A 55,146-nucleotide genomic window follows, 5' to 3' on the forward strand; every position below is an offset into this window, starting at 1 on the left:
CGTCGTAGTCGAGCATCAGCCCGGTGGCCACCACCAGGTAGTCATAGGGCAGCGCCCGGCCGCTGTCGGTCACCACCCGCTTGCCTTCCGGGTCGAACTCGGCCACACGCTCCTCGATCAGTTCGACGCTGCCCGGCACGTACTCGGCGGTGGTGGACACCACGTAGGACTGGGGTTTGATGCCGGCCGCGACCAGCGTGAAGCCGGGCTGGTAGTAATGCTCCTTGCGCGCGTCCACCAGGGTGATGCGCGCGCCGTCGAGCTGGGCCGCCAGGCGCGCGGCGGCGGCCAGGCCGGCGGCTCCCGCGCCGGCGATGACGATGCGCGCCGAGGTTCTCACCCGCTGCGCGGCCTGTACCGGCCCGGGCCCCAGCATCCATGCTCCGGCACCGGCCGCGCCGAGCGTCAGGAACGCACGCCGGCCCAGCGGGGTGCCCGCAATCGCCTTCCCCCGAGACGCCGCAAGTTTTCGAGCATCCATCCCTTCCTCCCGTTCTGTGCCGGAAAACGAAGCGCTCCCGTATCCGGCGTGTTATTGGCTCGTGAGTCGCCTCAGCCTGAAGGCTGGGGCTTCCTCGCCACGAGCTTGTGGCGCCTTCGGCTCCAGGCACGCTGGTCTCGCTGACCTCGCCATGGATGGCGGGGAATGCGCTCGACCCGCAGCCAAATATATCATAATGAACTTATATATTTATATTATGAATATAGGCCTGCATAGATCTCCATGCATTCATCCCGCCTCCCCCGCGTCTCCACCCCCTTCCTCTGCGGTACGCGTCTGGCCTGGCTGCCGGATGGCCATCGCGGTGAGGAAGGACTCGCGCGATGTGCCGAACGCCCGGGCATAGCGGCCGCGCTCTTCCGTCACACAGCTGACTGTGCGCCCTTGCAGGCGATGCGCGGGAAACAGCAGCGTCTCGCCCGGCAAGGTGAACACGCGCTGGGTCAGGGTGTCGTACAGCACCCCGGGATCGGCCTCGCCATCCCCCGCCGCGCAGCCGCCCATGTCGAATACGTCGCCGCAGAACAAACGGTCGCGCCAACGGTAGCTGATGCAGCCCGGCGTATGCCCAGGCGTAGCCAGCACATGCAGCACCTCATCGCCGAACGCCAGCGTGCCGCCGTGCCCCACCCGCAGCACATCCGCCGCGACCCCGGCCATGGTGCCCGACACGCAGACCGCGCCGCTGCGCGCGCACAGCGCGGCACAACCGGCCAGATCCGGCTGGTGCACGTGCGTGCGCGCCACGTAGCACAGGCGCAGTTCGCGTTCGGCAAGCAGGGCACGGATCAGCGCATCCTGCCCGGCCGGTGGATCGATCACCACCGCGTCCAGCGTGCGCGGGTCGGCCAGCAGATAGCCCAGCGCGCCGGAACGCGGCTCCTCGATCAAACGGAAATACATCGTCCAGCTCCCACGGGTTGTTCGATGCGGCGCGCCTTGCGCACCCTGCGCCCAAGCGCATACAAGCACCGTGCCACCACGCTGGCGAAGCCATCGATTCTATATTTTTCAAATACTTGACTGGCACTTCCGGTACCGTCGAATTGACGGCCGCGCTGCCAGCGCCGCACAATCTGCCAACCGTGGCTGCCAGTCCACTGCCAAACCGGACAGTACGATGCCCAGCGAGAACCAACCGCTCCCCGAGTTGCTTTCCTTTCTCGACACGCTGCCGGAGCCGCACATCCTGTGCGATCGCGACTACCGCATCATCGCGGCCAACACCGCCTACCGAGCCGGCTTCGCGCCCGGACGCGGGGTGATCGGGCGCACCTGCTACGAGGTCTCGCACCGCTACAGCCTGCCCTGCGACCAGGCGGGGGAAACCTGTCCGCTGGCGCGCGGGCTGAAATCCGGCCAGCGCGAACGCGTGCTGCACCTGCATCACACCCCGCGCGGCGAGGAATACGTGAACATCGAACTTTCGCCGCTGCGCGACGCCAGCGGCGAGATCGCCTGGTACATCGAGAAGATGGAGCCGCTCAACGTGGCGCGCGGGCTTTCCGACCGCCACGGCCTGGTCGGCCGCGCGCCGGCCTTCCAGCACATGCTGGGTCTGGTGGCACGCGCCGCGCCCTCCAACGCCAGCATCCTGCTGCAGGGCGAATCGGGCACCGGCAAGGAACTGGTGGCCAATGCCATCCACGAGGCCAGCCAGCGTGCCGGCCATCCCTTCGTCGCGGTCGATTGCTCCGGCCTGCCCGAGACCCTGTTCGAAAGCGAACTGTTCGGCCACGAACGCGGCGCGTTCACCGGCGCCACCAGCCGCAAGGCCGGGCTGGTGGAGGCGGCCAGCGGCGGCACGCTGTTCCTCGACGAGGTGGGCGACATTCCGCTGGGCATGCAGGTGAAGCTGCTGCGCCTGCTGGAAACCGGCACCTACCGCCGGGTGGGTTCCACCGAACTGCGGCGCGCCGACATCCGCCTGGTTTCCGCCACGCACCGCCCCCTGCGGCAGATGAGCGCGCAGGGCAGCTTCCGCCAGGACCTGTACTACCGCATCAACACTTTCCCGATCACCGTGCCGCCGCTGCGCGAGCGCGTCAGCGACATCCCGCTGCTGGTCGAATCCCTGCTCGGGCGGGTGGCGCCGGGCCGTTCCCTGCGCGTGTCGGCGGCGGCCATGCGCGTGCTGTGCGCCCATCCCTTCCCCGGCAACGTGCGCGAACTGCGCAACGTGCTCGAACGCGCCAGCCTGATGTGCGACGGCGACGAGATCACGCCCGCCCACCTTGCCGAAGACCTGTGCGAGCCCGCCGCCCCGCACGGGGTATTGGCGGAGGGCGCCGCCGAAAGCGGTATCGCGCCATGGGAGACGATGGAGCGCGAACACTTCCTGCGCGTCGTCCAGGCGCATCGCGGCAGCCGCAAGGCGCTGGCGGAACAGCTCGGCCTGAGTGAGCGCACGCTGTACCGCAAGCTCCGGCAATACCGCATCGGCTGAAGGCTGGTGGTGACTGCCATCCACTGCCATCAACCGCCATGCTCTGCCAGAAGGGCCGTCCATGGCAGTTCCACGGCATTCCAACGGCACTCAAGGCTGTTCACAAACGATTGTTAAGAAAAGAATTTCCCACCCACGGAGAAGCCCATGGCAGCTGGCATGTTCCTTGAGTACATGCACCGCAGAAGCGGGAGTACCTGCCCGCGCGGCCCTCGTACCGTCGTAACGACAACACCCCAACCCCACGAGTGCCGACAGCCGGGCCTTGTTTCCGGGCTCCCGCTTCATTTCCGTATGCCTCCCGGCGGGTTTGCGCGCCCCCGCCACGGGCCATCACAGCAACGCAGCAAGCGCAATGATCGCGGCCTTTGAGATGAACGGGCCATTCGGCCGATAATACGACCTTTGCCCTAGCCGAACCGCCAACCAACGGAATCCCATGCATATCGCCGTCTGTATAAAACAGGTCCCGGACAGTGCCCAGATCCGGGTCCATCCGGTCACGAACACCATCATGCGCCAGGGTGTTCCGACCATCATCAACCCCTACGATCTGTTCGCCCTGGAAGAGGCCCTGCGCATCAAGGACGAGACCGGCGCGCGCATCACCGTGCTGACCATGGGCCCGCCGCAGGCCGAGGAAGCGCTGCGCAAGTGCCTGTCCTTCGGCGCGGACGACGCCATCCTGATTACCGACAAGGTGTTCTCCGGCGCCGACACCCTGGCCACCTCCTACGTGCTGGCCGCCGCGCTGAAGGCGCTCGACGCGCAGGACCCGCTGGACCTGATCTTCACCGGCAAGCAGACCATCGACGGCGACACCGCGCAGGTCGGCCCGGGCATCGCCATCCGCCTCGGCCATCAACTGCTCACCTACGTGTCGAAGATCCGCGAACTCGACCCGGCGAACCGGCACATCGTCGTCGAACGCCGCGCCGAGGGCGGTGTGCAGGTGCTGCGCTCCGCCCTGCCCGCCGTGGTGACCATGCTGGAAGGCACCAACGAGATCCGCTTTGCCGGCATGCCGGACATGTTCCGCGCCGCACGCCAGGAACTGAAGCGCTGGAACCGCGACGACATCGCCGCCGATCTCACCCAGGTCGGCCTGAAGGGCTCGCCCACCGTGGTCGCCCAGGTGTTCGGCCCCAAGCCCAAGGCCATCAAGGCGCTGCGCATCGAGGGCGATACGCCGGAGGCCATCGCCGAAGCCTTCATCGACAAGTTGTTCACCGATTTTCCGCAACTGGAAGCCGCCCTGCTCGAACATCTCGACCAGCTCGGCCAGCAGGGAGTGACGCAATGAGCGACGCACTCGACACGGCGGCCAAGCCGATCAAGAAACCCAAGCGCGTCCTGCCGGAGCGCTTCAAGTCCTACAAGGGCGTGTGGGTGTTCATCGAGCACGAGCACGGCCATGTCCATCCGGTGTCCTGGGAACTGCTCGGCAAGGGCCGCGAACTGGCCGACAAGCTGGGCGTGGAACTGGCCGGCGTGCTGATGGGCGGCGACGGCGACGAGATCAGGGCGATCACTGCCGAGGTCGGCGCCCATGGCACGGATCTGTGCTATCTGGCCCAGCATCCGGTGCTGCACGACTACCGCAACCAGTCCTACACGCTGGGCATGACCGAACTGGTGAACACCTACCAGCCGGAAATCCTGCTGCTCGGCGCCACCACGCAGGGGCGCGACCTGGCCGGTTCGGTGGCCACTACCCTGCTCACCGGGCTGACCGCCGACTGTACCGGGCTGGACATCGACCCCAGCGACCGCTCGCTGCTGTCCAGCCGCCCCACCTTCGGCGGCAGCCTGATGTGCACCATCGTCAACCTCGCCACCCGCCCACAGATGGCCACCGTACGCCCGCGCGTGATGCCCATGCCGGCGCGCGACCCGGCGCGCCCGGCGCGCGTGGTCGAGCACGCCCTGCAACTGGACGAATCCGCCATCGTCACCAAGGTGCTGGACTTCATCCCCGACGCCCGGGCCGACAAGCCGCAACTGCCGTTCGCCGACTTCATCGTCTCCGGCGGGCGCGGGCTGGGCAAACCGGAGAACTTCCAGCTGGTCGCCGAGCTGGCGCGCACCCTCGGCGCCGAGGTGGGCGCCTCGCGCCCGGCGGTGCATGCCGGCTGGGCCGACGCCGAACGCCAGGTCGGCCAGTCCGGCAAGACCGTGCGCCCCAAGCTGTACATCGCCGCCGGCATCTCCGGCGCGGTGCAGCACCGCGTGGGCATGGAAGGCGCGGACGCCATCGCCGGCATCAACCTGGACCCCGGCGCGCCGCTCTTCGACTTCGCCAACTATGCGCTGATCGGCAACGTCACCGAACTGCTGCCCGCGCTGGACAAGGCGTTCGCCCGCCGTCTGGCGACCGCCCGGACCCAGCGCGCGCAGGCACACGAGGAGGCCGACCGTGGAGAAGTTTGATGTCATCGTCGTCGGCGCCGGCCCCTCGGGCAACGCCGCGGCCTACACGCTGGCCAAGGGCGGCCTGAAGGTGTTGCAACTGGAGCGCGGCGAATCGCCGGGCACCAAGAACGTGCAGGGCGCCATCCTGTACGCCGACGCGCTGGAGCGCATCATCCCCGATTTCCGCGATTCCGCCCCGCTGGAACGCCACGTGGCCGAGCAGCGCATGTGGCTGCTCGACGAGAACCAGTCGTGCACCGGCGCCACCTACCGCGACGCGCGCTTCTCGCAGGAGCCGTACAACCGCTACACCATCCTGCGCGCGCGCTTCGACCGCTGGTTCTCCGAAAAGGTGAAGGCCGCCGGCGCCCTGGTGATCTGCGAAACCACGGTGAAGGAATTGCTGCGCGGCGACCAGGGCGAGGTCATCGGCGTGCGCACCGAGCGCGCCGAGGGCGACATCCTCGCCGACTGCGTGATCCTCGCCGACGGTGCCAACGCCCTGCTCGGCGAACGCGCCAGGCTGCGCCCCAAGGTGCGCGCCGACGACATGGCGCTGGCCGTCAAGGAAGTGCTGTTCCTGCCCAAGGAAACCATCGAGGCGCGCTTCAACATCGCCGGCACCCAGGGCGTGGTCATCGAGATCGCCGGCAACATCACCCACGGCATGGTGGGCACGGGCTTCCTGTACACCAACAAGGACTCCGTCTCCGTCGGCATCGGCTGCATGCTCTCCGACATGAAGAAGCAGAGCCTGACGCCCTACCAACTGCTCGAAGGGCTCAAGCAGCACCCTTCGGTGAAGCCGCTGATCGAGGGCGCGGAAATGAAGGAATATTCCGCCCACCTGATTCCCGAGGGCGGCTACAAGGCCCTGCCACAACTCTACGGCGACGGCTGGATGGTGGTCGGCGACTCGGCCGGCTTCGTCAACGCCGTGCACCGCGAGGGCTCCAACCTGGCGATGACCTCCGGCCGTTTCGCGGCGGAAACCCTGATCGAGCTGCAGCAGGCCGGCAAACCCTTCACGTCCGGCAATCTGGCTGCCTACAAGGCCCGCCTGGACGGCAGCTTCGTGATGGCCGACCTGAAGAAGTACGAGGAGGTGCCCGCGCTGCTGCATGATAATCCGCACATCCTCGGCACCTATCCGCGCGTGCTCGGCGACGCCGCACGCGCCATCCTCACCGTGGACGGCCAGCCCAAGCGCGACAAGCAGAAGCAGGTACTGGCCGAACTCAAGGGCAAACGTTCGCTGCTCGGCCTGCTGGGCGACGCCTACAAATTCTGGAGAGCCTTCCGATGAACGCCCCCGTCGAATTCATTCCGCCGCGGATCAACGTCGAGGAAAAACTCTTCCAGGACCGCTACCGCGTCGACGTCGGCCGCCCGCACATCCAGGTGCGCGACCCGCAGGCCTGTAAGCACTGCGCCAAACCCTGTGCGGTATGCTGCCCGGCCGGTTGCTGGAGCGTCACCGAACAGGGCGGCATCGATCTGGTGGTCGACGGCTGCCTCGAATGCGGCACCTGCCGGCTGGTGTGCGATCATGACAACGTGGATTGGAACTACCCGCGCGGCGGCTTCGGCATCCTCTTCAAGTTCGGCTGATTCATGAACAGCATCCGCAACTTCCTCGCCCACGCCGTGCGCCTCGAAGCCGAGGCCGCACGGCGCTTCGACGAACTGGCCGAACACATGGCCACGCACGGCAACCGCGAGGTCGAGGCCGTGTTCCGCCAGTTCGCCGACTACTCCCGCCTGCATCTGAAGGAAGCGATGGCGCGCGCGGGCTTCCGCTACATCTCCGAACTGCCGCTGGGCGGCTACGACTGGCCCGACGGCGAAGCGCCGGAATCCGCGCCCTGGTGGGGCGTGGACGCGCTGATGGACGTCGAGGCCGCGATGCGCCTGGCGCTGCACAGCGAGCAGAGCGGCCTGGATTTCTACCAGGGCATCGCCGAGCGCTCCGGCGACCCGCGCGTGCAGGCCATGGCGGCCGAATTCGCCGCTGAGGAAACCGAGCACGTGGAAACCCTGCAGGCCATGCTGGCTGCACTGCCGCGCGAAGCCTGAAGCCCCCCACCTCACACGGCGCGCGTCGGCTCCGGCCACGCGCGCCGTTTTCACGTCTGCCCGCGGCGATCCCGATAGACTGCCAGCGGAAACTGCCATGACCGCCAATCCGGCCACATCTGGCAGCACCCGCCCGGGCAAACGCGCTCCTGGATTCCGCCACTGCATTGATATCAAAGGAATTCAATAGGCGTGCGCGGCACGTCCCGCCCTGGCACGCTCCTTGATATTCCATCCATGGAAGCGGGAGTAGCACCGGACGGAACCGCCGTGACGTCACCTCGACGTGCCCAACCCCTGGCGTCGGTACCGCCCCGGGTCTAGCCACCCCGGACTCCCGCTTCGCTTTTTCCAGGCCGCGCGGCAGCGGCGCCGGCACACCCCGTCCAACCCAGCGCAGGAAACCCACGCCATGTCCGGAATCGCCCATGATCGCAGGCAGTTGCTGATCGCCACTTCGGCCGCGGGCGCCGTGGCAGCGGCCGCCACCGCCGTCCCCTTCGTCGCCAGCCTGACCCCTTCGGAACGTGCCAAGGCCGCCGGTGCGCCGGTCGAGGCCGACGTCAGCAGACTGCTCCCCGGCGAGATGATGACCATCGAATGGCGCGGCAAGCCGGTGTGGATCCTGCGCCGCACTGCCGAGATGCTCGCCGGCCTGGCCGATCACGAAGACCGCCTGGCCGACCCGGACTCCACCCGCTCGCTGCAGCCCGGCTATACGGTGAACCGCCAGCGCTCGGTCGAGGAAGCGTACCTGGTGGTCATCGGCATCTGCACCCACCTGGGCTGCTCACCCAGCGAAAAGCTGCAGGCCGGCGCTGCCAGCGGGCTGGGCGAGGACTGGCCGGGCGGCTTCCTGTGCCCCTGCCACGGTTCGATCTTCGATCTGGCCGGCCGGGTATTCCGCAACCAGCCCGCCCCCACCAACCTGGAAATTCCCCCGCACCGCTGGCTGTCCGCCGGCACGCTGGTGATCGGCGAAGACGGGGAGGCGGCCGGCTGATCAGGACTGCGCCGAAATCTCGCGCCCCTCTCCGGGCAAGGCCACGCCGCCGCCCAGCAAATGCTCGAATTCGTCCGCCGGCATCGGCCGGGCGAACAGATAGCCCTGGAATTCCTCGACCCCGAGGCCGAGCAGCCAGTCGTGCTGGGAAGCGGTTTCGACCCCCTCGGCCACCGGACGCAGCTTCATCGCCGAACACAGGCCGACGATGGCCTCGCACAGCGGCCGCTCCGCCGGCGATGCCTGCACGAAGCGGCGATCGATCTTCAGCGTGCTGAACGGAAAACGCTGCAGATAGGCCAGGTTGGAATAGCCGGTGCCGAAGTCATCCAGCGCGATCGACAAACCCAGCGCCTGAAGCGCCTGCAAGGTGCGCAGGGGTCGGTCATCCCCGTCGATCAGCATGGATTCGGTGATTTCCAGCTCCAGCATGCGGGGCGGGCAGCCGGTGCGTGCCAGGGTATTCTGCAGATCGGCAAGCAGGCCTTCATCGCGGAATTCCGTCGGCGACAGGTTAACCGACAGGCGCAGCCGATGGCCGGCCGCGGTCCAGGCCGCCTGCTGCCGCGCCGCCATCTCGAACACCTGGCGGCCGAGTTCACGGATCAGGCCAACGGCTTCGCACAGCGGGATGAATTCGGCCGGCAGCACCCAGCCGCGCCGCGGATGGCGCCAGCGCACCAGCGCCTCGGCCCCCACGATGCGGCCGGCCCAGCCCGCCAGGCGGGGCTGGTAGAACAATTCGAACTGCCGGTGCGCCAGCGCCTCGCGCAGTTCATCCTCCAGCTGGGTACGGGCGCGCAGTTGCTCGCTCAGGCCGGGCTGATAGAACGACAGGGTGTCGCGGCCGGCGGCCTTGCCCTGGTACATCGCCAGATCGGCATGCTGCAGCAGGGTCTCGAAATCCGCGCCATGGTCCGGATGGATGCTGACACCGATGGTCACCGAGACATGCACGGGCATCCCCGCCACCATGAAGGTCTGCGCCAGGGCCTGCCGCAGGCGCGGATGGATGCGGGCGATCTCGCTGCGGATATCGTTCGCGCACAGCAGGATCAGGAATTCGTCCCCGCCGAAACGCGCCACCATGTCGCCACCGCGGACCACGGCACCCAGCCGCTTGGCGACCTGGACGAGCAGTTCGTCGCCGGCAGCATGCCCCCAGGAATCATTCACATCCTTGAAGCGATCCAGGTCGATCAGGATGACCGCGGCCTGCAGGGAAGGCCGAGGCGCCGAGCGTTCGACATGGTCGAGCAGCCCACGGAAATGGCGCTGCGCCAGCGTGCGGTTGGGCAGCCCGGTGAGCAGGTCGTGCTGGGACAGATACAGCGCGCGCGCCTCGCTGTGCTTGAGCGGCGTGACGTCGACCTCGCTGACCAGCAGCGCGGCCTCGCCGGACACGGCATCGAGCCGGCGCCGCGCCGATACCTCGTGCCAGCGTTCGCCCTGCGCGGTCTGCACCGCCATGGTCAGCGTGGCCTGGCCGTCATCGGCCAGCATGCGTTCCAGCCGGTGCCATTCCGCCGCATCGACGAAGCGCTGCGCCAGGCGTTCGTCATGGCGGCGTACCGATGCGCGCGCGGCGGGGTTGCGGTACAGCGGCTGGCCGTCCAGCGCATACAGCGCGATCATCATCGGCGTGTGCAGCAGCGCTTCCACCGAGCGCAGCGACTCCGGCGAATGCTCCCCGATCGGCCGGCCCTCGCACAGCATGGCCATGCGGCCATCGGGCAGGCGGTAGCCCCGGTAATGCACATGCAGGGAGACCGGCTGGCCCCCCGGATACAGCGTCCATTGCTCGTTGAAGCGCGCATCGTGGGAAGCAAAGTCGGCCTGGTACTGCGACAGCCGCGTCGCCACCGCGGCCGACATGTCCCGCCCCATGTCGCGGCTGCACAGTTCGGCCAGCACATCGGCCCGCCACACCGACAGCGCGGCGGCGTTGGCCCAGTACACGCGCTTGCGGTCGATGTCGAACACCCACACCGGCGCCTGGACCAGGTCGAGCACGCCCAGGCCGGACCAGTCGTCCGGCATGGTGTCTGCGGACTGCATCGATTCCAGGGAAACGGACCTCGGCATTCAGATGTACAGCACCATGTTGGGTGGCCTCCACGAGCCGCGCGGCCAGCACACGGCCCCTTCCGCATGATTGCCCTGCGGCCGGCCACGGATCGCGCACAGCGGCAAACAGGGCATCCCATGCCGGATTGCCCGCAATCCGGCACACCCTACTAACCTAGCATATGGCCACCCTGCCGGCATCGGACGGATTGGCCCGATGCACGATTTTCTACACTGCGTAACGCCGCAGACGCAGGGAGAACTCGCGCAACTGCTCGATGCCGCTGCGCTCCGCGCGTTCGATCCAGTCGTGCAACTGCGCCAGCAGTTGTTCGCGCGTGGCGTTGGAGCGCGCCCAGATCGCCACCAACTCGCCGCGCATCGCCATCACCGTGGCCAGCGCCTTGCTGTCGCGCACCACCTCGGAGAGGCGGCGCTTCTCTTCCTCGGCCAGATGCCGATCCTCGCCGGAAATCACCCAGCGGCGCAGCGCGCGGGCATCGAAACGGCCGGCGTGGGCTTGCTTCAGGCGGGCGATCTCTTCCTTGCACACCCGCCGCATCGACGCCACGTAGCGCGTCATCACGTCGTAGCGATGGGTGATCACCGCCTGCAGGGTGTCGAAATCGGCCACCGCCTTGGGCGCCTCGAAACGCGGTTTGGGGATCACCTTGCGCGGCGTGGCCAGCCCGAGCCAGGACATCAGGCGGATGTAGGCCCAGCCGATGTCGAACTCGTACCACTTGGCCGACAGCTTGGCCGAGGTGGCGAAGCTGTGGTGGTTGTTGTGCAGTTCCTCACCGCCGATCAGGATGCCCCACGGCAGCAGGTTGGTCGACGCGTCCGCGCAATCGTAGTTGCGGTAGCCCCAGTAATGCCCCAGGCCGTTGACCACGCCGGCCGCCCAGAACGGAATCCACACCATCTGCACGGCCCAGATGGTCAGGCCGATGGGGCCGAACAGCAGCACGTCGATGACCAGCATGATGCTCACGCCGAGCACGGAATGGCGATACACCTTGCGCTCCAGCCAGTCGTCCGGCGTGCCGTGGCCGTAGCGCTTCAGGGTTTCCGCGTTCTTCGCCTCGGCGCGGTACAGTTCCGCGCCTTCCAGCAGCACCTTCCACAGGCCGCGCGTCTGCGGGCTGTGCGGATCCTCGACGGTTTCGCACTTGGCGTGGTGCTTGCGGTGGATGGCCGCCCATTCCCTGGTCACCATGCCGGTGGTCAGCCACAGCCAGAAGCGGAAGAAATGGCTGGCGAGCGGGTGCAGTTCAAGCGCGCGGTGCGCCTGATGGCGATGCAGGAAGATGGTGACCGAGGCGATGGTGATGTGGGTGAGCACCAGGGTGACCACCACGTAGCCCCACCAGGGCAGGTCGAACAGACCGGAATACATGCGTGCGTTTTCCTTCAGCGGCGAGCACCCGATTCTACGCTGGCGACGGATCCTCCACCGTGGAAGGCATCACCGGCTGCCGGCGGTGGCGTGCTCAGTTCGACTCGCCGGAGGAAGAAGAGACTGCGCCGAACGGCGGAAGTTCGCCCTCCGCCGGCAGCAGGCGGATTTCGCGCTGCGGCCGGGGAATCGGAATGCCTTCGCGCTCGAAGCGCCGCCATACCTCCAGGTTGATCGCCGAGGTGACCGCCAGCGTGTTGCCGCGCGGACCGGCGAAGCTGCAGTTCAACTGCAGCAGGATGCCGTTGTCGCCGAACGCGGCGAGAAAGGACCTGGGCGCCGGATCGGCCAGCACCGTCCCCTGCGCGCCGGCCACTTCCACCAGCACCGCCATCGCGCGCTCGACGTCGGCGCCGTAGGCCACCGGAAACTGCAGCGACAGCGCCACCGGCACCCCGGCAGGCAGGTCGTTCTGCACCACAGAGCCGATCAGCGTCTCGTTGGGCACCAGCGATTCCATCCCGTTGGAGGCGCGCAGCACCGTGTAGCGCGTGGTGATCTCGCGCACCACGCCGCGCTCGCTGCCCACGGCGATCTGGTTGCCGATGCGGATCGAGCGGTCGAACAGGATGATGAAGCCGGACACATAGCTCGCGGCGATCTTCTGCATGCCGAAGCCCAGGCCCACGCCCAACGCGCCGCCGAACACCGACAGCGTGGTCAGGTCGATGCCCACCATCGGCAGGGCGATCAGGATGGCCACCAGCACCAGCACCGACTTGGCCACGCGCAACACGATCTGGCGCACGCCCTGGTCCAGCCGCGCGGCGGCGGACAGCCGGCGCTCCAGCAGGCCGGCCGCCCACAAGGCCACCAGCACCGTCAGCAGCACCATCGCCGTGCCCTGCAGCAGCGTCCACAGCGACAGGCGCTGGCCGCCCAGCGGCAGGGCCACGGATTCCAGCGCGCCCACCACGCGCGGCAGCCAGCCGACGATGTGCAGGGCCACCACGCCCCACACTAGGCTGGCGAAGATGCGCTCGAAGCCGGCCAGCCAGCTGGTGCGCCCCACCGCCTCGCGCAGCGCGTAGGCCACCAGGCGGATCACCGCCATCGAGCCGAGCAGCGGCACGGCGAGATTGAACAGCTTGACGCTGTGGAACTGGTCGAGCACTTCGCGCGCGAGCACCACCAGAATCAGCCCGGCCAGCGGAAACACCACGCGCAGCAGGCCTTCACGGCCGAAGCGCCGGGCCGCGTTGAGCTCGTCGCGATGCGCTTCGAGCAGATGGACGCGCGCCCGGCGCGCCAGCCACCAGGCCGCCAGCAGGCACAGCGCCAGCACGCCGATCTGCCAGAGCACCGCCGGGTCGCGGAAATCGTCGCGGATGTCGAACAGCAGCGCGGCAAACTGCGGCGAATCGAGATCGGGAACGGACATGCTCAGGGCCTCCAGGGCAGGCCGCGCACCGGAGTGGCCCGGTCGCGGTGTTCCTGCCAGTTGCGCAGATAGGTCGCCGCCAGTTCGCAATGATCGCGCAGCACCAGGATGTTCTCCGCGTTGCGCTGGCTGGCCGACCAGGTGAAATTGTAGGAGCCGGTGACCACCGCGCAACCCGGCCCGTCCGCATCGACGATCAGCACCTTGTTGTGCGCGGCCGCGTAGGCGGTCTCGAAGGCCACCGGAATGCCGGCCTCCAGCAGGGTCGGCAGCGCGTTGCGCCCGCCCTGGTGCATCCTGGCATCGGCCAGCACCCGCACCGCCACCCCGCGCCGGTGCGCGGCCACCAGCGCGGCGGCGAGCGGCCGGCTGGTGAATACGTAGGCCTGCACATGCACCGAGCGGCGCGCTGCGTCGACCACCCCGACCAGCACCTTTTCGGGGTCGTCGGCCGGCGAAAAGGCCACCTCCACGCTGCCCCGGGCCGGCAGCACCGTACTGGCCGCCGCCGGCAGGGCGCAGGCCAGCGCGGCGCACGCCAGCCACTCACGCATGGGCGTCGGCGCGCTCCAGTACGGCGGCGAAGAAGCCGTCGGTATCCTGCTCGGCGGGCGACAGGCGCAGGCGTGCGCCGGCGGCCACCGGAATGTCCTGGCGGGCCAGCACCTCGCCGGCATCCACTTCACGGAACTCGGGATGCGCGGCCAGGAAGGCATCCACCACCGCGTCGTTTTCCTCGGCCAGCAGGCTGCAGGTGGCATACACCAGGCGCCCGCCCGGGCGCACCAGACGCGCGGCGGCGGCCAAGATGGCGCCCTGCTTGGCGGTCATCTCGGCCACCGATTCGGGCGTCTGCCGCCACTTCAGGTCAGGATTGCGGCGCAGCGTGCCCAGGCCGCTGCACGGCGCATCGACCAGCACGCGGTCGGCCTTGCCCGCCAGGCGCTTGACGCGCGCGTCGTTCTCGTGGGCGATGGCCACCGGATGCACGTTGGACAGCCCGGCGCGCGCCATGCGCGGCTTGAGCCGGGCCAGTCGGCGCTCCGACACGTCGAAGGCATACAGCCGCCCGGTGGAGCGCATCAGCGCACCCAGGTGCAGGGTCTTGCCGCCCGCCCCGGCGCAGAAATCCACCACCAACTCGCCGCGGCGCGGCTGCACCAGATAGGCCAGCAGCTGCGAGCCCTGGTCCTGCACCTCGAAGCTGCCGTCGACAAAGGCCGGATGCTTCTGCAGGGCCGGCTTGCGGTTCAGCCGCACGGCCAGGGGCGAGAGCACGCCGGGCTCGACCTGCAGGCCATCGGCGCGCAGGCGGGCGAGCAGTTCGTCGCGGCTCATCTTCAGCGGATTGACGCGCAGATCCAGCGGCGCCGGGCGGTTCAGGCTGTGCGCGAGCGCCAGCAGGGCCTCTTCGTCGCCATCGGCGAGCAGGCGTTCGAGCAGCCAGTCGGGCAGATCGGCACGCTCGCCCAGGCTGATGTTCTCCGCGCCGTGCCCGCGCAGGCCGTTGAGCCAGTCGCGCTCGCTCACCGACACCAGGCCGTCGAAGTAGCGCTGCGGCCAACCTTCCCCGCGTGCCAGCCAGGCCAGCAGCAGCTGGCGTGGCGTGGTCTGCCCGCCGGCCAGCGCGCGCAGCCAGCGCAGGCGGCGCAGCACGCCGTACACCGATTCGGCGATGAAGCCCCGGTCGCGATGGCCCAGCGCGTGGTTCTCGCGAAAATGGCGTGACAGCACGGCATCCGCCGGATGGGCGAAGGTCAGCACCTCGCCGAGCACCTGCACGGCCTGGGTGAGCAGCGCCCGACCGACGCCGGCCGGATTGAGCGCCGCCGGCGCGGCCTCGCCGCCCGCCGCCGCAGCCGGGCGGCGCTCGGGCGCGCGGCCCCCGGCGGCGGGCCTGCGCGGCCCGGCGCCACGCGGCGCCCGTACGCCGCCGGTGGGCTGCCGTTTCGTCTGTCTGGTATTCATTCACCCGCTCCTTGCGTCACCGCGCCGATGCGCAGTTCGCTCGCGCGCTGCTCCAGCACTTCACCTTCGTCATCCACCATGCGGATACGCACCGGCAGCATGTTGCGCGCCGGGGCGAACCACACATCGATCTCCATGCTGCCGTCCACCGCCCTGGCCTTCAGCCTGCGGGTCTGCAGCTTGCCCAGCGGCAGCTCCAGGGTTTCCTCACCCACCCAGGCCAGCGTGGATTCGGCCACCTTGCGCCCGGTCACCACCTGCGCGCTGGCCGGCAGGGGCTGGTCCGCGCGCTGGGCGATCTGGTGCCACAGGCTGAGCACGTCCTGCGCGCCGGCCCCCAGCGCCGCCTCGCGCGTGCGCTCCTTGCGGGTGAAGCGCAACTGCGCCGCCTTCCAGTCGAATTCGACCCGTTCGGCCTGACGGCCTTCGCGCTCCACGCTGAAACGCGCCGGGCGCAGGCCATCGGCGCCGGCCCGCCCCTCGCTGCGCTGCACGTACTGCATGTTCTTGATCAGCGCGGCCAGGCCCACCGTGCGCACCGTGTTGGTGATGCGGTACTCGCTGCCGTCCCGCGACCAGCTCTGGCGCGCCTCGCCCACCAGCGGGCCGTTGTTGCCCATGCTCACCTGATAGACGATCTGCCCGGCGGCCGGCCAACCCTCGGCGCCCGCCAGCGCCGGTACGCACAAGGCCGCGGCCAGCAAGGCGCGCAGGGCCATTTCACGCAATCCGCTCATCCCGTTCATCCTTGCAATTCCAGCGCGGGCACGCACAAGGCGGCGCCCGCCGGTGGCTCACCGCGCACACGCACCGAGCCCCCTTCCAGCGTCAGGCGATCCTCGACGAACCAGCGCACCGCCTGTGGATAGATGCGGTGCTCCTCGGCCAGCACGCGCGCGGCCAGCGTGGCCTCCTCATCATCGGGCAATACCGGCACCGCGGCCTGGATGACCACCGGGCCGCGATCCAGCTCGGCGGTGACGAAATGCACCGTGGCGCCATGCACGCGCACGCCGCACTCCAACGCGCGGCGATGGGTGTGCAGGCCGGCGAAGGCCGGCAGCAGCGAGGGGTGGATGTTCAGCAGGCGGCCCTCGTAGCGGCGCACGAAAGCCTCGGTGAGCACGCGCATGAAGCCGGCGAGCACCACCAGATCGGCGCCGTGGGCATCGATGGCTTCCGCCAGCGCGGCGTCGAAGGCGGCACGGTCGGCGTGCTGCGTATGGTCGATCACAGCGGTGGCGATGCCCTGGCTGGCGGCAAAGGCCAGCCCGGCCGCGTCGGGCCGGTTGCTGATCACCGCGGCGATGCGCGCGCCGGGGATGGCCGCGTGCACGATGGCTTCCATGTTGCTGCCGCGGCCGGAAATGAGAAGGACGATGGACTTCATGAACCCTGTATCTGGAGACGCGCGCGTTCAGCGCACGGGGAGGAAGACGGCGGTGGCCATGCTCTGGACCACGCGCGTGACCGTACGTTCGGTCTTCACCTCGATCACGTCGGAAAGCACCTCGAGCTGGCCGATGATGCGGCCGAACTCGCGCTCGAAACTCAGGTTGGCGACCTCGCCCATCTCGTTGGAGAGCAGCAGTGGCCTACCGTCCGCGTCGCGCGCGCTGGCCAGCTTCCAGGCGGCGATCTCGACGTTGCGGGCCGCATTGTAGATGCGCTGGGCGTTCAGATCATCAAGAAGATAGAACTCCACCTTGTCGCCGAAGGCGGACTGCACCATGCTCGCCAGGCCGACCACGAAGGCCGCCACGCGATCGCCCTGGTACTCCGGCACGAAGGCGAGCTGCAGGGCATCGATGTCGCGCCGGTTGCCCAGTTCCTCCAGCCGCCAACCGTGCTCGACCTCGAAGATGCGCGCCAGCGCCTCATCCATGCTCGGCGCCCCGCTCTTCCTCCACTCGCGCGGATTGCGCCGGTACAGCTTCTCGGCAAGCCGCCGCAGGCTGACGAATACCCGGTGCTGGTGCGCTTCGGCGAAGCGGTCCAGATCGGTCTTGGCGAACTGCTGGGGCGCGAAGGGGCGCAGGCGCTCCTGGCGCGGCGTGGTGCCCGGCGAGGAACACGCACCGAGAAACAGCGCCGCCGCCAAGGCGGTGGCGGCGGGCAGGCGGCCGACGAGGCGGCGGCGGAATGGGTGCTGCGGAGCAAGCAGGCGCATGCGCGGCGGCCTATTTCGGCAAAGATATCGCGCCCAAGATCATACCTGAAGGGCATGCCCACGGCGCGCCCGCGGGCGAAGCGTATAATTTGCCCCTTCCCGTTTTCTTGATCGCCGCCCGGCCATGTCCGTCATCCACCGCCTGCCCGACCTGCTGGTCAACCAGATCGCCGCCGGCGAAGTGGTCGAACGGCCGGCCTCCGTACTCAAGGAAGTGCTGGAAAACGCCGTGGATGCGGGCTCGCGCGCCATCGAAGTACAGCTCGAACAGGGCGGCGTGCGGCGCATCCGCGTGGCCGACGACGGCTGCGGCATCGCCCGCGACGACCTCGCGCTGGCGCTGGAACGCCACGCCACCAGCAAGATCGCCACCCTGGACGACCTCGAACGCGTCGGCACCATGGGCTTCCGTGGCGAGGCGCTGGCCGCCATCGCGGCGGTGGCGCGCACCATCCTCACCAGCCGCGCCAGTGGCAGCCAGCACGCCTGGCGCATCGCCAGCGACGAACGCGAACCGACGCCCGCCGCGCTCAACCACGGCACCGTGGTGGAGGTGGCCGACCTGTATTACAGCACCCCGGCGCGGCGCAAGTTCCTCAAGAGCGAAGGCACCGAATTCGCCCACTGCGACGAGATGTTCCGTCGCGTCGCGCTGGCCCGTCCGGACGTCGCCCTGCAGCTTTCCCACAACGGCCGCGTGATCCACCGCCTGGGCGTGGCCGACCCGCTGGCGCGCGTGGCCGCGCTGATGGGCGACGACTTCGTCGCCCACGCCCGCGAGGTGGAAAGCGAGGCCGGCACGCTGCGCCTCACCGGCCTGGCCTCGCTGCCCGCCTACTCGCGCGCCAACCGCGACGCGCAGTACTTCTTCGTCAATGGCCGCTTCGTGCGCGACAAGCTGCTCACCCACGCGGTGCGCCAGGCCTACGCCGACATCCTGCACGGCGCGCGCCACCCGGCCTACGTGCTGTTCCTCAGCCTGGACCCGGCCGGCGTGGACGTGAACGTGCATCCGGCCAAGATCGAGGTGCGCTTCCGCGATTCGCGCGCGGTGCACCAGTTCGTCTTCCACGCGCTCACCCGCGTGCTCGGCGAATCCGGTGCGGCGCGCGCCGGGTTCGAGTCCGGCACGGAGGAAATGCCCCCGCCGACGGCACCCGCGGCATCGGGCGGCCTGCCATCCGCCAGCGCGCCACGCGCGGCCTATCCCCCCGCGCCGCCGGTACAGGGCCGCCTGGCGATGGATTCGGCCAGCAACGCGTACTACGATTTCGTGCGCACCGCCCGTCCGCCCGACACCCCATCCCGCCCGCCAGGCGCCCCCCTGCCCACGGCCGCCGTGCCGGATGCGCAGCCCCTCGCCCCACCCGCGCCGACGCCGGCCATGCCGCCCGACGATGACGCAGGCGCCCCGCCGCTGGGTTTCGCGCTGGCCCAGTTGCACGGCGTCTACATCCTCGCGCAGAACACGCGCGGGCTGGTGCTGGTGGACATGCACGCCGCCCATGAACGCATCCTCTACGAAAAGCTCAAGACCGTGCTGGACGGCCGTCCGGCCGTGCAGCGCCTGCTGATTCCCGCCGTGTTCGGCGTGGGCGCGCGCGACATGGCCGCCGCCGAGGAACACGCCGAGGTACTCGCCGGCATGGGCTTCGAGATCGCCCCCGCCGGCCCGCAGGAACTCGCCGTGCGCAGCGTGCCGGCCCTGCTCGCCGCCGCGCCGGTAGCCGAACTGGTGCGCAAGCTGCTGGAAGAACTGCGCGAATACCCGGCCACCGAGGTGATCACCGCGCGGCGCAACGAACTGCTCGCCACCATGGCGTGCCACGGCGCGGTGCGCGCCAACCGTCAGCTCACCATGCCGGAAATGAACGCGCTGCTGCGCGAGATGGAAGCCACCGAGCGCGCCGACCAGTGCAACCACGGCCGGCCGACCTGGACCCAGTTCAGCATGCAGGAACTGGACCGCTTCTTCATGCGCGGCCAGTAGCGGCGCGCGCGCGACGCGTCAGCCGGCGGGGTCGATGTCCGCGAGCGCCGCGCGGATATCGGCATCATCGGCCGGCCGCACCAACTGCCCCGCCACCCGCCCGTCGCGCAGGAACACCAGCGTCGGCCACAGCTTCACGCCGAAGGCACGCCCCAGGCGCTTGCCCGGGCCATCCTCGACCTTCACGTGGGCCAGCGCCGGATGTTCCTCCAGCAGCGCCGCCAGACGCGGCTGCAGGGCGCGGCAATGGCCGCACCACGGCGCGCCGAACTCCACCAGCAGGGCGCCGGGCCAGGCATCGATCTGCTCGCGGGTGGGCGGCGGTTCGGAAAACTGCGCGCTATAGGGCATGAGGATGGCTTCCTGCGTGATACACGATACGCCGGCCGGAACGCCGATTGCCGGGCAATCATAACCGTCTTGCTGGATAATGGCGGCCCGCGCCGCGCCCGCCGAATCCGCTTCCGTGACTTCCTCCCTGCCTCCCGCCCTGCTCCTGCTCGGCCCCACCGCCAGCGGCAAGACCGCCTGTGCGCTGCGCCTCGCCGAGGCGCTGCCGGTGGAGATCGTCAGCGTGGATTCGGCGCTGGTGTATCGCGGCATGGACATCGGCACCGCCAAGCCCACGGCGGCCGAACGGGCGGCCTGTCCGCACCACCTGATCGATGTGGTGTCGCCCGAGGAAGCGTATTCGGCCGCGCGCTTCCGCGCCGAGGCGCTGGAAATCATGGACGGCATCGCCGCCCGCGGGCGCATCCCGCTGCTGGCCGGCGGCACCATGCTGTACTTCAAGGCCCTGCGCGACGGCCTCTCCGACCTGCCCCCGGCCGACGCCGGATTGCGCGCCGGGATCGACCGCGCAGCCGCCGCGCGCGGCTGGCCGGCGCTGCACGCCGAACTCGCCATGCTGGACCCCGAGGCCGCCGCGCGCCTGGAACCCACCGACGCCCAGCGCATCCAGCGCGCGCTGGAGATCGTCCGCCTCACCGGCCGTCCGCTGGCCGACAGCTACGCCCGCCGCGCCATGGCAGCGCCGCCGTGGCGCCTGCTGCTGATCGCCCTGGCGCCGTCCGAGCGCGGCGTGCTGCACGCGCGCATCGCCGAACGCTTCGACGCCATGCTGGCCGCCGGCCTGCTCGACGAAGTCCGCCGCCTGCGCGCCACCTACAAGCTGGACCTTTCCATGCCGTCGATGCGCTGCGTGGGCTACCGTCAGGCCTGGGAGCACCTCGACGGCCTGTACGGCCTCGACACCCTGCGCTTCAAGGGCATCGCCGCCACCCGCCAGCTCGCCAAGCGCCAGCTCACCTGGCAACGCCAGTTCCGCGAAACCTGGGACGGACTGGTGGAAATCGACTGCCTGCGCGCGGATCTGGCCGACGCCGTGCTCGACACCGCGCGCCGCCTGCTCGCGCGCGCCTGAATCCCATCCCACTACCCAAGGAAGATCCATGGACGATCTGATCGACATCGAACAGCAGACCCGGCGCTGGCTGGAAGACGTGGTGATCGGGCTCAACCTGTGCCCCTTCGCCGCTGAACCCAACCGGCACGGGCGCATCCGCATCGCGGTCACCGAAGCCGCCGACGAGGAAAGCCTGCTCGCCGCCCTGCAGGAAGAACTCAGCCTGCTCGACTCGCTGGAGGAGAGCGAAACCGAAACCACGCTGGTGGCCGCGCCCTTCGTGCTCGACAACTTCGACGACTACAACCAGTTCTTCGACGTGATCGAACTGTGGCTGCGCGAGTTCGGCTGGGAAGGCACCTACCAGGTGGCCGGCTTCCACCCGGACTACTGTTTCGCCGACACCACGCCGGACGATCCGGGCAACCTCACCAACCGCTCGCCCTGGCCGCTGTTCCACCTGATCCGCGAAGCCAGCATCGACCGCGCGGTGGCCTCCCACCCGGACGTGGACGGCATCCCCGCGCGCAACATCGCCCGCGTTTCCGCCCTCGGCCCGGAAGAACGCCGCAAGCTGTTCCCCTACCTGTTCGGCTGAACCCCGGCCCCGGCGGCCTCAGGCCGCCGCGCGCCAGGCTTCCACGGCGAACAGCCAGGCCACACCGAGCGCGTAGGAGGCCAGGCCGTAGCGCAGGTTGCCGCGCGCCATGGCCAGCCCCGACAGGCCGAAACGCCCCTGCAGCGACAGATGCACGCCGGCCATCGGGTTGAGCGCCAGGCCGATCGCCCAGCATTGCAGGAACACCAGCGCCATCAGCAGCGGATCGGGCGCCAGCGGCGCGAGCCAGGCCGCGGCCATGACGATGCAGACCACCGCATGGATACCCAGCGCCGACAGCACGATCATGCCGGCCAGCAGCATGGCGGCCTCCAGCGCGCCGAAGCGCCCGAACGGCATCCAGCCCACGCCCCCGCTCATCAGCGCCTGCAGGCCGGTGGCGAATACCCCCGCGCACAGGAACAGCACCAGTTCGCCCGACATCGCCGGCAGGCGGTGCCCGGCATGGCGCAGCACGCGCTCCGCGCCCTCGCGCGGGCCGTGCTGCCACACGGCCGCGCCCAGCGACAAGGCCAGCGCCGAGGCGCCGATGATCGCCAGCGAGGTCCACCCGGGCAGCCAGGCATGTCCGGCAATCACCAGCACGCTGAGCGCCACCGGCAGCCACAACGCGGCCAGGCGCATCGGATAGCCCACGAAAGCGGCCGGATCGCCGGTCTCGCCGGCCGGCAGCCGCCCGGCCAGCCACAGCACGCCGAGCGCCAGCGGCACGCCGTGCAGGATCACCTCGCCCAGCGAGGCGCCCGGCGCATAGGTCAGCACCACCGCCATCGCCGCGAAGAACGGCGACCACAGCGCCGCCGCCAGGAAGCCGCGCGTCAGCACCGCCGCCTGGCGCAGGCCGAGCCGGCCGTCGGCGGCCATGCGCTCGGCCATGATGAATACCGCCGACATGTTGATCACCGCGCCGAACAGATGCACGCTGCCCAGGGTCAGCCAGCGCGCACGCGCGCCGCGCGGCGGTTCATCGGCCGCGCTGCCCAGGCCCACCATCTGCAGGAAGCTCACCGCCGCCAGCATGCCGAGCAGCGCGGTGTTCTGGGTGAGCAGCTGCATCCAGTCCGGGCGCAGCCCCTGCCACAGCGCGGCGCCCAGCGCGAGCGCGCCGATGGCCGCCAGCCCCAGCGTGAAACGGCGCTGGCGGCCGTCCAGGCGGGGCCACAGCAGCGCACCCGCCATCCACCCGGCCACCCCCGCCGGCCAGGCCGGCAGCCAGCCCGCGCCATGGAAAATGGATAGAACGATCATCGCGCCCATCGCCCAGGCGGCGCCGACGGCGCGCGGGCGGGACAGGGTTTGCGGCGGGGCGGAAGCGGACACGGTGGCGTGAATAGGCAAACAAGAAGGCCCCCACGCTGCGCCGCTGGCGCGGCTGGCTGCTCCCGAGGGGCGTTTTTTGCCTTTGGGGGTCCGGCGACAAAAAAGAAGCCGGCCGGGAAATCCGGCCGGCCGATTTCGAATTCTAGACGGCGGCCCGGCAGCCAGCCGGGCGGACCATCAGGGCAGTCAAGCCGATGCGCGCACCGCCGTGGGCGCCGGTTGCGTTTCCGGGCGCACCACGTTGTCCAGATACAGTTGCACCGCCTGATTCGAAGCGGAGGACGCAGCGTCCGGCGGCTCCGCGCGCGGGCTGCCGCCATCCGGTGCGGACGGCAGTGGCACGCCGGCGGCGCGCGCGGCATTGGCGGTTTCGGCCTGCGCAGGGGGCGTGGCCGGCGCCGCGGCTGCGGCATCGGTGCGCGCGGCGGGCGCCGATGCCTGCACCTGCACGGCGCTGTCGGCCTGCGCGGGCGGCACGGCCTGCGGCGCGGCGGCGGGCTGCTGGCGGGCGGCCTCCTCAACTGCGCGCGCTTCGGCGCTGATGTTGACCTGGGTGGTCTCGGACGCCGTCTTCTCCGCAACGTCCTCGCGCATCGGGGAGGGCTGCAGGCGCGGGGCCTGGGCGACATCCAGATTGTTGAGCCTGAGCGAGATATCCATCATGCACTCCTGTCCGCGCCGAGCGCGGGATCGGCAGCGGCTTCCGGGCCGGTGGCGAGCGGATTGCGCTCGCGCCGCGCCAGTAGAGTATAGACCGTCGGCACCACGAATAGGGTGAAGAAGGTGCCCAGCAGCAGGCCACCGACGATCACCCAGCCGATCTGCTGGCGGCTTTCCGCCCCGGCGCCGGTGGCCAGCGCCAGCGGCACGGCGCCCAGCACCATCGCCCCGGTGGTCATCAGGATGGGGCGCAGGCGCAGCACCGAGGCCTCGACGACCGATTCGAACAGCGCCTTGCCCTCGTCGCGCAGCTGGTTGGCGAACTCCACGATGAGAATGCCGTGCTTGGTGATCAGGCCGACCAGGGTAATCAGGCCGATCTGGCTGTACACGTTGAGCGTGCCGCCGGTGAGGTACAGCGCGCCGAGCGCGCCGGCCATCGACAGCGGCACGGTGAGCATGATGATGAGCGGGTCGCGGAAGCTTTCGAACTGGGCGGCGAGCACCAGGTAGATGAAGGCCAGCGCGAGCACGAAGGTGACCGCCAGGCTGGCCGAACTGGTCTTGAACTCGCGCGACTGGCCGTCGTAGTCGATGGCGTAGCCGGCCGGCAGGACATCGCGCGCCACCCCTTCCAGATGGTCGAGCACCTCGCCGAGGGCATAGCCCGGCGCCACGTTGGCGGAAATCTTCACCGCGCGGCGCTGGGCGAAGTGGTTCAGCTCGCGCGGGCTGACCGTCTCGCGCACGGTGACCACGCTGGCCAGCGGCACCATCTCGCCGCCGCGCCCGCGCACGTAGAGGTCGCGGATGTCGGCCGGGTTGGCGCGGCTGGCGGGATCGACCTGGACGAGCACGTCGTACTGCTCGGCATCGCGCTGGTAGCGCGTCACCTGCCGGCCGCCGAGCATGGTTTCCAGCGTGCGGCCGATGACGTCCACCGCCACGCCGAGGTCGGCGGCGCGGTCGCGGTCGACTTCAACGGACAGCTCGGGCAGGGTCAGTTTGAGGTCGCTTTCCGGAGAGATGAAGCCGGGGTGGTCGCGGATTTCGTCGAGAATGCGTTCGGTGTAATGCGCCAGTTCCTCATAGGACGCGGACGCCACCACGATCATGCTCACCGGCCGCGAACGCGCGCCCTGGCCGAAGGCCGCCGGCAGGCTGGGATAGGCGTCCACGCCGGGCACGTCGCGCATGCGCGGGCGCATCTCGGCGGCGATGGCGGCGGCGGAGCGGCTGCGCTCTTCCCAGTCGGTGAAGCCGGCGAAGGAGATGCCCTGCGACACCGTGGGGTTGCCGCTGATCACCAGATAGCGGTCCACGTCGGCGGTGCTGGCATAGATTTCCTCGATCTGCCGGGCGTAGCGCTCCATGTAATCCACCGTGGAGCCTTCCGGCCCGGAGAACAGGCCGATCAGGCGGCCGCGATCCTCCAGCGGGGAGAGTTCCTGCTTGAGCTGGCCGAACAGCCAGACCGCACTGGCCGCGACCAGGGCGAAGGCCAGCATGACCAGCCAGCGCAGGCCGAGCGCGGCCTGCAGCACGTCACGATAGCCCTGGGTGAGCCATCCCAGCAAGCCCTCGATGGCGTTGTATACCCGGCCATGCTTCTTCTCGTGGCGCAGCAGCCTGGAGCACATCATCGGCGACAGGGTCAGCGCGACGAAGCCGGAGACCAGCACGGCGCCGGCCAGGGTCAGCGCGAATTCCGTGAACAGCTTGCCGGTGCGCCCGCTCATGAAGGCCACCGGGGCATACACGGCGGCCAGCGTGAGGGTCATGGCGATGACCGCGAAGGCGATCTCGCGCGAGCCCTGGAAGGCGGCCTTGAGCGGATGCATGCCTTCCTCGATGTGGCGGTAGATGTTCTCCAGCATCACGATGGCGTCATCCACCACCAGGCCGATGGCCAGCACCAGAGCCAGCAGGGTCAGCGTGTTGATGGAGAAGCCCAGCGCCAGCATCAGCGTGAACGCGCCGATCAGCGACACCGGGATGGTCACCAGCGGCACCAGCATGGCCCGCCAGTTGCGCAGGAAGAACAGGCAGACGAAGGCCACCAGCAGGATGGCCTCGAAGATGGTGGCGAACACCGCCGAGATGGAACGCTCGATGAACACCGTGGTGTCGTTGGCGATGGTCATCGTCATGCCTTCGGGCAGTTCTTCCGCCAGCACCGGCATCATCTCCACCAGCCCGCGCTTGAGATCGAGCGGATTGGCGGTGGCCTGCTTGATCAGGCCGATGGAGGCGGCTGGCTGGCCCATGAAGCGCACCAGAGTGCGTTCGTTGGCCGCGCCCTCCTCCACCCGGCCGATGTCGCGGATGCGCACCGGGTAGCCGTCGGCGCTCTGCGGCGCGCGCACCACCACGTCGGCGAACTGCGCGGGCTCGCGCAGATCGGTGGCGGCCACCACGGTGAATTCGCGGCGGGAACTCTCGATGCGTCCCGCCGGCACCTCGACGTTCTGCCGGCGCAGGGCGTCCTCCACCTCCTGCACGGTGAGGCCGTAGGCGGCCAGGCGGTCGCGGTCCAGCCACACGCGCATCGAATAGTCGCGCCCACCGTACACGCGCGCGTCGGCCGCGCCCGGCAGGGTCTGGAAGCGCGGCTTGACGATGCGGTTGGCGAAATCGGTGACTTCCAGCGGCGAATGCCGGTCCGACGAGAAGGCCACCCAGATGATCGGGCTGGCGTCGGCCTCGACCTTGGCGATCACCGGCTCGTCCACGTCGTCGGGCAGACGCCGGCGCACCCGCGAGACACGGTCGCGCACGTCGGCGGCGGCGGCGTCGGGCGCGCGCTCGATGCGGAAGCGCACGGTGATCTGGCTGCGTTCCTGGCGGCTGATCGACTGGATGACATCCACCCCCTCGATGCCGGCCAGGGCGTCTTCCAGCGGCTTGGTGACCTGCGTTTCGATGATCTCCGCGCTGGCGCCGCGGTAGGTGGTATCGACGGTGACCACCGGCTCGTCGATGTTGGGGTATTCGCGCACCGTCAGCTTGGTCCACGACACCAGCCCGACCAGCACCACCAGCAGCGACAGCACGGTGGCGAACACCGGACGGCGGATACAGGTATCGGAAATCACCACGGCCGCCTGCCCTCAGTCCGCGCCGCCGGCGGCGACCACGCGCACGCGCGCGCCGTCGCGCAGCCTGAGGTGGCCCGCGGTGACCACCGGATCGCCTTCGGCAAGGCCGTCGACCACCTCCACCAGGGCCTCCCGGCGCATGCCGGTACGCACGTCCACCCGCCGGGCCACGCCGTCCTCCACCCGGTAGACGAACTGCACGTCGCCCGGCAGCGGCACCAGCGCCTCCTCCGGCACCACGACGACCCGCGGGCGCTCGGCCAGGATCAGCCGCACGCGCGCGAACATGCCGGGGCGCAGGCGGCCTTCCGGATTGGCCAGGCTGGCGCGGATCAGCACCGCGCGGCCCTGCGCATCGACCAGCGGGTCGATGGCATCGACGCGCGCGCTGAAGCGCTCGCCGGGCAGCGAATCGCTCGACACTTCCAGTGCCTGACCGGGGCGCAGGCGGGGCAGCAGGGTTTCCGGCAGGCGGAAATCCACCTTGAGCACGGAGATGTCTTCCAGATTGACCAGCGCATCGCCGTCCTTGACGAAACCGCCCACGCTCACCTGGCGGATGCCGACCACGCCGTCGAACGGGGCGGAAAGCGTCATGCGGCGCAGCCGCGCGTGGGCCAGCTCCACCGCCGCACGCGCCACCTCCAGCCGGCTGGCGGCCTCGTCGCGCGCGCTCTGGCTGACGAAGCGGCGCTCGAACAGATCCTCGGTGCGGCGGTAGTTGGATTCGGCCAGATCCAGGCTGGCGCGCGCCTGCTGCAGTTCGGCGCGCTCCACGGCGGCGTCCAGTTCCACCAGCACCGCGCCGCGCTTCACCGCGCCGCCTTCCTGGAAGCGGATCGCGCTGATGCGCCCGGAAACCTCCGGGCTCAGCACCACCGATTCGTTGGAACGCAGGGTGCCGACCGCCGTGGCCTCCTCGGACATCGTCACACTGCGCGCGCTGGCGATTTCCACCGCCACTTCCGTGGCCCCGGCGTCACCCCCGTTGGTGGGCGCCGGCGGCGCAGGCGCACGATTGAGATGCCAGGCTCCGGCGCCCAGCGCGGCCAGGCCGAGCACGCTGAGCACCACCACCAGCTTTCTGTTAGCGGACATGCGCGATCCGGGCTCCTATCCTGGGAAGTGCGCCCCGCCGTGGCCGGCGGGCATCGGGTTTCGGGAAACGACGCTCTGGGCAGACCGGCATCCGCCGTACAAGTTGCAGAAAGTTACACGCGGGACGGACCCGCCTGCGCTCAACGCACGATGGTGGCAGCCTCGCCGTCGGCGCGCGCATCGATGCGGCCGATGCGGAACACCGTTTCACCGGCGGCGGCCAGACTGGCCTGCGCGGCGTCGGCATCGGCCTCGGCGACGATCACCACCATGCCGATGCCGCAATTGAACACGCGGTACATTTCCTGCGTATCCACGTTGCCGTTTTCCTGCAGCCACTGGAACAGCGGCGGCAGCGTCCAGGCGGAGGCGTCGATGCGCGCGGTGAGCCCGTCGGCCAGCACGCGCGGCACGTTCTCGGTGATGCCGCCGCCGGTGATGTGGGCCATGCCCTTGACCACGCCAGGCTGCTCGCGCAGCAGGGCGAGCAGCGGCTTCACGTAGATGCGCGTGGGTTCGAGCACCACATCGCGGAATGGGCGGCCGTGGAAGTCGGCGTCCAGATCGGGCCGGGCGCGTTCGATGATCTTGCGCACCAGCGAATAGCCGTTGGAGTGCGCGCCGCTGGAAGCCAGGCCGAGCACCACGTCGCCCGGCGCGATGCGCGAGCCGTCGATGATCTCAGCCTTTTCCACCGCGCCGACAGCGAAGCCGGCCAGGTCGTACTCGCCGTCCGGATACATGCTGGGCATCTCGGCGGTCTCGCCGCCGATCAGCGCGCAGCCGGCCAGTTCGCAGCCCCGGGCGATGCCCTTGACCACGTCGGCGGCGGTATCGACGTCGAGCTTGCCGCAGGCGAAGTAGTCGAGGAAGAACAGCGGCTCGGCGCCCTGCACCAGGATGTCGTTGACGCTCATCGCCACCAGGTCCTGGCCCACCGTGTCGTGCTTGTCGAGCTGGAAGGCGAGCTTGAGCTTGGTGCCCACGCCATCGGTGCCGGACACCAGCACCGGCTCGCGGTACTTGCCGGTCAGTTCGAACAGCGCGCCGAAGCCGCCGATGCCGCCGAGCACCTCGGGGCGCATGGTGCGCCTGGCGAGCGGCTTGATGCGGTCCACCAGGGCGTCGCCGGCATCGATGTCCACGCCGGCGTCGCGATAGGAAAGAGGGGGTTTGGAGGCGGTCAAGATCGGTCCTCTGACGGGCTGGGTCGAAGTCGCTGCCATCCGCGCGCATGCCCGCGAACTTGAGGGCGTCACGCCGAATGGCTACATTTACGGATTGCGCGAAGCCGGGCGGCCCGCGCCAAGCCCGCGATTTTAATCGAAATGACCCCTACACGCGCGTCCGACTTCCGCCAAACACTGCTGTGGACCGGCGTGGGCCTGGCCCTGCTGGCCCTGTTCTACATGCTCTCGCCCATCCTGGCGCCCTTCGCCATCGCAGCGGTGCTGGCCTACATCTGCGATCCGGCGGTGAACTGGCTGGTCGGCCATCGCGTGCCGCGCCCGCTCGCGGTGCTGCTGGTCATCCTCGGCATCGGCCTGCTGGTGCTGATGCTGGCCGGCATCCTGGCGCCGATGATCTACAGCGAAACCGCCACGCTGATCACCCGCCTGCCCGACCTGCTCGACCACTTCAACACCAGCGTGGCGCCGTGGCTGGCGCGGCGTTTCGATCTGCACATCCAGCTCGATGCCGCCTTCGTGCGCGAACTGATCAACCAGCACAGCGCAGGCGCGCAGAACCTCATCCCCATCCTGCTGGCGCACGCGCGCAGCGGCGGCATGGCGCTGATCTCCCTGCTGGTCAATCTGTTCCTGATTCCCATCGTGATGTTCTATCTGCTGCAGGAATGGCCGCGCCTGATGAACGGGCTGCGCGACATCGTGCCGCGCCCCTGGCTGGCCCCCGGCATGCGCATCGCGCGCTCGATCGATTCCGTGCTCTCCGAATTCCTGCGCGGCCAGCTTTCCGTGATGCTGCTGCTGGCGGTGTTCTACAGCGTCGGGCTGTGGCTGGCGGGGCTCAATTTCGCTCTGCCGGTGGGCGTCATCACCGGGCTGATGAGCTTCATCCCCTACGTCGGCTTCGGCGGCGGGCTGGTGCTCGCCATCCTGGCCGCCTTGCTCCAGGGCGACGGCTGGTCGCCGCTGATCGGCGTAGCGGTGGTGTATGGCCTGGGCCAGCTCATCGAGAGCTACCTGCTCACCCCCTACATCGTCGGCGAGCGCATCGGCCTGCACCCGCTCGCGGTGATCTTCGCGCTGATGGCCTTCGGCCAGCTGTTCGGCTTCGTCGGCATGCTGGTCGCCCTGCCGGTGAGCGCGGCGCTGCTGGTGGCCCTGCGCGAACTGAAGGCGGCCTGGCTGGCCAGCCGCATCTACCGGGGCGAGCTGGACGGCAAGGATCACCAGTGAAGCAGTTGGTGCTCGACGTGCGGCCCGACGTGCCGCCCACGCTGGACAATTTCGTCGCCGGCGCCAACGCCGCGCTGCTGGCCGCGCTGGACGCCACCATCCGCGGCGAATCGCACCTCTACCTGTGGGGAGCGCCCGGCTGCGGGCGCAGCCACCTGCTGCGCGCCTGCGTGGCCGAGGCGCTGGCCGCCGGCCGTCCCGCGCACTATCTGGCGGATGGCGTCTCCGGCGCTGCGGACGAAACCGCTGCGCTGATCGCCGTGGACGACATCGAACGGCTCGACGAAGCCGCGCAGATCGAACTGTTCAATCGTTTCAACCGCGCCCGCGAACGCCGCCAGACCCTGCTGCTGGCCGGCCCCGCCGCGCCGCGCGAACTGGCGCTGCGCGAGGATCTGCGCACGCGCGTCGGCCAATGCCTGATCTACCAGGTGCAGGCCCTCGACGACGCATCGCGCGCCGCCATTCTCGCCGGCCAGGCGCAGCGGCGCGGACTGCGCATCGGCGACGACGTGGTGGACTTCCTGCTGCGCCACGGCCGGCGCGACCTGCCCAGCCTGCTCGCCACGCTCGATGCGCTCGATCAGGCCTCGCTGGAGCGCAAACGCCCGATCACCCTGCCGCTGCTGCGCGAACTGATGCACGGCGGCCTGCGGATCTGAGCGCGCGGCGCTCCTCCTCCCCTCCTTGAACTGAACGGAAACACCCCGTGGACCTGGCTCTCTTCGATCTCGACAACACCCTGCTCAACGGCGATTCGGACTTCGCCTGGGCGCAATTCCTCATCACCAAGGGCGTGCTGGACCGTGAAACGCAGGAGGCGAAGAACATCGCCTTCTACGAGCACTACAAGGCCGGCACGCTGGACATCGTCGAATTCCTCGACTTCCAGCTCGCCCCGCTCGCCCGCCATCCGCGCGCGCAGCTCGACGACTGGCACCGCGAGTTCATGGAAACCTCGGTGCGCCCGATGATCGGCGAGGCCGCGCGCGAACGCGTCCGCCACCACCTGGCGCGCAACGACCTGGTGGCCGTGGTGACCGCCACCAACGCTTTCGTCACCGGCCCCATCGCGCGGGAATTCGGCATCGCCCACCTGATCGCCACCGTGCCGGCCGTCGAAGAAGGCGGCGCGTTCACCGGCAAGGCGCGCGGCACGCCGGCGTTCCGCGAAGGCAAGATCGAACGCGTGGAAGCCTGGCTGGAAAGCATGGGGCTGCACTTCGGCAGCTTCGCGCAAAGCTGGTTCTACAGCGATTCGCTCAACGACCTGCCGCTGCTCGCGCGCGTGGATCACCCGGTGGCGGTGGACCCGGACGCCACTCTGCGCGCCCACGCCGAACGGTCCGGCTGGCCGGTGATCTCGCTGCGCGGCGCGTTCTGAGCGGAGTTTTCTAGCGCTGTGGCAAGGAGCCGCCGAAGCGCGGCTCCAGCGCATCGATCAAGGCGTGCAGCGCGGCGCGCACCTGCTGCTCGCAGCAGCCCATCAACAGGGCATCCTCCAGCGCGTCGAGCGCCACCTGATGCAGTTCCTGATGGTTCTGCGCGAGCACGCGCAGCTTTTCGACACAGGCGATCGGCGAACCGTCCGGCGCCTGCCAGACCGGCATGGCCGGCCCGGCATCCCGTGCATCGGTCATTTTCCTCTCCACGACCTGACTACGATCGGAGTGTAGAGTCCCAGGCCGGGAAAGCGTTCAAGGCAGGATGAAAGTGCTGCGTGCGGCCACGCGCGCACCGCCCTGTTCGCCGCCGACCAGGAAGGTCAGCGGCTGCACGCCGCGCAGTTCCACGCCGGCCGGCATCGACACCGTCACCCGCATCGGCGTGATGGTGCCCGCGCCCGCGTCGAACACCCGCTCTCCGACGATCTGCGCGCCGGGCAGGCCCGCCACCTCGACGCGCAGACGGACCGGCGCCTCCACCAGATTGGCCAGGTGCAGCGTATAGCCGTTCTCGATGCGCCCGTCCTGGGTTTCCAGCAGCAGCGTGCCGCGGTCGCGCAGCACATCGACGCGCAGGGTCGGACGTTCCGCCAGCACCCACAGGCCGGCGGCGATGAAACCGGCCATCAGCGCGGCGTAGATCCACACGCGCGGACGGCCTGCGCCCATGCCGGCGGGCGCCGAACCCGCCGCGCCGCGCGCGCCGCCCAGTTCCAGCGCGGAGGCGAAGCGCACCAGCCCATGCGGCGCGCCCAGCTTGTCCATCACCGTATCGCAGGCATCGATGCACAGCCCGCAGTTGATGCACGGATACTGCAGTCCGTCGCGAATGTCGATGCCCACCGGACAGGCCTGCACGCAGATGCCGCAATCCACGCAGGCGCCGTTTCTCGCCCCCGCGCGGCGCGGCTCCCCGCGCCCGGCATCGTAGGACACGTTGCGCGTGCGCTCATCCACCATCACGCCCTGGAAGCGCGAATACGGGCACATGTGCTGGCATACCGCCTCGCGCGCGAGGCCGGCCTGCACGTACATGAAACCGGCGTAGAACAGCAGCCAGAAGCCTTCCCAAGGACCCACCAGGCCGACTGCCAAGTTGGGCAGCAACTCGCGCACCGGGGTGAAATAGCCCACGTAGGTGATCGCCGACCACAGCGCGATCAGCGCCCACAGCCCGTGCTTGGTGGTGCGCAGCAGCGCCTTGCGCGGCGTCCAGGGCGCCGCGTCGAGCCGGCGGCGGGCCAGATGGTCGCCCTCCACCCTGGCCTCCACCCAGGCAAAGATGCTGGTGTAGACCGTCTGCGGACAGGCGAAGCCGCAGAACAGCCGGCCGGCCAGCGCGGTCACCAGGAACAGCCCGGCCGCCGCGACGATCAGCGCGAAGGCCAGCAGCAGCGCATCCTGCGGCCACAGCGAAAGCCCGAAGAAGTGGAACTTGCGCTGCGCGATGTCGAACCACACCGCCTGCTGGATCTCACCGTTGCGTTCCCAGTTCAGCCAGCAGGCGCCATAGAAGATCAGTTGGGTGATCCACACCACTGTCCAGCGCAAGGTGTTGAAACGCCCCGCCACCGCGCGGTGGTGGATCTTGCCCTTGCTGCGGTACAGCTCGACACGGGCCTCATGAACCTTGCTCGATGCGCTTGCCACGCTCTGCTCCTTCGCCGGCGCGCCGCACGGGCGCGACCATTCAATTTGATCGGACACGGCGAAGTACACCACCCGCCCGGCAATGGCAGCAGATTCAGTGTTGGCGATTTTCCATATGAACAGATTGGGCGACAGCAGATGCGGCATGTCCGCCCGGCCCGCCGGGGATGCCGTGAACAGGTCCTATCGGCGGCCGGATTGCCGCGCCACCAGTTCCGCCAGGGCGGCCACCGCTTCATCCGGGCCCTGTGCCAGCGGATGGCCGAAGTTCAGCCGGATGCAATGGCCGAACTCGCGCTGCGCGGAGAAGATCGGCCCCGGCGCGAGGCTGATGCCGTGCGCCAGCGCATCCTGGTGCAGGGCCAGCGCATCCACGCCGGGCGGCAGTTCCAGCCACAGGAAATAGCCGCCGGCCGGGCGCGCCAGCCGGGTACCGGGGGGGAAATGGCGTTCCACCGCCTGCACCAGTTCGGCCTCGCCGCGCGCCAAGGCCTGGCGCAGGCGGCGCAGATGGTGGTCGTAGCCGCCGTGGCCGAGGTAGTCGGCCAGCGCGTCCTGTGCGGCCACCATGGTGGCCAGGCTGGTGGTCAGCTTCTGCCGTACGATGCGCCGGGCGAAGCGCCCGCCGGCCACCCAGCCCACGCGAAAACCCGGCGCCAGGCATTTGGAGAACGACGACACGTGCATCACCAGCCCGTCGGCCTCCAGTGCGCGGGTGCACGGCGGCGGCTCGGCGCCGAAATACAGTTCGGCGTACACGTCGTCCTCGATCAGCGGCACCTGATGGCGGCGCAGCAGCGCCACCAGCGCCTCGCGACGCGCCATCGGCACCAGCGCGCCGGTGGGGTTGGCGAAGTTGAGCATGAACAGGCAGGCCTTCACCGGATGGCGCTCCAGCGCGCGCTCCAGCGCCTCCACGCTGACGCCCTCGCGCGGGTGCGAGGGGATCTCGATGACCTGCAGCCCCAGGCGCTCGCTGGCCTGCAGGCCGGCGTAGAAGGTCGGCGACTCCACCGCCACCACGTCGCCCGGGCGGGTCACCGCCTGCAGGCACAGGTTCAGCCCTTCCATGGCGCCTGAAGTGATGACGATCTCTTCCGGCGGCACCAGCGCGCCGCGCGCGTGGTAGCGCCGCGCGATGTGACGGCGCAGCGCGGCATTGCCCGGTGGCAGATCGGTGATCGTGGCGAGCGGATCGAGGCGCCGCGCGGCGCCGGCCAGGCTGCGCCCCAGGCGGGTGAAGGGGAACAGCTGCGGCGCCGGAAAGCTGGAGCCCAGCGGCACCACGCTGCGGTCCTTCACGCTCTCCAGGATCTGGAAGATGAAGTCGCTGACTTGCAGCGGCGCCGACTCCCCGGCCGGGCTGGGCATGCGCGGCTCGGCCAGTCCGCGCCCGATGCGTGCGCGCACGAAGTAGCCCGAGCGCGGACGCGCTTCGATCAGGCCGCGGCTTTCCAGCAGATAGTAGGCCTGCATCACCGTCACCGCGCTCACCCCCTGGCTGCGGCACACGTGGCGCACCGAGGGCAGGCGGTCACCCGCGCGCAGCACGCCGCTGGCGATCAACTGACCGGTCTGCTCGGCGATGTGCTGGTAGAGCGTCATGAGGAAAACGCGGCGGTTCGGTGAAAGGCCGCCAGTCTAGCAAAGCCCCTGCCCCGCTGTTTTTGAGGCATGACAAGGCGGCACGGCCGGCGTGCGGCAAGACTGTGCGGGCCGGACGGTGCATCTTCTGTCCCTACGCGGGCGTCCCTGTTCGCGGCACGATGTGCATCCTCTTCAACACGGTCTGGAGCCGACATGAGCGGCCTTGCCATCGCAATGCCCCCACCCCCCGCCGCCGACCGGCGGATTCCCGGCAACCATGGCATCTGGGTGGGCATCACCTGCGAGTTCGTCGAATTCGCGCTGTTGTTCAGCGTGTACTTCATCGCCCGCGCGCACTACCCGGAAGCCTTCGCCGCAGGCGGCGCACGCCTCTCCTCACTTGCCGGCGGGGCGATCACCCTGCTGATGATCACCAGCAGCCTGTTCATCGCCTGCGCGGTGGTCAGCCTGCGCGCCGGCCGGCGCCGGCGCTCGATTCTCTGGCTGGGCGCCGGGCTGCTCGCCGCGCTGGGCTATCCGCTGGTCAAGTACCTGGAATTCGGCTGGAACCTGGAACACGGCGTGACCGGCGGCGCAGGCATCTTCTTCACCGTGTATTACTACCTCACGCTCACCCATCTGGTGCATGCCTTCTGGGGCATCCTGGGCATGCTGTGGGCGCTGGGGCGCCACCTGGCAGGCGCGTACACGCCAGAGCGCCACGACGGCCTGGAAGCGCTGGCGAGCTACTGGCACGCCACCGACATCGTCTGGCTGGCGATCTTTCCCCTGCTCTACGTGATGGCCTGAATCATGGACAAGAACGCTGCCCTGCCCCGTCGCCCGCAGCCGAACCTGGCATGGGCCTGGTGCGCGCTGGTCGGCCTGAGTGCGCTGGGCGCCCTGCTGGGCGCCGCCTTCCACGAGGCCGGCTGGCTGCCGGCAGCGGTGGCCCTGGTGGTCTGGCTGAAGGGCACGGTGGTCGCGCGCGCCTTCCTCGAAGAACGCCAGGCGCACCCGTTCATCCGCTGGGTGCTGCGCCTGTTCATCGCCTTCGTGCCCCTCGCCCTGCTGCTCGTCGCCGTGCTCGGCCGCAGCGCGGGCTGAGCCCGTGGCTCAGTGCACGACCCGCCCGCCGTCGCCCAGCATGGCGAAATCCACGTAGCGCGATCCGGCGCGCCCGGGCTGGGCGAAGTCGATCTGATAACCGCCCAGATCCACCTGCCGCATGGTGCGCAGGCTGCGCACCACCGAGGCCGGCGCCGGGGTGCCGGAGGCATTGCGCAGCGCATGCACCAGCGCCTTGGCGGCGATGAAACCCTCGATGGAGCGCCCGGACAAATCGGGGTCGTCGCTACGCTCGCGCAGGCGCAGGTACTCCAGGTTCACCGCGATGGTGCGCTGGGTTTCCAGCGGCAGCACCACCGAGAAGGCAAAGCCGCGCGCGCCCTCGGGCCCGAGCTTGTCGAGCAGCTGGCGGGTATCGATGATCGACATGCCGTACAGCGTGGCATCACCCCCGCCGACACGGTACTGGCGGACGAACTCGATGGCGGCGGCCGTGGTCGCGCCCAGGAACACCACCTGCGGCGCGGCCTCCAGCATGGCGGCCACGCTGGATTCGACTTCCACGGTGTTGCGCGGATAGCCGGTGCGCGCGATCAGGTCGATGCCGTGGCGCACGGCGGCCGTCTCGGCTCCGGTGATGACGTCCTGGCCCAGGGCGTCGTCCTGATACACCAGCCCGACGCGCTTGATGCCGAGCGCCGCCAGGTTGGTGAACAGCCGGTTGATTTCCTCGTGGTAGCTCGCCTTGATGACGAACACGTTGCTGCCGGCGATGGCGCTCGACGCCCCGGACACCGCGCCCACCAGCGGCACGCCACTGCGCTGCAGGATGCCGTCGGCGATCAGCGCCTCGACGTTGGTGGTGCCCACCGTGCCGAGCAGCGCCACCGGCGATTCGCGCTCGATCAGTTCGCGCGCCAGGCTCACCGTGCGCGTTGCCTGCTGCGCGTCGTCGCGGGTGACCAGACGGATCTTCGCGCCGCCGACACCGCCCTGGGCGTTGACATGATCGATGTAGAGCCGCGCCCCGGCATGGATGGCACGCCCGGTGACGGCCTGCGAACCGGAGAACGGCGCCACCTGCCCGACGACGATCTCACGCGCCTGCGCCACCGCCTGGGCGGGCAGGACGGCCGCCGACACGGCGACTAGAATCCACCACACATTCCGCAAACCGTTCATCTCGAACGCTCCATGCGAATACAAGAAACGCGCAAGCCCGCCATGGCGGGCCCGCAGCTCGGGATTCTTCGGCCGAAGGCCATCTGCATGCAATTGCGGATGTCCGCAACGCTCAACCGGCCTGGGCGATAATCCGGCTTTTGCATGGCGAAGTCCACCGCATGAACGCAGCACCGCCTTCCCCATCCAGCCCCGGCGCCGCCGAGGAATTCCTCGGCGGCGTGCGCGCCGAACTCCCCCTGCTGCTCGGCGTGATGCCCTTCGGGCTGATGTTCGGCGTGCTCGGCCTGGCTGCCGGCCTGCCGGCCTGGGCGGTGATCGCGATGTCCTCGGTGGTGTTCGGCGGCGCCTCGCAAGTGGTGTTCGCCCAGCTCTGGGGGGCGCTCACCCCACCCACGGTGATCTGCACCACGGTGGCCGTGGTCAATCTGCGCCACGCGCTGTACAGCGCCAGCGTGGCCGACTGGCTGCGCGGCCTGCCGTGGCGCTGGAAGCTGCTGCTGGCCTATCTGCTCACCGACGAGGCCTACGCCGCCGCGCTGGCGCGCTTCCGCGACGGCCCGCCGGGGCCGCAGCGCCACTGGTTCCTGTTCGGCATCGGATTCACGCTGTGGCTGGGCTGGCAGCTCGCCACCATCGGCGGCGTGCTGGTGGGCGCGGCGATTCCGGCGGGCTGGTCGCTGGATTTCTCCATCGCCCTGACCTTCATCGCCCTGCTGGTGCTCGCGGTGCATCGGCGCAGCGAACTGGTGGCCGCGCTGGTGGCCGGCGCCGTGGCGATCGTCGCCCAGCCGCTGCCGCACAAGCTGTGGATCCTGCTGGCGGCGGCGGCCGGCATCGCCGCCGGGCTGGCCGCACGCGGACTGGACCGCCCGCGCCTGGCCGCGGAGGGCGCGCGATGAGCGACCTGGCCCTGTTCGCCACGCTGGCCGGCGCCGGCCTGGCCACCTTCCTGATCCGCCTGTCCTTCATCGCGGGCGAGCGCTGGCTGCCGCGCGGCGACGGCCTGCGCGCGGTGCTCGGCTACGTGCCGGCAGCCGTGCTGGCCGCCCTGATCGCCCCGGAACTGCTGGTGCGCGACGGCACGCTGTACCTGGCCGGCGACAACCTGCGCCTGTGGGCCGGGCTGGCCGCCATCGGCGTGGCGCTGGCCACGCGCTCGGTGATGGCCACGCTGGCCGCCGGCATGGCCGCGCTGTGGCTGCTGCAATGGGCGGCCGGCTGAGAGCTCAACTCGCCAGCGCACGCATCTCGGCGATGAGGTCGGCCTTGCCTTCGAAGCCGATGCCGGGCAGTTCGGGCATCTCGATGTAGCTGTCCACCACCTTCACGCCGTCCGGAAAGCCGCCGTAGGGCTGGAACAGGTCGGGGTAGGACTCGTTGCCGCCCAGGCCCAGGCCGGCGGCGATGTTGAGCGACATCTGGTGGCCGCCGTGGGGGATGCAGCGGGCGGGCGACCAGCCGTTGTCCTTCAGCATCTCCAGCGTGCGCAGGTACTCGACCAGGCCATAGGACAGCGCGCAGTCGAACTGCAACCAGTCGCGGTCCGCGCGCATGCCGCCGTAGCGGATCAGGTTGCGCGCGTCCTGCATGGAGAACAGGTTCTCGCCGGTGGCCATCGGGCCCGCGTAGTGATTGGCCAGTTCGGCCTGCAGCGCGTAGTCCAGCGGGTCGCCGGCTTCCTCGTACCAGAACAGGTCGTACTGCGACAGCGCCTTGGCGTACTGGATGGCGGTCGGCAGATCGAAGCGGCCGTTGGCGTCCACCGCCAGCTTGCAGCCGGCGGGCAGGATGGACAGGATGGCCTCGATGCGGCGCAGGTCTTCGGCGAGCGGGGCACCGCCGATCTTCTTCTTCACCACCTTGTAGCCGCGCTCCAGATAGCCGCGCATCTCGTTCTTCAGCGCTTCCAGGTCCTGGCCCGGATGGTAGTAGCCGCCGGCGGCATAGACGAAGACGCGGCGCCCGGGCGTGCCGTTGCCGTACTGCTCGGCCAGCAGCTGGTACAGCGGCTTGCCGGCGATCTTGGCCACCGCGTCCCACACCGCCATGTCGATGGTGCCCACCGCCACCGAACGCTCGCCGTGGCCGCCGGGTTTCTCGTTGGTCATCATGGTCGCCCAGATCCTGTGCGGATCGAGGTTGTCGCCGGCGTCGTTGACCAGGGATTCCGGCGCGGCTTCCAGCAGACGCGGGCGGAAACGCTCGCGGATCAGGCTGCCCTGGCCGTAGCGCCCGTTGGAGTTGAAGCCGTAGCCAATCACCGGCTTGCCGTCGCGGATCACGTCGGTGACCACCGCCACCAGGCTCAGCGTCATCTTGCTGAAGTCGATGTAGGCGTTGCGGATGTTCGACTTGATCGGCTTGGCGACTTCGCGGATGTCGACGATCTTCATTGCGCGGCTCTCCTTCGGTTGTGCCCCGCCGGCGGAAGCCGCGCGGGGTGGATGGCGGCATCCTATTGAATTCCTGGATCAGTAGAATCTACAGAAATTCAAATCATTCAGTCGAAAAAGTTAATAGTGAACACCTCTTCCGAACTGGCCTTCTTCGCCCTGCTGGCCGACAAGGGCTCCTTCTCCGCCACTGCGCGCGAACTCAACCTGACCCCGCCGGCGGTCAGCAAGCGCCTGGCGCAGCTGGAACAGCGCCTGGGCGTGCGCCTGCTCAACCGCAGCACGCGCCGGGTGAGTCTGACCGACGAGGGCGAACTCTACCTGGAGCACGCCCAGCGCATCCTCGCCGACATCGAGGAAATGGAGCGCGCCGTGGGCAACCGCGCGGCGGCCCCCAAGGGTCTGCTGCGCGTCAACGCCACGCTGGGCTTCGGGCGCACCACCATCGCCCCCATCGTCTCCGCCTTCGCCCGCCGCCATCCCGAGATGGAAGTGCGGCTCCAGCTCACCGACGCGCCGCTGGACCTGATCGCCAGCGGCTTCGACCTGGGCATCCGCTTCGGTGAACTGCCCGACAGCCGGCTGACGGCACGCAAGCTGATGTCCAACCAGCGCTTCCTGTGCGCCTCGCCCGCCTATCTGCGCGCGCACGGCACCCCGTGCGAACCGGCCGGACTCTCCGCCCACGCCTGCATCCTGCACCGCCAGAACGAGGAAACCTGGGGCACCTGGCGGCTGGCACGCGGGCGCGAGACGCAGACCGTGAAGGTACGCGGCGCGCTGTCCAGCAACGACGGCGACGTGGTGCTGGGCTGGGCGCTGGACGGCCACGGCATCCTGATCCGCTCCGAATGGGATCTGGCCAGATACCTGGAAAGCGGCCGCCTGCAGCGCGTGCTGCCGGAATGGACGCTGCCCGCCGCCGACCTGTACGCGGTCTATCCCGCGCGGCGCAACCAGCCCGCGCGCATCCGCGCCTTCGTCGACGCGCTGCTCGCCGCCTTCGAGGCGCAGCGCTGAACCCACCACCGCACACGCACCATCTCTGCCGGACAAGCGCATGAGTTATGATTGCGCGCTTATGTCGCACACCCAATCGTCCCGCCAATGATCCGCAAACTGCTGCGCAAGGTGTTTCACCGCGCCGCACCCTCCCCCGCCGCCGAACCCGCGCTGATTCCCCTGGAGCGCCACGGCATCCGCCGCGAGCAGGTTTCCCCCGCCGCCCGCAAGACCTGCAAGGTGCTGCAGGAAAACGGCCACAAGGCCTACGTGGTAGGCGGCGCGGTGCGCGACCTGCTGATCGGCCACCCGCCCAAGGATTACGACGTGGCCACCAGCGCCACGCCCGAGGAAGTGCGTGCGCTGTTCCGCCGCTCGCGCATCATCGGCCGGCGCTTCAAGATCGTGCATGTGCTGAACGGCCCGGAAACCATCGAGGTCTCCACCTTCCGCGCCAGCCAGGATGCCGAAAGCGCGGAAACCGACGAACACGGCCGCGTGCTGCGCGACAACGTGTACGGCAGCATGGCCGAGGACGCCACGCGGCGCGATTTCACCGTCAACGCGCTGTACTACGACCCCGAGCGCGAAACCATCGTCGATTACCACCACGGGGTGGCCGACCTACAGCAGAAGACCCTGCGCATGATCGGCGACCCGCGCACGCGCTACCGCGAAGACCCGGTGCGCATGCTGCGCGCGGTGCGCCTGGGCGCCAAGCTGGGCCTGGCCATCGACCCCGAGGCGCGCAAGCCGATCCGCGAGATGGCGGTGCTGCTGGAGAACGTGCCGGCGGCGCGCCTGTTCGACGAGATGCTCAAGCTGCTGTTCTCCGGCTACGCGGTGCGCTGCCTGAAGCAGTTGCGCGAGGAAGGCCTGCACCACGGCCTGCTGCCGCTGCTCGACGTGATCCTGGAGCAGCCGCTGGGCGAGCGCTTCGTCTGGCTGTCGCTGGAAAACACCGACCAGCGCGTGCGCGCCGACAAATCGGTCTCCCCCGGCTTCCTGTTCGCCACCCTGCTCTGGCACGAGGTGCTGGCCGCGTGGGAGAACCGCAAGGCCGCCGGTGAACACGCCCAGCCCGCGCTGTTCTCCGCGATGGATGAGGTGCTCGACGCGCAGGCCGGCAAGCTGGCAATCACCCGCCGCATCGTCGGCGACATCAAGGACATCTGGGCGCTGCAGCCGCGTTTCGAACGGCGCACCGGCAAGATGCCCTACCGTCTCATCGAGCAGCCTCGTTACCGTGCCGGCTGGGATTTCCTGCGCCTGCGCGCGCAATCCGGCGAGATTCCGATGGAGCTGCCGGACTGGTGGGACCGCTTCGCCCATGCCGGCCATGACGAGCGCGACGCCCTGCTGCGCGCCGCGCCCGCAAGCGACGATGCGCCGGCCAAGAAACGCCGCCGGCGCCGGCGCAAGCCCGCCGGCGCATCCGCCGAGACCTCCGACGCATCATGACCCGTCCGGCTCCGGGCGCCGCCCCGGTGCGTGCCTACGTGGCCTTCGGCGCCAACCTCGGCGATCCGGCCGCCGCGCTGGAACAGGCCTGTGCGGCGCTCGACGCGCTGCCCGCCACCCGCGTCGCCGCCTGTTCCGCGCTGTACCGCAGCGCGCCCGTGGACGTCAGCGGACAGCCGGACTACCTGAACGCGGTGATCGCCCTCGATACCGCCCTGCCCGCCACGGCCCTGCTCGCCGCGCTGCTCGACACCGAACGCGCCGCCGGCCGCAGGCGCGACTATCCGCAGGCGCCGCGCACGCTGGATCTGGATCTGTTGCTGTATGGCGAGGAGGTTCTCGACCTGCCGCAGCTGCAGGTGCCGCACCCGCGCATGCACCGGCGCGCCTTCGTGCTGCGGCCGCTGACCGAGATCGCCCCGCAGGTGCGCATTCCCGGCCACGGCCCGGCCATCGATCTGCTGCCCGGCGTGGCCGACCAGGCCATCGTCCGCCTCTGACCCCCGTTTCCGCCGTTCCCGCGAGGAGCGTCCCTCATGCCCGCCTGGTTACAGACCCCGCTTGCCGCCGTCCACGCCGCGCCCGCCTGGACCCAGGCGGTGGTGCTGCTCACGCTGTCCAACGTGTTCATGACCTTCGCCTGGTACGGCCACCTGAAGGGCCTGCAGGGCCGCCCGTGGTTCTACGCCGCGCTGATCAGCTGGGGCATCGCCTTCTTCGAATACCTGCTGCAGGTGCCGGCCAACCGCATCGGCGCCACCGCGCTCACCCTGCCGCAACTGAAGATCATGCAGGAGGTCATCACCCTGCTGGTGTTCGTCCCCTTCGTCCTCCTGTACATGAAACAGCCCATCAAGCTTGACTATCTTTGGGCCGCCTTGTGTATGCTTGGCGCGGTCTATTTCATTTTCCGCAGCTAGAATCCATGCTCGACAAGGCTCGCTACATCGTCGTCGAAGGCCCCATCGGCGCGGGCAAGAGTTCGCTGGCCCGCCGGCTGGCCGAGCGCCTGCCCGCCGACGATGTGCTGTTCGAACAACCCGCGGCCAACCCCTTCCTGGGGCGCTTCTACCAGAACATGGAGCGCTGGGCGCTGCCCACGCAGATTTCCTTTCTGTTCCAGCGCATCGACCAGCTCGCCGAATTCGCCGCCGGCAATCCGAACCGCCGCATCGTCTCCGACTTCATCCTGCAGAAGGATCCGCTGTTCGCTGCGCTCAACCTGCCCGCCGACGAACTGGCGCTGTACCAGCGCGTGTTCGACAACATGATGCCGCCCACGCTGCCGCGCCCGGACCTGGTGATCTACCTGCAGGCCCGCCCGGACACGCTGATGGAACGCATCCGCCGCCGCGGCATGGACGCGGAACGCCACATCACCGAACACTACGTGCAGCGCGTCGCCGAACGCTTCGCGCGCTTCTTCTACCAGTACGACGCCGCGCCGCTGTTCATCGTGGATGCCGAGGTGCTCAACCCGGTGGACCACGACGACGACTTCGAGCTGCTGCTCGACCGCCTGCGCCACATGCGCAGCTACCGCGAGTTCTTCGCCTACGCCGGCTGACGGCGCTCCCCCTCCGCCCCACCCGTCCGGCAAACCCGGTTTGGCCGGGATCTGACATTTTTTGGCGTAAACACGCTTGTGCAATGCACCAGGATGGGGAAAACTCCCGTCCTTTGCTTTTGCCCCCCAAGGGAGCGCGCCCATGAGCTACCTCCAGGACACCAAGCCGATCACCCTGTTCGAACTGGCCAAGATGCGCGCCGAAGGCCGCAAGATCGCCATGCTCACCGGCTACGACGCCAGCTTCGCCGCGCTGGAGGAACGCGCCGGCGTGGATGCCGTCCTGATCGGCGATTCCCTCGGCAACGTGCTGCAAGGGCAGAAATCCACGCTGCCGGTCACCCTCGAGCAGATGGTCTATCACACCGAGGCGGTGGCGCGCGGCTGCACCCGACCGTTCATCATCGCCGACCTGCCGTTCGGCAGCTACCACGAGAACCCCGCGCAGGCCATGCGCAGCGCGGCCCGCCTGATGGCCGCCGGCGCGCAGATGGTCAAGCTGGAAGGCGGCGCCTTCATGGCCGAGACCGTGCATTTCCTCGTCGAGCGCGGCGTGCCGGTCTGTGCCCACATCGGCCTCACCCCGCAATCCGTGCACCAGCTCGGCGGCTACCGCGTGCAGGGCCGTGGCGAGGAAGGCTCGGCGCGCCTGAAGGCCGACGCGCTGGCGCTCGAACAGGCCGGCGCGGCGCTGATGGTGATGGAGATGGTACCCAGCGCGCTGGCCACCGAGATCACCGCCGCGCTGCGCACCATGGCCACCATCGGCATCGGCGCCGGCCCCGGCTGCGACGGCCAGGTGCTGGTGCTGCACGACATGCTGGGCATCTACCCCGGCAAGACCGCGCGCTTCGTCAAGAACTTCATGGAAGGCGCGGCCCGCATCGAAGACGCCGTGGCACGCTACGTCGCCGCGGTCAAGGACGGCTCCTTCCCGGCCCCCGAACACGGCTACTGATCCGCAAGCACCTCGCTCCACCATGCGTATCCATCACACCACCGCCAGCCTGCGCACTGCGCTCGCCGGCGCCGGGCGCATCGCCTTCGTGCCCACCATGGGCAACCTGCACGCCGGCCACATCGGCCTGATGCGCCAGGCGCGCGCCCACGGCGACAGCGTGGTCGCCAGCATCTTCGTCAATCGCCTGCAGTTCGGCCCCACCGAGGACTTCGACAAGTACCCGCGCACCTTCCAGGAAGACTGCGCCAAGCTGGAAGCCGCCGGCGTGGACCACCTGTTCGCCCCGGACGAAAAGGAGATGTATCCCACGCCGCAGACCTACCACGTGGAGCCCAACCCGGCACACGTGGACATGCTCGACGGCGCCGCCCGCCCCGGCCATTTCCGCGGCGTGGCGACGGTGGTGCTGAAGCTGCTCAACATCACCGGCGCCGATGTGGCGCTGTTCGGCAAGAAGGATTACCAGCAGCTCATGGTGATCCGCAACATGGCACGCGAGTTCGCCCTGCCGGTGGAGATCGTCGCCGGCGAGACCACGCGCGCCGACGACGGCCTGGCGCTGTCCTCGCGCAACGGCTATCTGTCCGCCGCCGAGCGCGCCGAGGCTCCGCGCCTGCATCGCCAGCTCACCCGCATCCGCGAAGCGCTGCGCGCCGGCGAACGCGATTTCGCCGCGCTGGAAACCCAGGCCGTGGCCGAACTGGCCGCGCACGGCTGGCAGCCCGACTACATCAGCATCCGCCGCCGTGCCGACCTGCTGCCTCCGGGTACGGACGAGGCCCCGCTGGTGGTGCTCGCCGCCGCCCGCCTGGGCGCCACGCGGCTGATCGACAACCTGGAAATCTGAACCGCGCGGGCCCCGCATACGGGTAATCCTGCATCCCCGCAGGCTTGCACCGCTGCCGGGTTCGTAAGAACCTATCGTCGTCCCACCGATCACCTACAGAGGTGAATCCCCCCACGACGAGAGAAGGAGGTGCACACCATGACCGTATCCGTGCGGCAGGTTCTGGAATCCAAGGGCAGCACGACCTATTGCGTGGCCCCAGGGGTCACCGCCTACGAGGCGCTCGCGCTGATGGCCGAGCACAACATCGGCGGCGTGCTGGTCACCGAGAGCGACCGGCTGGTGGGCATCTTCACCGAGCGCGACTACGCCCGCAAGGTGGTGCTGAAGGGATTGCGCTCCACCGAGGTGCAGGTGCGCGAGCTGATGACGCCCACGCCCACCGTGGTCGGCCCCGAGCAGACCATCGACGAGGTCATGAACATCATGTCCGAGGGGCACTTCCGTCATCTGCCGGTCATCGAGGACGGACGTATCGTCGGGGTGATCTCCATCGGCGACGTGGTCAAGTCGGTGATCGACCAGCAGCGCCGCACCATCGATCACCTGTCGAATTACATCGCCGGCGACATCACCACCTGAGCATCCGGCGGCACCTTCGCGGGATTCGCCTGTCTACCCTGCGCATGGATGCGCCGCCTTCTCTCGACGGCGGCATTGTCCCCGGACAGTGTCCCGGGCAGGCGCGGCGCATCCTGCCATCGACAAGAACGGATCAGGGAGCCACGACCGACGAGGAGACGAATCATGACGCTCCACGATCTACCCCGGATGATGGTTTCCTACACCGAAGGCTGGCCGGAGCTGATCCGCATCCATCCCTCGGTGCGGAAGATGTTCCTGCTGTACGTGATGCCGATGTCGCTGATTCCCGCGGCGATGTTCATCTACGCGATCGCGGTGACCCCGGGCGCGGTGTTCCCCGCCCTGGTGCCGCAGATCGGCGCGCTGGAAATGCTGGCCGTGGCGCTCACCTTCTATCTCGCGCAACTGGCGATGGTGCCGCTGATGGGTTCGATCATCCAGCAGATGGGCGAAGTGGTGGACGTGAAGCCGGACTACCACGACGCCTTCATGCTGGCGGCCATCGCGCCCACGCCGCTGTGGCTGGCCGCGCTGGCGCTGTTCATTCCTTCCGCCTGGGTGGTCGGCATGGTCGTCGCGCTGGCCTGGGTGGCGAGCGCGGCGCTGATCTACCACGGCGTCAAGCCGCTGTTCGGCATCCAGGACGACGGCAAGTCACGCCTGCTGGGCAGTTTCGTGCTCGGCGCGGGCGTGATCGCCTGGGCGGCACTGATGGTGGTGCTTGCATTGCTGCTGAGCATGATCGTCGGCCTGCGCTGAAACGCGGGCAGCCACATGGATGGGGGGCGTTTCCCCCCATCCATGTGCGCATTTTTCAGGCCTCCAGCGCCTTCGCGACGATCTCGCCGACGTCCGGCGACAGCCCTTCGGCCGCGCGCACGCGCTCCAGTTGCGGGCGTACCGCCTCGCGCAGCACCGGCGTGAAGCGCCGCCAGTTCTCCAGCGCGCGCGCCATGCGCGCGGCCACCTGCGGGTTGGCCGCGTCCAGCGCGATCACCTGATCCGCCCAGAACGCGTAGCCGCTGCCGTCGGCCAGATGGAACTCGCCCGGGTTGGCACGGAAGAAGCTGCCCAGCAGCGCATACACCTTGTTGGGATTGGACAGGCTGAACCCCGGGTCGCCGAGCAGCGCGCGCACGCGTTCCAGCACCGGCGTGGCGCCGGCATCGCGCCGCCAGGCACCGGCCTGCAGGGCGAACCACTTGTCGAGCACCAGCGCGTCGTCGCGGTAGCGCTCGTAGAACGCCGCCAGCGCGCCCTCGGCCTCGGGCAGCGCGCCATGCACCAGCGCGGCGAGCGCGCCGAAGCGGTCGGTCATGTTGCTGGCCGATTCGAAGCGTCGGCGGGCCAGTCCGGTGCCGGCCGGCACGCGCGCGGCGCACAGATAGCGCAGCGCCAGATTGATCAGCGCACGGCGCCCCGCATCGGCCGGGTGGTAGCGGTACTCGCCCGGCTCCACCAGGCCCTCGGTCAGTGCCAGCCAGTCCGCCGCCAGCACCCGGCCGAGTTCGGCGCCGAGGTAGATCTGCGCCGTGCGCAGCGCGGCCGGATCGGCCGGCTGCATGCGCTCGAGCAGATAGCCCTCGCCGGGCAGCGCGAGCGCCTGGGCGCGGAAGGCGGGGTCGAGACGGTCGTCGCGCAGCAGGCGGGCAAAGGCTTCGACGAAGGCCACCGGCACGCCCAGGGCGCGCCCTTCGGCCGCCGCCGCGCCGAGTTCCAGCAGCACGCGTTCGGCGTAGCGCTGCGCGGCGTCCCAGCGGTTGAAGGCGTCGCTGTCGTTGGCCATGCGGAAGGCCAGGCGGGCATCGTCCTCTTCCAGTTCGAGGATCACCGGGGCGGAGAAGCCGCGCAGCAGCGAGGGCACCGGCTCGGCGGACAGCCCGACGAAGCGCCATTGCCGGCTTTCCGCGTTGAGTTCGAGCACGCGGGTGGTCGCCCCCGGAGCGGCCTCGCCTTCCAACTGCAGCGGCAGGTCGGCGCCGTCCGGGCCGATCAGGCCGACAGCCACCGGGATCACCAGTGGCAGCTTCTCCGTCTGGCCCGGCGTGGGCGGGGTGTGCTGGGTGAGGGTGAGCGTGTAGCTGCCGTCGGCGGCGTCCCAGCCACCCCGCGCGGCGACCCGCGGCGTGCCGGCCTGGGCGTACCAGCGCATGAACTGGTCGAGATCGCGGCCGTTGGCCTCGGACATGGCCTCGACGAAATCGTCGCAGGTCACCGCCTGGCCGTCGTGGTAGCTGAAATACAGATCCATGCCGTTGCGGAAGCCTTCCGGCCCCAGCAGGGTGTGCAGCATGCGGATGACCTCGGCGCCCTTCTCGTACACCGTGGCGGTGTAGAAGTTGTTGATCTCCTGGTAGCGCTCCGGGCGGATCGGGTGGGCCATCGGCCCGGCATCCTCGGGGAACTGCGCGGCGCGCAGCACGCGCACGTCGTCGATGCGCTTGACCGCGCGCGCCGAATCGCCTTCCGCCCCGGCGGCGCGCGCCAGCATGTCGGCGGAGAATTGCTGGTCGCGGAAGACGGTCAGGCCTTCCTTGAGGGTGAGCTGGAACCAGTCGCGGCAAGTCACCCGGTTGCCGGTCCAGTTGTGGAAGTACTCGTGCGCCACCACGCTCTCGATGTGCTCGTAATCCACGTCGGTGGCGGTGTCCGGCTTGGCCAGCACGTACTTGGCATTGAAGATGTTGAGGCCCTTGTTCTCCATCGCACCCATGTTGAAGTCGCTCACCGCGACGATCATGAAGCGGTCCAGGTCGAGTTCCAGGCCGAAGGTTTCCTCGTCCCAGCGCATGGCGTGCACCAGCGACTCCATGGCGTGCTCGCAGCGGTCCAGGTTGCCGCGCTCCACCCACACCTGCAGCAGCACCTCGCGGCCGGAAGCGGTCAGCTCGCGGCGCTCCAGCGCGACCAGATCGGCGGCCACCAGGGCGAACAGATAGCTGGGCTTGGGGAAGGGGTCTTCCCAGCGCGCGTAGTGGCGGCCATCCGGCAGGTCGCCCTCCTCCACCAGATTGCCGTTGGAGAGCAGCACCGGACAGACCGCCTTGTCGCCCTCCAGCGTGACGCTGAAGCGCGCCATGACGTCCGGACGGTCGGGAAACCAGGTGATGCGGCGGAAGCCCTCGGCCTCGCACTGGGTGAAATAACCGCCGCGCGAACGGTACAGGCCGGAGAGCGTGGTGTTGGCCTGCGGATTGATGCGGGTGACGATTTCCAGTTCGACCTCATCGCCCTCCACGTCGATCTCGATGCGCGTCTCGCCGCGGCGCACCGCGCCCGGCGCCGGGTCCAGCCCGCCGATGGTCAGCGACAAGGTTTCCAGCGCCTCGCCGTCGAGCAGGAGCGGACCGGGCGCGGCCTCCGGGTTGCGCGCGCAGGCCAGCCGGCTGGTGACCACGGTGGCCTGGGGATCGAGGGCGAAATGCAGGTCGATGCGGCGCACCGTCCACGCCAGCGGCGCGTAATCGGTGCGTTGAATGGTGGGGGCGTGTTCGGTTTTCATCTTGGGGCGGTTCATGCGAGGGAAGCGGCCCCAAGTGTAACCCGCCCGCCCCGCCGCCGCCCGACCATGCGCCCCGGCGGGCGCGGCGGGGCTCCGCCGGCCTATTTCGGCATGCCGGCCTTGCCGGGCAGCAGCACGATGCAGGTGCGCGCCAGGCGGTCGTGGAGGAACTGGCGGTCGCGATCCACCAGCGCCCACAGCAGGCCGATGCCGCACAGCAGCACCGAGGGCCAGGCCAGCATGTAGCGCAGCAGGCACTGGTTCAGCGTCGGCGGCTTGCCGGTCTGCGCATCGACCAGGCACAGCCGCCAGGTCTGCATGGCCAGGGTCTGCCCGTTGCGCCGCCAGTACCAGATGAAATACAGGCCGAGCGCGGCGAACAGGTGCACCATGGCCAGCCCGCCGGGCGGTGCCCATTCGAACACGATGCCGACGATCAGCCAGGGCACCAGGAACAGCACCGCCAGCACCCCCATCAGCAGCAGCGATTCGTACAGCATGCCGGCGAGGCGGCGGCGCAGGCCGGCGGGCTCGACGACCGTGCGGGCTTGGGTTGCGCCTTCCCGGGCGGCGCTTGCATCGTTCATTCGTCCTTTCCTTGATTGCGCCGGCGGCGGCGCTCTTCCGGCGGCAGATTCTGATAGCGCTGCCATTCCTCGTTCAACTGCTCCCGGCGTTCCGCCGGCATGTTGCGCAGGGCGCGGTACTGGTCGCGGGCGCGCGTGCGCTCCTCCGGGCTCAGACGGGCCCAGGCCTGCATGCGCCGGGCGAGGCGGTCCTGCTCCTCGGGCGTCAGTTCGGCGTGGCGCTGGGCGATCTCCACCCAGGTCTGGCGATCGGCGCCGTCCATCTTCGCCCACTCGGCGGCCAGCGGGGCCAGCACTTGGCGCTGCGCCGCGGACAGTTCGCCCCAGGCCGGCGCGCTGCCGGGCGCCGCCAGCGCTGCACCCAGGCTGGCGGCGAAAATGAGGATCAGGAGCGCGAAGCGTGTTCCAGCCATGCCTTGAATTCCGTGTCGAGATAGGCGTCGATGGGCAGATCGTCGCTGAGCAGGGCGAAATCGACGTCGCGCTGTTCTCCGACGCGCGCGGCGCTTCCCCAGTAATCGCCTGCCATGCTGAGCAGCAGCACGGCCGCCGCCGCGCACAGCGGTTTCCACAGCGGCGTGGCCGAAGTGGCCGGCCAGCGCAGGGCGAAACGGCCGCGCGCGGGGCATTGGGCCGCCAGCGCACGCTGCCGCGCGGCACACAGACGGTCGGCGGCGGCACCGTCCACGCGCCGTGCCGCGCAGGTCAGACATGCCGCCAGCCGGCGGGCCCGGCGGACTTCCTCGTACGGACTCATGCGGAGATCCCCTTGGCAAGCAGGGCGGTGGAGAGGGCGCGCACCGCCCTGGAGCAATGCGTCTTCACGCTGCCTTCGGAACAGCCCATGACGGCGGCGGTTTCCACGGTATCGAATCCTTCCCAGTAACGCAGCAGGAAGGCCTGGCGTTGACGTTCCGGCAGGCGCGCGATTTCTTCCTCGATGGCATCCAGCACGCGCGCACGCTCGTAATCGCCGTGCGGCGTGGAGGGCAGCGCCAGATCGGCGGCCGGATCGACGTCGAGCGAATCCAGCGGATCGCTGTCGTCCCCGTCGCGCATGAAGCCGGAAAACAGCGTGATCCAGGCGCGGCGCACCTTGCGGCGGCGGACGCTGTCGCGGATGACATTCTGCAGGATACGCTGGAAAAGCAGGGGCAGCTCCGCCGCCGGACGGTCGCCGTAGTTCGCCGACAGCTTCATCATGGCGTCCTGCACCGCGTCGAGCGCGGCCTCCTCGTCCTGCAACGACCATGCTGCATGCTTGAAGGCGCGCTTTTCGACGGACGCGAGAAACGCGGAGAGTTCTGCCCTCGAGGCCAGCGGTCGATCCTTGGGAAAGCGGGGGATTCGGCGTCATGCCGCAGTGCAGTAGCAACCTTGACCAAAAGCCGGTCGCCCGGTAACGTTTGCCGTTTTCGGACGAAAAACTGAGCGAGCTTGCGATGGTGCTGACTGGAGCGGAAATTGTAATCAGGTGTCTGCAGGAAGAAAAGGTCGAGCACGTCTTCGGCTATCCGGGCGGCGCGGTCCTGTTCATCTACGACGCACTCTTCCAGCAGGAGCAGGTCCGCCACGTCCTGGTGCGCCACGAGCAGGCCGCCGTACACGCTGCCGACGGCTACGCGCGCAGCACGCAGAAGGTGGGCGTGGCGCTGGTCACCTCCGGCCCCGGCGCCACCAATGCGGTCACCGGCATCGCCACCGCGTTCTGCGATTCCATCCCGATGGTGATCATCTCCGGCCAGGTGCCCACCGCGGCGATCGGCCAGGACGCCTTCCAGGAAGTCGACACCGTGGGCATCACCCGCCCCTGCGTGAAACACAACTTCCTGGTGAAGGACGTGCGTGACATCGCCGTCACGATGAAGAAAGCCTTCTACCTGGCCAAGTCCGGCCGCCCCGGCCCGGTGCTGGTGGACATCCCCAAGGACGTCTCCATGCACCGCTGCGAGTTCGAGTATCCCAAGGAAATCTCGATGCGCTCGTACAATCCGGTGGTCAAGGGCCACCAGGGGCAGATCCGCAAGGCCGTGCAACTGCTGCTGGAAGCCAAGCGCCCGATGATCTACACCGGCGGCGGCGTGGTGCTCGCCGACGCGGCCGAATCGCTCACCAGGCTGACCCGCCTGCTCGGCTGTCCGATCACCAATACGCTGATGGGTCTGGGCGGCTACCCGGCGAGCGACCGCCAGTACCTTGGCATGCCCGGCATGCACGGCACCTTCGAGGCCAACATGGCCATGCAGTACAGCGACGTGCTGCTCGCCGTGGGCGCGCGCTTCGACGACCGCGTCATCGGCAGCCCCGAACATTTCGCCGAAGAGCCGCGCAAGATCATCCACATCGACATCGACCCGTCGTCGATCTCCAAGCGCGTGCGGGTGGACATTCCCATCGTCGGCGACGTGCGCGAGGTGCTCGACGAGATGATCCGCCAGATCGAATCCGGCGAGGCGCGCCCCGACCGCGAGGCGCTGGCCGCGTGGTGGAAGCAGGTGGAAGCGTGGCGCGCGCGCGAGTGCATGGTGTTCAAGAATTCCGACGACATCATCAAGCCGCAGTTCGTCATCCAGAAGCTCTGGGAAGTCACCGGCGGCGAGGCCATCGTCACCTCCGACGTGGGCCAGCACCAGATGTGGGCGGCGCAGTACTACCGCTTCGACCAGCCGCGCCGCTGGCTGAACTCCGGCGGCCTGGGCACCATGGGCGTGGGCCTGCCCTACGCCATGGGCGCCAAGCTGGCCAACCCGGACCGCCAGGTGGCCTGCGTGACCGGCGAAGGCTCCATCCAGATGAACATCCAGGAACTGTCCACCTGCCGCCAGTTCCGCCTGCCGATCAAGGTCTGCCTGCTCAACAACGGCTACCTGGGCATGGTGCGCCAGTGGCAGGAACTGTTCCACGGCGGGCGCTACTCCGAGTCCTACATGGATTCGCTGCCGGACTTCGCCGCGCTGGCGCGCGCCTACGGCCACGTCGGCATCCGCGTGGACAAGCCGGCCGACGTGGAGGGCGCGCTGCGCGAGGCCTTCACCACCCACAAGGATGAACTGGTGTTCCTCGACTTCCAGGTGGATCCGACCGAGAACGTCTATCCGATGGTGCAGGGAGGCAAGGGTCTGACCGAGATGATCCTCTCCGCCGAAGACCTGTAAGCCCTCCTTTCAGACTCCAGGACACAGCACACCATGCGTCACGTCATCTCCCTGCTGATCGAAAACGAGTCCGGCGCGCTGTCGCGCGTCTCCGGGCTGTTCTCCGCGCGCGGCTACAACATCGAATCGCTCACCGTGGCGCCCACCGAGGACGCCTCGATGTCGCGCATGACCATCGTCACCACCGGCTCGGACGAGATCATCGAGCAGATCACCAAGCAGCTGAACAAGCTGGTCGAAGTGGTCAAGGTGGTAGACATCTCCGAGGCCGCCCACATCGAGCGCGAACTGCTGCTCGCCAAGGTGCGCGCCACCGGCAAGGACCGCGAGGAAATCAAGCGCACCGCGGACATCTTCCGTGCACGCATCATCGACGTCACCGACGTCTCCTATGTGATCGAACTGACCGGCAACCAGGCCAAGCTCGACGCCTTCCTCGACGCGCTCGACCCTGCCCTGATCCTCGAAACCGTGCGCTCCGGCATCTGCGGGATCGGCCGCGGCGACCGCATTCTCAAGCTCTGACCCTCCTCCGGGCTTTCGCGCCGGGCGGATGCGCCGTTATCATTGCCGCCGCCGGTCCGACCACGAGTCCTCGCCACGCCCCACCCGCGAGCCCCGGAGACCCATTCGTTACCGAAACCCCGAAAGGAAAACCATGAAAGTCTATTACGACAAGGACGCCGACCTCTCCCTCATCAAGGGCAAGAAGGTCACCATCGTCGGCTACGGCTCGCAGGGCCACGCGCACGCGCAGAACCTGAAGGACTCCGGCGTCAAGGTCACCGTGGGCCTGCGCAAGGACGGCGCTTCGTGGAAGAAGGCCGAAGCGGCCGGCCTGAAGGTCGAAGAGATCGCCAAGGCGGTCAAGGGCGCCGACGTCGTGATGATCCTGCTGCCGGACGAGAACATCCCGCAGGTGTACAAGGAAGAAGTCGAACCCAACATCAAGAAGGGCGCCGCGCTGGCCTTCGCCCACGGCTTCAACGTGCATTACAACCAGGTGGTGCCGCGCGCCGACCTGGACGTGATCATGATCGCCCCCAAGGGCCCCGGCCACACCGTGCGCTCCGAGTACCTGAAGGGCGGCGGCGTGCCCAGCCTGATCGCCATCCACCAGGACAAGTCCGGCAAGGCACGTGACATCGCCCTGTCCTACGCGGCGGCCAACGGCGGCACCAAGGGCGGCGTGATCGAGACCAACTTCCGCGAAGAAACCGAAACCGACCTGTTCGGCGAACAGGCCGTGCTGTGCGGCGGCGCCGTGGAACTGGTCAAGATGGGCTTCGAAACCCTGGTGGAAGCCGGCTACGCGCCCGAGATGGCCTACTTCGAGTGCCTGCACGAACTCAAGCTGATCGTCGACCTGATGTACGAAGGCGGCATCGCCAACATGAACTACTCCATCTCCAACAACGCGGAGTACGGCGAGTACGTCACCGGCCCCGAGGTCATCAACGAGGAATCGCGCTACGCCATGCGCGAAGCCCTGAAGCGCATCCAGACCGGCGAATACGCCAAGATGTTCATCCTGGAAGGCCGCACCGGCTACCCCAGCATGACCGCCCGCCGCCGCCTCACCGCCGAGCACCCGATCGAGCAGGTCGGCGAGCAGCTGCGCGGCATGATGCCGTGGATCAGCAAGAACAAGCTGGTGGACCAGTCGAAGAACTGATCCTTCTGCCGGCGTACCAAGGCCGCGCACGGGCATCCGCCCTGCGCGGTTTTTTTTCGCCCGGCAAACCCGGACTCCGCAAACAGCGGGGGCATCACAGACATGGCTGCGGCCCGGATCAAGATATAGAATTAGCAATCGTTATCATCCAGACCGACCACAGCAGCCATGGCCGACACAGACGCCTCGCGCCAGCACGTCATTCACGGCCTGTATGCCGACCACCATGGCTGGCTGCGGGCCCGGTTGGGCGGCAAACTGGGCAACGCCGAGCAGGCCGCCGATCTGACCCAGGACGTATTCGTGCGCCTGATGGCCCAGTCCCTGCACTCGCTGCAGGCCATCCGCGAGCCGCGCGCCTTCCTCAATCGCATCGCCAACT

Annotated in this window: 56 protein-coding genes (2 of these 56 cut by a window edge); 30 read left to right on the forward strand and 26 right to left on the reverse strand. The window is 69.1% G+C overall.

Annotated elements, in window-relative coordinates; genetic code table 11:
* Both E6C76_RS20410 and E6C76_RS20415 read right to left on the reverse strand, forming a co-directional pair.
* On the reverse strand, positions 1 to 376 hold the 5' portion of the coding sequence (locus tag E6C76_RS20410; RefSeq protein ID WP_211090301.1) for an NAD(P)/FAD-dependent oxidoreductase. 875 nt of this gene lie to the left of the window's left edge; the window shows 376 of its 1,251 coding nt (coding positions 1-376); the start codon lies at positions 374 to 376; its stop codon lies off the left edge, out of view.
* A gap of 354 nt (positions 377 to 730) precedes the next feature.
* Complete coding sequence (locus E6C76_RS20415) at positions 731 to 1,405, reverse strand: MBL fold metallo-hydrolase (RefSeq protein WP_136350106.1); 675 nt, start codon at positions 1,403 to 1,405, stop codon at positions 731 to 733.
* Positions 1,406 to 1,622: 217 nt separating this feature from the next.
* Between E6C76_RS20415 and E6C76_RS20420 the strand changes: the two genes are divergently transcribed.
* The 7 genes from E6C76_RS20420 (at position 1,623) to petA (ending at position 8,439) form a co-directional block, all read left to right on the forward strand.
* Positions 1,623 to 2,948 (forward strand): sigma-54 interaction domain-containing protein, encoded by a 1,326-nt coding sequence (locus E6C76_RS20420; protein WP_136350107.1) that lies wholly within the window; start codon positions 1,623 to 1,625, stop codon positions 2,946 to 2,948.
* Between the two features lie 514 nt (positions 2,949 to 3,462).
* Complete coding sequence (locus tag E6C76_RS20425) at positions 3,463 to 4,251, forward strand: electron transfer flavoprotein subunit beta/FixA family protein (protein WP_230976348.1); 789 nt, start codon at positions 3,463 to 3,465, stop codon at positions 4,249 to 4,251.
* Positions 4,248 to 5,378: an electron transfer flavoprotein subunit alpha/FixB family protein gene (locus E6C76_RS20430; protein ID WP_136350109.1), complete on the forward strand. Its 1,131-nt coding sequence runs from the start codon at positions 4,248 to 4,250 to the stop codon at positions 5,376 to 5,378. Before E6C76_RS20425 ends, E6C76_RS20430 begins: the two co-directional genes overlap by 4 nt.
* Positions 5,365 to 6,666, forward strand: a complete 1,302-nt coding sequence (locus E6C76_RS20435; protein ID WP_136350110.1) for an FAD-dependent monooxygenase — start codon at positions 5,365 to 5,367, stop codon at positions 6,664 to 6,666. The genes E6C76_RS20430 and E6C76_RS20435 overlap by 14 nt, the downstream gene beginning before the upstream one ends.
* Positions 6,663 to 6,971 carry a ferredoxin family protein gene (locus E6C76_RS20440; RefSeq protein ID WP_136350111.1) on the forward strand — a complete coding sequence of 103 codons (309 nt, stop codon included), beginning with the start codon at positions 6,663 to 6,665 and terminating at the stop codon, positions 6,969 to 6,971. Before E6C76_RS20435 ends, E6C76_RS20440 begins: the two co-directional genes overlap by 4 nt.
* A gap of 3 nt (positions 6,972 to 6,974) precedes the next feature.
* Positions 6,975 to 7,436 carry a ferritin-like domain-containing protein gene (locus E6C76_RS20445; RefSeq protein ID WP_136350112.1) on the forward strand — a complete coding sequence of 154 codons (462 nt, stop codon included), beginning with the start codon at positions 6,975 to 6,977 and terminating at the stop codon, positions 7,434 to 7,436.
* A gap of 412 nt (positions 7,437 to 7,848) precedes the next feature.
* Positions 7,849 to 8,439, forward strand: coding sequence for a ubiquinol-cytochrome c reductase iron-sulfur subunit (petA, locus tag E6C76_RS20450; protein WP_136350113.1), 591 nt, complete (start codon positions 7,849 to 7,851; stop codon positions 8,437 to 8,439).
* Here the strand turns inward: petA and E6C76_RS20455 are convergent, their stop codons facing one another.
* From E6C76_RS20455 to E6C76_RS20490, 8 genes are all read right to left on the reverse strand, one after another.
* On the reverse strand, positions 8,440 to 10,497 hold the full coding sequence (locus E6C76_RS20455; RefSeq protein WP_136350114.1) for a putative bifunctional diguanylate cyclase/phosphodiesterase: 2,058 nt from the start codon (positions 10,495 to 10,497) through the stop codon (positions 8,440 to 8,442). It abuts the gene before it with no gap.
* Between the two features lie 238 nt (positions 10,498 to 10,735).
* Positions 10,736 to 11,905 carry a DesA family fatty acid desaturase gene (locus E6C76_RS20460; RefSeq protein ID WP_136350115.1) on the reverse strand — a complete coding sequence of 390 codons (1,170 nt, stop codon included), beginning with the start codon at positions 11,903 to 11,905 and terminating at the stop codon, positions 10,736 to 10,738.
* Positions 11,906 to 11,999: 94 nt separating this feature from the next.
* Positions 12,000 to 13,346, reverse strand: a complete 1,347-nt coding sequence (locus E6C76_RS20465; RefSeq protein WP_136350116.1) for a mechanosensitive ion channel family protein — start codon at positions 13,344 to 13,346, stop codon at positions 12,000 to 12,002.
* A gap of 2 nt (positions 13,347 to 13,348) precedes the next feature.
* Entirely contained in the window at positions 13,349 to 13,900 is a 552-nt protein-coding gene (locus E6C76_RS20470; RefSeq protein WP_136350117.1) for a phospholipase D family nuclease, read from the reverse strand.
* On the reverse strand, positions 13,893 to 15,314 hold the full coding sequence (locus tag E6C76_RS20475) for an RsmB/NOP family class I SAM-dependent RNA methyltransferase (RefSeq protein WP_136350118.1): 1,422 nt from the start codon (positions 15,312 to 15,314) through the stop codon (positions 13,893 to 13,895). Before E6C76_RS20475 ends, E6C76_RS20470 begins: the two co-directional genes overlap by 8 nt.
* Positions 15,311 to 16,051 (reverse strand): DUF3108 domain-containing protein, encoded by a 741-nt coding sequence (locus E6C76_RS20480; protein ID WP_168734398.1) that lies wholly within the window; start codon positions 16,049 to 16,051, stop codon positions 15,311 to 15,313. Before E6C76_RS20480 ends, E6C76_RS20475 begins: the two co-directional genes overlap by 4 nt.
* Positions 16,052 to 16,056: 5 nt before the next feature.
* The gene (gene purN / locus E6C76_RS20485) at positions 16,057 to 16,704 is read right to left on the reverse strand and encodes a phosphoribosylglycinamide formyltransferase (protein WP_136350120.1); all 648 of its coding nucleotides are present in this window, start codon (positions 16,702 to 16,704) and stop codon (positions 16,057 to 16,059) included.
* 27 nt (positions 16,705 to 16,731) lie between these two features.
* Positions 16,732 to 17,484, reverse strand: a complete 753-nt coding sequence (locus E6C76_RS20490; RefSeq protein WP_230976349.1) for a hypothetical protein — start codon at positions 17,482 to 17,484, stop codon at positions 16,732 to 16,734.
* A gap of 124 nt (positions 17,485 to 17,608) precedes the next feature.
* On the opposite strand from E6C76_RS20490, the gene mutL reads away from it, so the two are divergent.
* Positions 17,609 to 19,474, forward strand: coding sequence for a DNA mismatch repair endonuclease MutL (gene mutL / locus E6C76_RS20495; RefSeq protein ID WP_136350121.1), 1,866 nt, complete (start codon positions 17,609 to 17,611; stop codon positions 19,472 to 19,474).
* Positions 19,475 to 19,492: 18 nt separating this feature from the next.
* On the opposite strand, the gene E6C76_RS20500 is transcribed toward mutL, so the two are convergent.
* Positions 19,493 to 19,825, reverse strand: coding sequence for a thioredoxin family protein (locus tag E6C76_RS20500; protein ID WP_136350122.1), 333 nt, complete (start codon positions 19,823 to 19,825; stop codon positions 19,493 to 19,495).
* Between the two features lie 79 nt (positions 19,826 to 19,904).
* Between E6C76_RS20500 and miaA the strand changes: the two genes are divergently transcribed.
* Both miaA and E6C76_RS20510 read left to right on the forward strand, forming a co-directional pair.
* A complete protein-coding gene (gene miaA, locus E6C76_RS20505; protein ID WP_136350123.1) occupies positions 19,905 to 20,897 on the forward strand; it encodes a tRNA (adenosine(37)-N6)-dimethylallyltransferase MiaA in 993 nt (330 codons plus the stop codon).
* Between the two features lie 28 nt (positions 20,898 to 20,925).
* Positions 20,926 to 21,477, forward strand: a complete 552-nt coding sequence (locus E6C76_RS20510; protein WP_136350124.1) for a DUF1415 domain-containing protein — start codon at positions 20,926 to 20,928, stop codon at positions 21,475 to 21,477.
* A gap of 18 nt (positions 21,478 to 21,495) precedes the next feature.
* Here the strand turns inward: E6C76_RS20510 and E6C76_RS20515 are convergent, their stop codons facing one another.
* The 5 genes from E6C76_RS20515 to purM all read right to left on the reverse strand — a co-directional run bounded on the left by E6C76_RS20515 (position 21,496) and on the right by purM (position 28,861).
* Positions 21,496 to 22,818, reverse strand: a complete 1,323-nt coding sequence (locus tag E6C76_RS20515) for a hypothetical protein (protein WP_136350125.1) — start codon at positions 22,816 to 22,818, stop codon at positions 21,496 to 21,498.
* Between the two features lie 186 nt (positions 22,819 to 23,004).
* On the reverse strand, positions 23,005 to 23,478 hold the full coding sequence (locus tag E6C76_RS20520) for a hypothetical protein (RefSeq protein ID WP_136350126.1): 474 nt from the start codon (positions 23,476 to 23,478) through the stop codon (positions 23,005 to 23,007).
* Entirely contained in the window at positions 23,478 to 26,576 is a 3,099-nt protein-coding gene (locus E6C76_RS20525; protein ID WP_136350127.1) for an efflux RND transporter permease subunit, read from the reverse strand. The genes E6C76_RS20520 and E6C76_RS20525 overlap by 1 nt, the downstream gene beginning before the upstream one ends.
* 12 nt (positions 26,577 to 26,588) lie before the next feature.
* Complete coding sequence (locus E6C76_RS20530; RefSeq protein WP_136350128.1) at positions 26,589 to 27,674, reverse strand: efflux RND transporter periplasmic adaptor subunit; 1,086 nt, start codon at positions 27,672 to 27,674, stop codon at positions 26,589 to 26,591.
* 140 nt (positions 27,675 to 27,814) lie between these two features.
* On the reverse strand, positions 27,815 to 28,861 hold the full coding sequence (gene purM / locus E6C76_RS20535; RefSeq protein ID WP_230976351.1) for a phosphoribosylformylglycinamidine cyclo-ligase: 1,047 nt from the start codon (positions 28,859 to 28,861) through the stop codon (positions 27,815 to 27,817).
* A 141-nt stretch (positions 28,862 to 29,002) separates the two neighbouring features.
* On the opposite strand from purM, the gene E6C76_RS20540 reads away from it, so the two are divergent.
* Genes E6C76_RS20540 through E6C76_RS20550 form a run of 3 tightly spaced genes read left to right on the forward strand, consistent with a single transcriptional unit; the run spans position 29,003 to position 31,478 of the window.
* Positions 29,003 to 30,094: an AI-2E family transporter gene (locus E6C76_RS20540; RefSeq protein ID WP_136350130.1), complete on the forward strand. Its 1,092-nt coding sequence runs from the start codon at positions 29,003 to 29,005 to the stop codon at positions 30,092 to 30,094.
* Positions 30,091 to 30,756 carry a DnaA regulatory inactivator Hda gene (gene hda, locus E6C76_RS20545; RefSeq protein WP_136350131.1) on the forward strand — a complete coding sequence of 222 codons (666 nt, stop codon included), beginning with the start codon at positions 30,091 to 30,093 and terminating at the stop codon, positions 30,754 to 30,756. The genes E6C76_RS20540 and hda overlap by 4 nt, the downstream gene beginning before the upstream one ends.
* A 47-nt stretch (positions 30,757 to 30,803) precedes the next feature.
* Positions 30,804 to 31,478, forward strand: a complete 675-nt coding sequence (locus tag E6C76_RS20550; protein WP_136350132.1) for a histidinol-phosphatase — start codon at positions 30,804 to 30,806, stop codon at positions 31,476 to 31,478.
* 10 nt (positions 31,479 to 31,488) lie between these two features.
* Here the strand turns inward: E6C76_RS20550 and E6C76_RS20555 are convergent, their stop codons facing one another.
* The 3 genes from E6C76_RS20555 to E6C76_RS20565 form a co-directional block, all read right to left on the reverse strand.
* The gene (locus tag E6C76_RS20555) at positions 31,489 to 31,734 is read right to left on the reverse strand and encodes a hypothetical protein (protein WP_136350133.1); all 246 of its coding nucleotides are present in this window, start codon (positions 31,732 to 31,734) and stop codon (positions 31,489 to 31,491) included.
* A 57-nt stretch (positions 31,735 to 31,791) separates the two neighbouring features.
* A complete protein-coding gene (gene ccoG, locus E6C76_RS20560; protein ID WP_136350134.1) occupies positions 31,792 to 33,189 on the reverse strand; it encodes a cytochrome c oxidase accessory protein CcoG in 1,398 nt (465 codons plus the stop codon).
* 183 nt (positions 33,190 to 33,372) lie between these two features.
* Complete coding sequence (locus E6C76_RS20565; RefSeq protein ID WP_136350135.1) at positions 33,373 to 34,794, reverse strand: aminotransferase-like domain-containing protein; 1,422 nt, start codon at positions 34,792 to 34,794, stop codon at positions 33,373 to 33,375.
* Between the two features lie 195 nt (positions 34,795 to 34,989).
* Between E6C76_RS20565 and E6C76_RS20570 the strand changes: the two genes are divergently transcribed.
* Positions 34,990 to 35,586 carry a cytochrome c oxidase subunit 3 family protein gene (locus tag E6C76_RS20570; protein ID WP_136350136.1) on the forward strand — a complete coding sequence of 199 codons (597 nt, stop codon included), beginning with the start codon at positions 34,990 to 34,992 and terminating at the stop codon, positions 35,584 to 35,586.
* Between the two features lie 3 nt (positions 35,587 to 35,589).
* On the forward strand, positions 35,590 to 35,883 hold the full coding sequence (locus E6C76_RS20575; RefSeq protein ID WP_136350137.1) for a hypothetical protein: 294 nt from the start codon (positions 35,590 to 35,592) through the stop codon (positions 35,881 to 35,883).
* 9 nt (positions 35,884 to 35,892) lie between these two features.
* Here E6C76_RS20575 and E6C76_RS20580 read toward each other — a convergent pair whose 3' ends face one another.
* Positions 35,893 to 37,026 carry an ABC transporter substrate-binding protein gene (locus E6C76_RS20580; protein WP_136350138.1) on the reverse strand — a complete coding sequence of 378 codons (1,134 nt, stop codon included), beginning with the start codon at positions 37,024 to 37,026 and terminating at the stop codon, positions 35,893 to 35,895.
* 161 nt (positions 37,027 to 37,187) lie between these two features.
* Here E6C76_RS20580 and E6C76_RS20585 point away from each other — a divergent pair, with 161 nt between their 5' ends.
* Positions 37,188 to 37,928, forward strand: coding sequence for an AzlC family ABC transporter permease (locus E6C76_RS20585; RefSeq protein ID WP_136350139.1), 741 nt, complete (start codon positions 37,188 to 37,190; stop codon positions 37,926 to 37,928).
* Positions 37,925 to 38,251 (forward strand): AzlD domain-containing protein, encoded by a 327-nt coding sequence (locus tag E6C76_RS20590; RefSeq protein ID WP_136350140.1) that lies wholly within the window; start codon positions 37,925 to 37,927, stop codon positions 38,249 to 38,251. The genes E6C76_RS20585 and E6C76_RS20590 overlap by 4 nt, the downstream gene beginning before the upstream one ends.
* A gap of 4 nt (positions 38,252 to 38,255) precedes the next feature.
* Here the strand turns inward: E6C76_RS20590 and E6C76_RS20595 are convergent, their stop codons facing one another.
* Positions 38,256 to 39,422 carry a mandelate racemase/muconate lactonizing enzyme family protein gene (locus tag E6C76_RS20595; RefSeq protein ID WP_136350141.1) on the reverse strand — a complete coding sequence of 389 codons (1,167 nt, stop codon included), beginning with the start codon at positions 39,420 to 39,422 and terminating at the stop codon, positions 38,256 to 38,258.
* 126 nt (positions 39,423 to 39,548) lie between these two features.
* Between E6C76_RS20595 and E6C76_RS20600 the strand changes: the two genes are divergently transcribed.
* The 9 genes from E6C76_RS20600 (at position 39,549) to E6C76_RS20640 (ending at position 46,604) form a co-directional block, all read left to right on the forward strand.
* Complete coding sequence (locus tag E6C76_RS20600; protein ID WP_331000040.1) at positions 39,549 to 40,442, forward strand: LysR substrate-binding domain-containing protein; 894 nt, start codon at positions 39,549 to 39,551, stop codon at positions 40,440 to 40,442.
* Positions 40,443 to 40,529: 87 nt separating this feature from the next.
* Entirely contained in the window at positions 40,530 to 41,885 is a 1,356-nt protein-coding gene (gene pcnB / locus E6C76_RS20605) for a polynucleotide adenylyltransferase PcnB (protein ID WP_136350143.1), read from the forward strand.
* Positions 41,882 to 42,385: a 2-amino-4-hydroxy-6-hydroxymethyldihydropteridine diphosphokinase gene (folK, locus tag E6C76_RS20610; protein WP_136350144.1), complete on the forward strand. Its 504-nt coding sequence runs from the start codon at positions 41,882 to 41,884 to the stop codon at positions 42,383 to 42,385. The genes pcnB and folK overlap by 4 nt, the downstream gene beginning before the upstream one ends.
* A 36-nt stretch (positions 42,386 to 42,421) precedes the next feature.
* Complete coding sequence (locus E6C76_RS20615; protein WP_136350145.1) at positions 42,422 to 42,805, forward strand: DMT family protein; 384 nt, start codon at positions 42,422 to 42,424, stop codon at positions 42,803 to 42,805.
* Positions 42,806 to 42,810: 5 nt separating this feature from the next.
* Positions 42,811 to 43,452 carry a deoxynucleoside kinase gene (locus tag E6C76_RS20620; RefSeq protein ID WP_136350146.1) on the forward strand — a complete coding sequence of 214 codons (642 nt, stop codon included), beginning with the start codon at positions 42,811 to 42,813 and terminating at the stop codon, positions 43,450 to 43,452.
* A 142-nt stretch (positions 43,453 to 43,594) separates the two neighbouring features.
* Positions 43,595 to 44,410, forward strand: a complete 816-nt coding sequence (gene panB, locus E6C76_RS20625; RefSeq protein WP_136350147.1) for a 3-methyl-2-oxobutanoate hydroxymethyltransferase — start codon at positions 43,595 to 43,597, stop codon at positions 44,408 to 44,410.
* 22 nt (positions 44,411 to 44,432) lie between these two features.
* Entirely contained in the window at positions 44,433 to 45,260 is an 828-nt protein-coding gene (panC, locus tag E6C76_RS20630; protein ID WP_136350148.1) for a pantoate--beta-alanine ligase, read from the forward strand.
* Positions 45,261 to 45,398: 138 nt separating this feature from the next.
* On the forward strand, positions 45,399 to 45,842 hold the full coding sequence (locus tag E6C76_RS20635) for a CBS domain-containing protein (protein WP_136350149.1): 444 nt from the start codon (positions 45,399 to 45,401) through the stop codon (positions 45,840 to 45,842).
* Positions 45,843 to 46,007: 165 nt separating this feature from the next.
* The gene (locus E6C76_RS20640) at positions 46,008 to 46,604 is read left to right on the forward strand and encodes a Yip1 family protein (protein ID WP_136350150.1); all 597 of its coding nucleotides are present in this window, start codon (positions 46,008 to 46,010) and stop codon (positions 46,602 to 46,604) included.
* A 55-nt stretch (positions 46,605 to 46,659) separates the two neighbouring features.
* Here the strand turns inward: E6C76_RS20640 and pepN are convergent, their stop codons facing one another.
* The 5 genes from pepN to E6C76_RS20665 form a co-directional block, all read right to left on the reverse strand.
* A complete protein-coding gene (gene pepN / locus E6C76_RS20645) occupies positions 46,660 to 49,347 on the reverse strand; it encodes an aminopeptidase N (protein WP_136350151.1) in 2,688 nt (895 codons plus the stop codon).
* Positions 49,348 to 49,448: 101 nt separating this feature from the next.
* A complete protein-coding gene (locus E6C76_RS20650; RefSeq protein ID WP_136350152.1) occupies positions 49,449 to 49,934 on the reverse strand; it encodes an RDD family protein in 486 nt (161 codons plus the stop codon).
* Positions 49,931 to 50,347, reverse strand: a complete 417-nt coding sequence (locus E6C76_RS20655; protein WP_136350153.1) for a DUF3106 domain-containing protein — start codon at positions 50,345 to 50,347, stop codon at positions 49,931 to 49,933. Before E6C76_RS20655 ends, E6C76_RS20650 begins: the two co-directional genes overlap by 4 nt.
* Entirely contained in the window at positions 50,320 to 50,691 is a 372-nt protein-coding gene (locus E6C76_RS20660; protein WP_136350154.1) for a DUF3619 family protein, read from the reverse strand. The genes E6C76_RS20655 and E6C76_RS20660 overlap by 28 nt, the downstream gene beginning before the upstream one ends.
* Positions 50,688 to 51,281, reverse strand: coding sequence for an RNA polymerase sigma factor (locus E6C76_RS20665; protein ID WP_230976354.1), 594 nt, complete (start codon positions 51,279 to 51,281; stop codon positions 50,688 to 50,690). Before E6C76_RS20665 ends, E6C76_RS20660 begins: the two co-directional genes overlap by 4 nt.
* A 95-nt stretch (positions 51,282 to 51,376) precedes the next feature.
* Between E6C76_RS20665 and E6C76_RS20670 the strand changes: the two genes are divergently transcribed.
* From E6C76_RS20670 to E6C76_RS20685, 4 genes are all read left to right on the forward strand, one after another.
* Positions 51,377 to 53,089: an acetolactate synthase 3 catalytic subunit gene (locus E6C76_RS20670; RefSeq protein WP_136350156.1), complete on the forward strand. Its 1,713-nt coding sequence runs from the start codon at positions 51,377 to 51,379 to the stop codon at positions 53,087 to 53,089.
* A 33-nt stretch (positions 53,090 to 53,122) separates the two neighbouring features.
* Positions 53,123 to 53,614: an acetolactate synthase small subunit gene (gene ilvN / locus E6C76_RS20675; protein ID WP_136350157.1), complete on the forward strand. Its 492-nt coding sequence runs from the start codon at positions 53,123 to 53,125 to the stop codon at positions 53,612 to 53,614.
* A gap of 133 nt (positions 53,615 to 53,747) precedes the next feature.
* Positions 53,748 to 54,764, forward strand: a complete 1,017-nt coding sequence (ilvC, locus tag E6C76_RS20680) for a ketol-acid reductoisomerase (protein ID WP_136350158.1) — start codon at positions 53,748 to 53,750, stop codon at positions 54,762 to 54,764.
* 168 nt (positions 54,765 to 54,932) lie between these two features.
* Positions 54,933 to 55,146 carry the 5' portion of a sigma-70 family RNA polymerase sigma factor gene (locus E6C76_RS20685; RefSeq protein ID WP_136350159.1) on the forward strand. The gene runs 320 nt beyond the window's last position, so 214 of the gene's 534 nt are visible here — the first part of the coding sequence; it begins with the start codon at positions 54,933 to 54,935; its stop codon lies off the right edge, out of view.

Source organism: Pseudothauera nasutitermitis, from assembly GCF_004801295.1.
Taxonomy (GTDB): domain Bacteria; phylum Pseudomonadota; class Gammaproteobacteria; order Burkholderiales; family Rhodocyclaceae; genus Pseudothauera; species Pseudothauera nasutitermitis.

Excerpts from the sequence above, each read along its gene's own strand:
- E6C76_RS20440 (WP_136350111.1), top strand. The coding sequence starts at position 6,663 with ATGAACGCCCCCGTCGAATTCATTCCGCCGCGGATCAACGTCGAGGAA.
- E6C76_RS20555 (WP_136350133.1), bottom strand. The coding sequence starts at position 31,734 with ATGACCGATGCACGGGATGCCGGGCCGGCCATGCCGGTCTGGCAGGCG.
- petA (WP_136350113.1), top strand. The coding sequence starts at position 7,849 with ATGTCCGGAATCGCCCATGATCGCAGGCAGTTGCTGATCGCCACTTCG.
- E6C76_RS20420 (WP_136350107.1), top strand. The coding sequence starts at position 1,623 with ATGCCCAGCGAGAACCAACCGCTCCCCGAGTTGCTTTCCTTTCTCGAC.
- E6C76_RS20580 (WP_136350138.1), bottom strand. The coding sequence starts at position 37,026 with ATGAACGGTTTGCGGAATGTGTGGTGGATTCTAGTCGCCGTGTCGGCG.
- E6C76_RS20470 (WP_136350117.1), bottom strand. The coding sequence starts at position 13,900 with ATGCGTGAGTGGCTGGCGTGCGCCGCGCTGGCCTGCGCCCTGCCGGCG.
- E6C76_RS20655 (WP_136350153.1), bottom strand. The coding sequence starts at position 50,347 with ATGGCTGGAACACGCTTCGCGCTCCTGATCCTCATTTTCGCCGCCAGC.
- E6C76_RS20475 (WP_136350118.1), bottom strand. The coding sequence starts at position 15,314 with ATGAATACCAGACAGACGAAACGGCAGCCCACCGGCGGCGTACGGGCG.
- mutL (WP_136350121.1), top strand. The coding sequence starts at position 17,609 with ATGTCCGTCATCCACCGCCTGCCCGACCTGCTGGTCAACCAGATCGCC.
- ilvN (WP_136350157.1), top strand. The coding sequence starts at position 53,123 with ATGCGTCACGTCATCTCCCTGCTGATCGAAAACGAGTCCGGCGCGCTG.
- E6C76_RS20640 (WP_136350150.1), top strand. The coding sequence starts at position 46,008 with ATGACGCTCCACGATCTACCCCGGATGATGGTTTCCTACACCGAAGGC.
- E6C76_RS20430 (WP_136350109.1), top strand. The coding sequence starts at position 4,248 with ATGAGCGACGCACTCGACACGGCGGCCAAGCCGATCAAGAAACCCAAG.
- E6C76_RS20445 (WP_136350112.1), top strand. The coding sequence starts at position 6,975 with ATGAACAGCATCCGCAACTTCCTCGCCCACGCCGTGCGCCTCGAAGCC.
- pcnB (WP_136350143.1), top strand. The coding sequence starts at position 40,530 with ATGATCCGCAAACTGCTGCGCAAGGTGTTTCACCGCGCCGCACCCTCC.
- E6C76_RS20520 (WP_136350126.1), bottom strand. The coding sequence starts at position 23,478 with ATGGATATCTCGCTCAGGCTCAACAATCTGGATGTCGCCCAGGCCCCG.
- ilvC (WP_136350158.1), top strand. The coding sequence starts at position 53,748 with ATGAAAGTCTATTACGACAAGGACGCCGACCTCTCCCTCATCAAGGGC.
- E6C76_RS20460 (WP_136350115.1), bottom strand. The coding sequence starts at position 11,905 with ATGTATTCCGGTCTGTTCGACCTGCCCTGGTGGGGCTACGTGGTGGTC.
- E6C76_RS20480 (WP_168734398.1), bottom strand. The coding sequence starts at position 16,051 with ATGAGCGGATTGCGTGAAATGGCCCTGCGCGCCTTGCTGGCCGCGGCC.
- E6C76_RS20510 (WP_136350124.1), top strand. The coding sequence starts at position 20,926 with ATGGACGATCTGATCGACATCGAACAGCAGACCCGGCGCTGGCTGGAA.
- E6C76_RS20540 (WP_136350130.1), top strand. The coding sequence starts at position 29,003 with ATGACCCCTACACGCGCGTCCGACTTCCGCCAAACACTGCTGTGGACC.
- E6C76_RS20415 (WP_136350106.1), bottom strand. The coding sequence starts at position 1,405 with ATGTATTTCCGTTTGATCGAGGAGCCGCGTTCCGGCGCGCTGGGCTAT.
- E6C76_RS20465 (WP_136350116.1), bottom strand. The coding sequence starts at position 13,346 with ATGTCCGTTCCCGATCTCGATTCGCCGCAGTTTGCCGCGCTGCTGTTC.
- E6C76_RS20455 (WP_136350114.1), bottom strand. The coding sequence starts at position 10,497 with ATGCAGTCCGCAGACACCATGCCGGACGACTGGTCCGGCCTGGGCGTG.
- E6C76_RS20565 (WP_136350135.1), bottom strand. The coding sequence starts at position 34,794 with ATGACGCTCTACCAGCACATCGCCGAGCAGACCGGTCAGTTGATCGCC.
- E6C76_RS20500 (WP_136350122.1), bottom strand. The coding sequence starts at position 19,825 with ATGCCCTATAGCGCGCAGTTTTCCGAACCGCCGCCCACCCGCGAGCAG.
- E6C76_RS20635 (WP_136350149.1), top strand. The coding sequence starts at position 45,399 with ATGACCGTATCCGTGCGGCAGGTTCTGGAATCCAAGGGCAGCACGACC.
- E6C76_RS20530 (WP_136350128.1), bottom strand. The coding sequence starts at position 27,674 with ATGTCCGCTAACAGAAAGCTGGTGGTGGTGCTCAGCGTGCTCGGCCTG.
- E6C76_RS20585 (WP_136350139.1), top strand. The coding sequence starts at position 37,188 with ATGAACGCAGCACCGCCTTCCCCATCCAGCCCCGGCGCCGCCGAGGAA.
- E6C76_RS20575 (WP_136350137.1), top strand. The coding sequence starts at position 35,590 with ATGGACAAGAACGCTGCCCTGCCCCGTCGCCCGCAGCCGAACCTGGCA.
- E6C76_RS20650 (WP_136350152.1), bottom strand. The coding sequence starts at position 49,934 with ATGAACGATGCAAGCGCCGCCCGGGAAGGCGCAACCCAAGCCCGCACG.
- purN (WP_136350120.1), bottom strand. The coding sequence starts at position 16,704 with ATGAAGTCCATCGTCCTTCTCATTTCCGGCCGCGGCAGCAACATGGAA.
- panC (WP_136350148.1), top strand. The coding sequence starts at position 44,433 with ATGCGTATCCATCACACCACCGCCAGCCTGCGCACTGCGCTCGCCGGC.
- miaA (WP_136350123.1), top strand. The coding sequence starts at position 19,905 with ATGGCGGCCCGCGCCGCGCCCGCCGAATCCGCTTCCGTGACTTCCTCC.
- folK (WP_136350144.1), top strand. The coding sequence starts at position 41,882 with ATGACCCGTCCGGCTCCGGGCGCCGCCCCGGTGCGTGCCTACGTGGCC.
- E6C76_RS20615 (WP_136350145.1), top strand. The coding sequence starts at position 42,422 with ATGCCCGCCTGGTTACAGACCCCGCTTGCCGCCGTCCACGCCGCGCCC.
- E6C76_RS20660 (WP_136350154.1), bottom strand. The coding sequence starts at position 50,691 with ATGAGTCCGTACGAGGAAGTCCGCCGGGCCCGCCGGCTGGCGGCATGT.
- E6C76_RS20570 (WP_136350136.1), top strand. The coding sequence starts at position 34,990 with ATGAGCGGCCTTGCCATCGCAATGCCCCCACCCCCCGCCGCCGACCGG.
- E6C76_RS20670 (WP_136350156.1), top strand. The coding sequence starts at position 51,377 with ATGGTGCTGACTGGAGCGGAAATTGTAATCAGGTGTCTGCAGGAAGAA.
- pepN (WP_136350151.1), bottom strand. The coding sequence starts at position 49,347 with ATGAAAACCGAACACGCCCCCACCATTCAACGCACCGATTACGCGCCG.
- E6C76_RS20590 (WP_136350140.1), top strand. The coding sequence starts at position 37,925 with ATGAGCGACCTGGCCCTGTTCGCCACGCTGGCCGGCGCCGGCCTGGCC.
- panB (WP_136350147.1), top strand. The coding sequence starts at position 43,595 with ATGAGCTACCTCCAGGACACCAAGCCGATCACCCTGTTCGAACTGGCC.
- E6C76_RS20595 (WP_136350141.1), bottom strand. The coding sequence starts at position 39,422 with ATGAAGATCGTCGACATCCGCGAAGTCGCCAAGCCGATCAAGTCGAAC.
- E6C76_RS20425 (WP_230976348.1), top strand. The coding sequence starts at position 3,463 with ATGCGCCAGGGTGTTCCGACCATCATCAACCCCTACGATCTGTTCGCC.
- E6C76_RS20490 (WP_230976349.1), bottom strand. The coding sequence starts at position 17,484 with ATGCGCCTGCTTGCTCCGCAGCACCCATTCCGCCGCCGCCTCGTCGGC.
- E6C76_RS20620 (WP_136350146.1), top strand. The coding sequence starts at position 42,811 with ATGCTCGACAAGGCTCGCTACATCGTCGTCGAAGGCCCCATCGGCGCG.